The sequence below is a fragment of the Chitinophaga solisilvae genome (genome assembly GCF_009928525.1).
In the GTDB taxonomy this organism is placed as follows: Bacteria; Bacteroidota; Bacteroidia; order Chitinophagales; family Chitinophagaceae; genus Chitinophaga; species Chitinophaga solisilvae.
The window spans coordinates 57,672-115,342 of the sequence record NZ_JAABOK010000009.1 but is presented as its reverse complement, the minus strand read 5'-3'; the positions used below and the strand labels follow the sequence as shown (position 1 = coordinate 115,342).

General features: G+C 50.1%; 49 protein-coding genes (2 of these 49 cut by a window edge). 19 read left to right on the top strand and 30 right to left on the bottom strand.

Annotation, left to right across the window (positions count from 1 at the left end):
- From GWG06_RS19555 to GWG06_RS19515, 9 genes are all read right to left on the bottom strand, one after another.
- Positions 1–261 carry the 5' end (the start) of a hydroxymethylglutaryl-CoA lyase gene (locus GWG06_RS19555; RefSeq protein WP_235938430.1) on the bottom strand. It extends 591 nt beyond the left edge of the window, so only the first 261 of its 852 coding nucleotides appear in the window; its start codon is at positions 259–261; its stop codon lies beyond the left edge, outside the window.
- Positions 262–406: 145 nt separating this feature from the next.
- Positions 407–1,219, bottom strand: a complete 813-nt coding sequence (rlmB, locus tag GWG06_RS19550; RefSeq protein ID WP_160715332.1) for a 23S rRNA (guanosine(2251)-2'-O)-methyltransferase RlmB — start codon at positions 1,217–1,219, stop codon at positions 407–409.
- A 24-nt stretch (positions 1,220–1,243) separates the two neighbouring features.
- Positions 1,244–1,804, bottom strand: a complete 561-nt coding sequence (locus GWG06_RS19545) for an NUDIX domain-containing protein (RefSeq protein WP_127036588.1) — start codon at positions 1,802–1,804, stop codon at positions 1,244–1,246.
- A 29-nt stretch (positions 1,805–1,833) separates the two neighbouring features.
- Positions 1,834–2,274 carry a GNAT family N-acetyltransferase gene (locus GWG06_RS19540; RefSeq protein ID WP_127036586.1) on the bottom strand — a complete coding sequence of 147 codons (441 nt, stop codon included), beginning with the start codon at positions 2,272–2,274 and terminating at the stop codon, positions 1,834–1,836.
- Positions 2,275–2,382: 108 nt separating this feature from the next.
- Positions 2,383–3,288, bottom strand: coding sequence for an EamA family transporter (locus tag GWG06_RS19535; protein ID WP_127036584.1), 906 nt, complete (start codon positions 3,286–3,288; stop codon positions 2,383–2,385).
- Entirely contained in the window at positions 3,281–4,693 is a 1,413-nt protein-coding gene (locus tag GWG06_RS19530; protein WP_160715330.1) for a pyridoxal phosphate-dependent decarboxylase family protein, read from the bottom strand. Before GWG06_RS19530 ends, GWG06_RS19535 begins: the two co-directional genes overlap by 8 nt.
- A gap of 249 nt (positions 4,694–4,942) precedes the next feature.
- A complete protein-coding gene (locus GWG06_RS19525; protein WP_127036581.1) occupies positions 4,943–5,434 on the bottom strand; it encodes a methylated-DNA--[protein]-cysteine S-methyltransferase in 492 nt (163 codons plus the stop codon).
- Between the two features lie 11 nt (positions 5,435–5,445).
- Positions 5,446–6,339, bottom strand: a complete 894-nt coding sequence (locus GWG06_RS19520; protein WP_127036579.1) for a DNA-3-methyladenine glycosylase family protein — start codon at positions 6,337–6,339, stop codon at positions 5,446–5,448.
- Positions 6,340–6,510: 171 nt separating this feature from the next.
- Entirely contained in the window at positions 6,511–6,948 is a 438-nt protein-coding gene (locus tag GWG06_RS19515) for a carboxymuconolactone decarboxylase family protein (protein WP_127036577.1), read from the bottom strand.
- 189 nt (positions 6,949–7,137) lie between these two features.
- Here GWG06_RS19515 and GWG06_RS19510 point away from each other — a divergent pair, with 189 nt between their 5' ends.
- From GWG06_RS19510 to GWG06_RS19500, 3 genes are all read left to right on the top strand, one after another.
- A complete protein-coding gene (locus GWG06_RS19510) occupies positions 7,138–8,568 on the top strand; it encodes an aminotransferase-like domain-containing protein (protein WP_158631387.1) in 1,431 nt (476 codons plus the stop codon).
- 55 nt (positions 8,569–8,623) lie between these two features.
- On the top strand, positions 8,624–10,048 hold the full coding sequence (locus GWG06_RS19505; RefSeq protein WP_127036573.1) for an aminotransferase-like domain-containing protein: 1,425 nt from the start codon (positions 8,624–8,626) through the stop codon (positions 10,046–10,048).
- A gap of 405 nt (positions 10,049–10,453) precedes the next feature.
- Positions 10,454–11,401 carry a terpene synthase family protein gene (locus GWG06_RS19500; protein ID WP_160715328.1) on the top strand — a complete coding sequence of 316 codons (948 nt, stop codon included), beginning with the start codon at positions 10,454–10,456 and terminating at the stop codon, positions 11,399–11,401.
- On the opposite strand, the gene GWG06_RS19495 is transcribed toward GWG06_RS19500, so the two are convergent.
- The 4 genes from GWG06_RS19495 to GWG06_RS19480 form a co-directional block, all read right to left on the bottom strand.
- Complete coding sequence (locus tag GWG06_RS19495) at positions 11,386–13,158, bottom strand: hybrid sensor histidine kinase/response regulator (RefSeq protein ID WP_160715326.1); 1,773 nt, start codon at positions 13,156–13,158, stop codon at positions 11,386–11,388. The genes GWG06_RS19500 and GWG06_RS19495 overlap by 16 nt on opposite strands.
- A 529-nt stretch (positions 13,159–13,687) precedes the next feature.
- Complete coding sequence (locus tag GWG06_RS19490; RefSeq protein ID WP_127036567.1) at positions 13,688–14,452, bottom strand: SDR family oxidoreductase; 765 nt, start codon at positions 14,450–14,452, stop codon at positions 13,688–13,690.
- 137 nt (positions 14,453–14,589) lie between these two features.
- Positions 14,590–14,859 carry an ArsR/SmtB family transcription factor gene (locus tag GWG06_RS19485; protein ID WP_127036565.1) on the bottom strand — a complete coding sequence of 90 codons (270 nt, stop codon included), beginning with the start codon at positions 14,857–14,859 and terminating at the stop codon, positions 14,590–14,592.
- 54 nt (positions 14,860–14,913) lie between these two features.
- Positions 14,914–15,789 carry an AraC family transcriptional regulator gene (locus GWG06_RS19480; RefSeq protein ID WP_127036563.1) on the bottom strand — a complete coding sequence of 292 codons (876 nt, stop codon included), beginning with the start codon at positions 15,787–15,789 and terminating at the stop codon, positions 14,914–14,916.
- An 87-nt stretch (positions 15,790–15,876) separates the two neighbouring features.
- On the opposite strand from GWG06_RS19480, the gene GWG06_RS19475 reads away from it, so the two are divergent.
- Entirely contained in the window at positions 15,877–16,953 is a 1,077-nt protein-coding gene (locus tag GWG06_RS19475) for an alkene reductase (RefSeq protein ID WP_160715324.1), read from the top strand.
- Between the two features lie 77 nt (positions 16,954–17,030).
- Positions 17,031–17,543 (top strand): hypothetical protein, encoded by a 513-nt coding sequence (locus GWG06_RS19470; protein WP_160715322.1) that lies wholly within the window; start codon positions 17,031–17,033, stop codon positions 17,541–17,543.
- A gap of 147 nt (positions 17,544–17,690) precedes the next feature.
- On the opposite strand, the gene GWG06_RS19465 is transcribed toward GWG06_RS19470, so the two are convergent.
- The 7 genes from GWG06_RS19465 to bla (GWG06_RS19435) form a co-directional block, all read right to left on the bottom strand.
- Entirely contained in the window at positions 17,691–18,239 is a 549-nt protein-coding gene (locus GWG06_RS19465; RefSeq protein WP_160715320.1) for a porin family protein, read from the bottom strand.
- Between the two features lie 51 nt (positions 18,240–18,290).
- On the bottom strand, positions 18,291–19,565 hold the full coding sequence (locus GWG06_RS19460; RefSeq protein WP_160715318.1) for a TolC family protein: 1,275 nt from the start codon (positions 19,563–19,565) through the stop codon (positions 18,291–18,293).
- Complete coding sequence (locus GWG06_RS19455) at positions 19,552–22,632, bottom strand: efflux RND transporter permease subunit (protein WP_160715316.1); 3,081 nt, start codon at positions 22,630–22,632, stop codon at positions 19,552–19,554. Before GWG06_RS19455 ends, GWG06_RS19460 begins: the two co-directional genes overlap by 14 nt.
- 9 nt (positions 22,633–22,641) lie before the next feature.
- Complete coding sequence (locus GWG06_RS19450) at positions 22,642–23,748, bottom strand: efflux RND transporter periplasmic adaptor subunit (protein WP_160715314.1); 1,107 nt, start codon at positions 23,746–23,748, stop codon at positions 22,642–22,644.
- Between the two features lie 128 nt (positions 23,749–23,876).
- On the bottom strand, positions 23,877–25,247 hold the full coding sequence (locus tag GWG06_RS19445) for a sensor histidine kinase (protein ID WP_127036549.1): 1,371 nt from the start codon (positions 25,245–25,247) through the stop codon (positions 23,877–23,879).
- 2 nt (positions 25,248–25,249) lie between these two features.
- Positions 25,250–25,930 carry a response regulator transcription factor gene (locus GWG06_RS19440; RefSeq protein WP_127036547.1) on the bottom strand — a complete coding sequence of 227 codons (681 nt, stop codon included), beginning with the start codon at positions 25,928–25,930 and terminating at the stop codon, positions 25,250–25,252.
- A gap of 170 nt (positions 25,931–26,100) precedes the next feature.
- A complete protein-coding gene (bla, locus tag GWG06_RS19435; protein WP_160715312.1) occupies positions 26,101–27,000 on the bottom strand; it encodes a class A beta-lactamase in 900 nt (299 codons plus the stop codon).
- 187 nt (positions 27,001–27,187) lie between these two features.
- On the opposite strand from bla (GWG06_RS19435), the gene proB reads away from it, so the two are divergent.
- Together proB and GWG06_RS19425 are read left to right on the top strand one after the other, a co-directional pair.
- Positions 27,188–28,222, top strand: coding sequence for a glutamate 5-kinase (gene proB, locus GWG06_RS19430; RefSeq protein WP_127036543.1), 1,035 nt, complete (start codon positions 27,188–27,190; stop codon positions 28,220–28,222).
- 11 nt (positions 28,223–28,233) lie between these two features.
- A complete protein-coding gene (locus GWG06_RS19425) occupies positions 28,234–29,484 on the top strand; it encodes a glutamate-5-semialdehyde dehydrogenase (protein ID WP_160715310.1) in 1,251 nt (416 codons plus the stop codon).
- Between the two features lie 154 nt (positions 29,485–29,638).
- Here GWG06_RS19425 and GWG06_RS19420 read toward each other — a convergent pair whose 3' ends face one another.
- Both GWG06_RS19420 and folK read right to left on the bottom strand, forming a co-directional pair.
- Positions 29,639–30,268, bottom strand: a complete 630-nt coding sequence (locus tag GWG06_RS19420; RefSeq protein WP_127044305.1) for a deoxynucleoside kinase — start codon at positions 30,266–30,268, stop codon at positions 29,639–29,641.
- Between the two features lie 11 nt (positions 30,269–30,279).
- A complete protein-coding gene (gene folK / locus GWG06_RS19415; protein WP_127044304.1) occupies positions 30,280–30,774 on the bottom strand; it encodes a 2-amino-4-hydroxy-6-hydroxymethyldihydropteridine diphosphokinase in 495 nt (164 codons plus the stop codon).
- Between the two features lie 86 nt (positions 30,775–30,860).
- Here folK and sppA point away from each other — a divergent pair, with 86 nt between their 5' ends.
- From sppA to GWG06_RS19390, 5 genes are all read left to right on the top strand, one after another.
- Positions 30,861–32,615 (top strand): signal peptide peptidase SppA, encoded by a 1,755-nt coding sequence (gene sppA, locus GWG06_RS19410; RefSeq protein ID WP_127044303.1) that lies wholly within the window; start codon positions 30,861–30,863, stop codon positions 32,613–32,615.
- Positions 32,616–32,810: 195 nt separating this feature from the next.
- Positions 32,811–33,917: an ABC transporter permease gene (locus tag GWG06_RS19405; RefSeq protein ID WP_160715308.1), complete on the top strand. Its 1,107-nt coding sequence runs from the start codon at positions 32,811–32,813 to the stop codon at positions 33,915–33,917.
- A 39-nt stretch (positions 33,918–33,956) separates the two neighbouring features.
- Positions 33,957–34,493, top strand: coding sequence for an SRPBCC family protein (locus tag GWG06_RS19400; protein WP_127044301.1), 537 nt, complete (start codon positions 33,957–33,959; stop codon positions 34,491–34,493).
- Between the two features lie 143 nt (positions 34,494–34,636).
- Complete coding sequence (locus GWG06_RS19395; RefSeq protein WP_127044300.1) at positions 34,637–35,167, top strand: SRPBCC family protein; 531 nt, start codon at positions 34,637–34,639, stop codon at positions 35,165–35,167.
- Positions 35,168–35,287: 120 nt separating this feature from the next.
- Positions 35,288–35,782 carry a DUF2911 domain-containing protein gene (locus tag GWG06_RS19390; RefSeq protein ID WP_160715306.1) on the top strand — a complete coding sequence of 165 codons (495 nt, stop codon included), beginning with the start codon at positions 35,288–35,290 and terminating at the stop codon, positions 35,780–35,782.
- Between the two features lie 146 nt (positions 35,783–35,928).
- Here the strand turns inward: GWG06_RS19390 and bioA are convergent, their stop codons facing one another.
- From bioA to GWG06_RS19375, 3 genes are all read right to left on the bottom strand, one after another.
- Positions 35,929–37,200, bottom strand: a complete 1,272-nt coding sequence (bioA, locus tag GWG06_RS19385; RefSeq protein ID WP_127036762.1) for an adenosylmethionine--8-amino-7-oxononanoate transaminase — start codon at positions 37,198–37,200, stop codon at positions 35,929–35,931.
- A 173-nt stretch (positions 37,201–37,373) separates the two neighbouring features.
- Positions 37,374–39,941: an ATP-binding protein gene (locus GWG06_RS19380; RefSeq protein ID WP_160715304.1), complete on the bottom strand. Its 2,568-nt coding sequence runs from the start codon at positions 39,939–39,941 to the stop codon at positions 37,374–37,376.
- A 188-nt stretch (positions 39,942–40,129) separates the two neighbouring features.
- A complete protein-coding gene (locus GWG06_RS19375; RefSeq protein ID WP_160715302.1) occupies positions 40,130–42,079 on the bottom strand; it encodes an LTA synthase family protein in 1,950 nt (649 codons plus the stop codon).
- Between the two features lie 477 nt (positions 42,080–42,556).
- On the opposite strand from GWG06_RS19375, the gene GWG06_RS19370 reads away from it, so the two are divergent.
- Positions 42,557–43,144, top strand: coding sequence for a DUF4974 domain-containing protein (locus GWG06_RS19370; RefSeq protein ID WP_127036756.1), 588 nt, complete (start codon positions 42,557–42,559; stop codon positions 43,142–43,144).
- A gap of 79 nt (positions 43,145–43,223) precedes the next feature.
- Here GWG06_RS19370 and GWG06_RS19365 read toward each other — a convergent pair whose 3' ends face one another.
- On the bottom strand, positions 43,224–44,060 hold the full coding sequence (locus tag GWG06_RS19365; RefSeq protein ID WP_127036754.1) for a hypothetical protein: 837 nt from the start codon (positions 44,058–44,060) through the stop codon (positions 43,224–43,226).
- 222 nt (positions 44,061–44,282) lie between these two features.
- Entirely contained in the window at positions 44,283–45,011 is a 729-nt protein-coding gene (locus GWG06_RS19360; protein WP_160715300.1) for an AraC family transcriptional regulator, read from the bottom strand.
- A 261-nt stretch (positions 45,012–45,272) separates the two neighbouring features.
- Here GWG06_RS19360 and GWG06_RS19355 point away from each other — a divergent pair, with 261 nt between their 5' ends.
- Entirely contained in the window at positions 45,273–45,758 is a 486-nt protein-coding gene (locus tag GWG06_RS19355; RefSeq protein WP_127036750.1) for a GNAT family N-acetyltransferase, read from the top strand.
- Position 45,759: 1 nt separating this feature from the next.
- Here the strand turns inward: GWG06_RS19355 and GWG06_RS19350 are convergent, their stop codons facing one another.
- Positions 45,760–47,199 carry a S41 family peptidase gene (locus GWG06_RS19350; RefSeq protein ID WP_160715298.1) on the bottom strand — a complete coding sequence of 480 codons (1,440 nt, stop codon included), beginning with the start codon at positions 47,197–47,199 and terminating at the stop codon, positions 45,760–45,762.
- Between the two features lie 203 nt (positions 47,200–47,402).
- Between GWG06_RS19350 and GWG06_RS19345 the strand changes: the two genes are divergently transcribed.
- From GWG06_RS19345 to mgtA, 4 genes are all read left to right on the top strand, one after another.
- The gene (locus tag GWG06_RS19345) at positions 47,403–49,778 is read left to right on the top strand and encodes an ABC transporter permease (RefSeq protein WP_160715296.1); all 2,376 of its coding nucleotides are present in this window, start codon (positions 47,403–47,405) and stop codon (positions 49,776–49,778) included.
- A gap of 57 nt (positions 49,779–49,835) precedes the next feature.
- A complete protein-coding gene (locus GWG06_RS19340) occupies positions 49,836–50,453 on the top strand; it encodes a hypothetical protein (RefSeq protein WP_160715294.1) in 618 nt (205 codons plus the stop codon).
- Between the two features lie 188 nt (positions 50,454–50,641).
- Positions 50,642–51,346, top strand: coding sequence for an MgtC/SapB family protein (locus tag GWG06_RS19335; RefSeq protein ID WP_127036740.1), 705 nt, complete (start codon positions 50,642–50,644; stop codon positions 51,344–51,346).
- Positions 51,347–51,364: 18 nt separating this feature from the next.
- Positions 51,365–54,076, top strand: a complete 2,712-nt coding sequence (mgtA, locus tag GWG06_RS19330; protein ID WP_202183062.1) for a magnesium-translocating P-type ATPase — start codon at positions 51,365–51,367, stop codon at positions 54,074–54,076.
- A 45-nt stretch (positions 54,077–54,121) separates the two neighbouring features.
- On the opposite strand, the gene GWG06_RS19325 is transcribed toward mgtA, so the two are convergent.
- On the bottom strand, positions 54,122–54,649 hold the full coding sequence (locus GWG06_RS19325) for a DinB family protein (protein ID WP_158631397.1): 528 nt from the start codon (positions 54,647–54,649) through the stop codon (positions 54,122–54,124).
- 143 nt (positions 54,650–54,792) lie between these two features.
- Between GWG06_RS19325 and bla (GWG06_RS19320) the strand changes: the two genes are divergently transcribed.
- Positions 54,793–55,536 carry a BlaB/IND/MUS family subclass B1 metallo-beta-lactamase gene (bla, locus tag GWG06_RS19320; RefSeq protein WP_160715292.1) on the top strand — a complete coding sequence of 248 codons (744 nt, stop codon included), beginning with the start codon at positions 54,793–54,795 and terminating at the stop codon, positions 55,534–55,536.
- A gap of 255 nt (positions 55,537–55,791) precedes the next feature.
- Here the strand turns inward: bla (GWG06_RS19320) and GWG06_RS19315 are convergent, their stop codons facing one another.
- Positions 55,792–57,671, bottom strand: partial view of a heavy metal translocating P-type ATPase gene (locus GWG06_RS19315; RefSeq protein ID WP_235938428.1) — the 3' portion only. It continues 175 nt past the right edge of the window; only the last 1,880 of its 2,055 coding nucleotides appear in the window; its start codon lies beyond the right edge, outside the window; the stop codon is at positions 55,792–55,794.

Below are 57,671 nucleotides of genomic sequence, written 5' to 3'. Positions count from 1 at the left end.
AATAATAGCTTCTTCCGCACCGCGCACATTGGCGACTATCGCCAGCAGCTTGCTGCGGGTCTGGCTCAGGTCCAGCCGGGCCAATACCTCTTTGGTATCTGCCAGCTGCGGAATCGCTTTCGGAGAAACAAAACTGCCAAAGTCAATGGTATCAAACCCGACTTTGAGCAAAGCCTGCAGGTATGCCACTTTTTCGTCCGTACTGATCATCCTGTGCCATCCCTGCATCGCATCACGCGGACACTCGATTAGCTTTATCATGGTACTTATTTTATTGGAGAATTACGAATTGCGAATTGCGAATTACGAATGTTAAGCGAAGACCTGAGCGGATAAAGCCTCTCTATCTTCGCTGTAATCTTCGCTCCCCATTCGTAATTCGCAATTCGTAATTCGTAATTTAAATTCACGTTCTTTGCTTCATCGCCTCATACAATATAATCCCTGCTGCTACCGAAACGTTGAATGACTCAAACGTACCGGCCATGGGTATACGAAAAAGCTGGTCGGAGGCTTTGATGAGGGCGGGATAAACGCCTTTGTCTTCCGAGCCCATGATAACGGCTACCGGTTCTTTCAGGTCAAGGTCGTAGAGTTTCAGTTCTGTTTCCATTTCGCTGGCTACGACTTTGATACCGTTGAGATGGAGGGTATCGATTGCTTTCAGCAGGCTGTTAACGCGGCATACAGCAATTTTTTCCAGTGCGCCGGCGGAAGATTTTACGGCCTCTTCGTTGAGGGCGGCAATGCCTTTATCGGGGATGATGAGGGCCTGCGCGCCGCAGCACACGGCGCTGCGGGCAATAGCGCCGATGTTGCGCACATCGGTGACGCCGTCCAGTATGAGGAAAAGGGGTGTCTGCCCCTGGTCAGTTACATGGGAAATCACATCCTGGAGGTCCAGGTAGGTGATATTGCCGGCCAGCGCCACCACACCCTGGTGATTAGCCTGGGTAAAGCCATTGAGCTTTTCTACGGGTACGTAATTGACGGGAATATTGTTGCTGGCAGCCAGCTCTTTTATCTGCGGTATAATATCGCCGGTAGCTGAGCGGAGCATAAATATGCGCTCAATAGATTTGCCGCTGTTCAGGGCCTCTATTACCGGCTGGCGGCCGATGATCAGTGATGATTGCTTCGGCCGCGGACTGGCAAACCTTTTAGGGCCGTTGCCGCCCGTTCTTCTGTCTCCTTTGAAGGCGTTAAATTTCCTTTCCATTACTGCAAAGAAACAGCTTTTCTATCAAACCAGCTCGCCTTCGAGCAGCATGAGCTTTATTTTCTGTATGGCGGCGACGGAGAGCGAATCGGTGATTTCAAAGTTTTTCACCATCTGATAGGCTTCTTCAAAAGGTACTTTTTTAACGAGGAGCTGCTCCGTTTCCTCCGGTTCGGCGCTGCGTTGTTCCAGGCCCTGCGCCAGGTATACGATACCGGTTTCATCAGTAACGGAGTTGGAGGTATGCAGCCTGCTGATGATCTGCCAGCGGGAGGCTACCAGCCCTGTTTCTTCCAGCAACTCCCTCTTGGCGGATTCCAGCGGATCCTCCAGCAGCGGACCGCCGCCTTCCGGCAGCTCCCAGCTGAAGGCATTCAGCGGAAAACGGTACTGCCCTACCAGGTAGATATGCTGCTGCTCATCCATCGCCACCACGCCCAGCGCCAGGTTCTTAAAGTGAACAACGCCGTAGATGCCGGCAGTGCCGGACGGGTTCAACCCTTCGTGATGTGTAACGCTGATCCAGTTATTGTCATACCTGGTTTCACTGGCGTGAATGGTCCAGGGATTTTTAGTCATATCCATCCTGCAAAGAAAAGGAAAATCTCCTTTCATTACAGGCTCTGGTAGTAATAGTAGGAATGTACGTCCTTTTTAAACCCTTTGGCTTCGTAGAGTTTCTGCGCCTCCCTGTTGGCAATATAGGTCTGCAGCATCACCCAGGCAGCGCCTGTACTGCGACCCAGCGCTGCAGCGGCATCCAGCAGGGCGCTGCCGGCGCCTTTGCCACGGTGCTCTTCCAGCACATAAAGGTCATTCAGCAACCATCCGCGCTTCATGCCAATAGAAGTAAATATGGGATACAACTGTGTGAAGCCGATGATCTCTTCTCCTTCCAGCACAACATAAATGATACTGTCTTTCTGTTTGATCCGCTCGCTCACAAAAGCAAGCGCGCCTTTAAAATCGGGAGCCTGGTCATAAAAACTGCGGTATGCGTCGAACAGCACCGCCACCTCGTTGGTATGCATTTCCGTTGCCTGTATAACTTCCATAAGATAACTTTTACGTGTGCTAAATTTACTTCATTTACATAAAAAAAAGATGCTCCTTCCGGTAAATACCGGGGTGAGCATCTGACTCTTAACTTCTACCTTAAACTCTTATTGCAATTGTTTATTTTTACTTACAGCGTTGTTAACAAGATACACCCCTCCGATTGTTACCAGGCAACAGAAGCCCATCAGCCAGGTAAGATTCTCCCGCAGCAATACCCATCCCAGCAAAACCGCCACTATCGGATTAATGTAGGCATACACAGCTGCCAGCGACGGCGGCAGGTGGTTGAGCGTAAACACGTAGGCGGAATACGAAAGTACGGACCCTACCAGCACCAGGTACAGCAGGCTTTCCCACAGCTCGGCAGTGAAACTGCCTGCATCCAGCTGTTGCCCCAGCACCAGCGTGGCAAACAATAACATCACAATGCCACTGAACAACATCTGGAATCCTGCCCCGAACAGATAGTTGATCCCCAGCGCCCACTTGGCTGTCAGCACAGAACCCAGCGCCCAGAAAACACAGGCGCAGACAGACAGCATAATCCCGAAGCGGAAATCAGGATTTACCAGGCTGGACAAATAATTATAGAAGATGCCGGCAACACCCGCAAACCCCAGCACTATGCCTGCTATCAGCTGCCAGCTCAGCGTGGTACGCTTTACCAGGAAATAACTGAAAATCGTGATCCAGATAGGTACGGTAGCCCCGATGATGGCCCCCAGTCCGCTGGGGATATATTGCATCGCCCATGTCATCAGGCCGTTGCTGCCGCAAAGCAGCAGGAGCCCCAGCACAAACAGTTTCGACAGCACAATCTTCTCCGGCAGCTTATATCCTTTCAGTAAAAAGAACGCGGTAATCAACATGCCGGCGGCAGACTGCCGCAGCCCGGCCAGCATAACGCCATGTATATGCCTTACGCCCACCCTGGAAGCGAGGTACGTGGTGCCCCAGAAAATACTTACGATGGCCAGTGCGATATAGGCATTGGTATTGTTTTTACGCATAACTGTATTGGTTCAACGTTGCTGCTGCTACTTCCTTCATCGTCTGATACGCCACTGCCACATCTTCCTGTGCCGTTCTCCAGTTTACGAGCGCAGCCCTGATACCGGGCTGTCCGCCGTATACCGTGCGTGTCATACAAACTACGCCGGTAGCATTCAACGCATTCAAAAATTTATTTACGGCTTCTTCCTGTATGTCGGATGGTACATTGAGTGTAAAGCACACCACACACATCCGCACAGGCGATAATAAGGTGAACTGCGGATCATTGTCCAGCAGCGCGCCGAGTTCCTGCGCCAGCTGCACATTGGTTTCTACAATTTCCCGGTAGCCATCCAACCCGTAGGCCATCAGCGAGAACCAGGCCGGCAATGCCCGCTGACGGCGGGAGTTCTCCGGAATGTAGTTGATATAGTTAAACTGCTCCGCAGGATCGCCGAGATAAGCGGCGCCCGCATTCTGAAATACTTCTACGTGCAGTTCAGGATGCCGGGAGAAAATCATGGCGGCGTCATAAGGCACGTTCAGCCACTTGTGCGCATCGATGGTGATGGAGTCCGCAAACTCCCAGCCTTCCAGCAGGTGCTTGTATCTGTCACTGCAGGCAGCAAAACCACCGAAGGCAGCGTCGATATGCAGCCAGAAATTATATTCTTTCTTCAGTACTGCCAGTGCAGCCAGGTCGTCGAAATCAACGGTGTTCACGGTTCCTGCGCTGGCAGAGAAGATCACCGGCTGATCTGCGTGCGCGTCCAGGTAATCGCGCAGTGCAGCGATATTCACGCTCTCGCGGTTAGGCAGGGAAGGCAGCTTCACAATATTGTTGCGGCCCAGTCCCAGCATTGCCATGGACTTGCTCACACTCGAGTGCGGCGTGCAGGATACCACGGTCAGGTTTTGCAGCCCGGCCATACCATCGCGGCCAATATCAATACCACGCTGTTTTCCAAGCCACTGTCTGCCCAGGGCCAGCCCGGTGAAATTAGACATAGTAGCACCGGATACAAAAGCGCCGATAAAATCTTCCGGCAGTCTGAACAGCTGCTTCAATAAAGCAATGGTTTCCGTTTCTATATAATAAGCGGCTGAGCTTTTATCTGATGCATTCAAATCAATGGTAGATGTAATCCAGTCGCCCATCAGCGATGCAGGCGTAACACCTCCTGTCACAAATCCCCAGTATCGCGGCCCCACCGCGGCGGCAATGCTGCTGCCATAACGCTGCTTAAACAGCTCCAGCGCCGCGGCGCCGCCAAGGCCCTGCACAGGAATATTTTTTTCAACGGACAGCGTCACCGCTTTATCTGCCGCTACATAATCGATACCTGATAAAAATTCACTGCTGAAATCTTTTGTCAGTTGTAAGAGCTGGTCGGTATTTTTCAAATCATCCTGGAGTTTCATCTTGCCGGGTGTTTATAAAGGGAAAGGATATGTTCTCGGTATTTCAAAGGTCAAAATTGAGATAATTTAAGTTGTAAAAACAGATTCAGTTTTGTCTTTTTTAACCAGATCAGATTAAGTGGGCAATTACGAATTGCGAATTACGAATTACGAATGTTGAGCGAAGACATGAGCGAAGATAGCGGATGCTTTATCCGCTCATGCCTTCGCTCAACATTCGTAATTCGCAATTCGTAATTCGTAATTATTTCACAACAGGCCAGTAAACAAATCCGTTCTCTCATGTTCCAGGAGCCAGCGTTTGCGCCACAGGCCGCCGGCATATCCGGTGAGGGTGCCGTTGCTGCCGATAACGCGGTGGCAGGGAACGATGATGGCCAGTTTGTTTTTGCCGTTGGTGGTGCCTACGGCCCTGATGCTTTTAGGGTTGCCGATGCGGTACGCCAGCTGCAGGTAAGAGATGGTATGGCCGAAAGGGATGTGCAGGAGCTGCTGCCATACGGATTGCTGGAAGTCGGTACCGGGCTGTTGCAGGGGCAGCTCGAAAGTTTTACGTTCGCCGGCAAAGTATTCGTGGAGTTGCTGCGCACAGTCCAGCAGCAGCCGTGGCGGCTGAGGAAATTGTTCCCTGGGCATGGATATTTCTTCTTCGAACAACACTTCCTGGATATGGGTATTGGTACCGCCAATCAGCAGTATACCTACGGGAGTGTCTATATGAAGATGAGATAAAGCTTCCATGATACAATGATTTATTGGGGTAATAAGGATCTCCACAGGTAAAAGGTAGCGTAGGCTGCATGTTGCTGCCAGGGCTGCGTATATGCCAGCAGTTCCGGCAGCGCAGGTTTGGCGGCAAGTCCCAGCCTTTGCCTGATGGCATTATGCAGGCCCACATCTTCCAGCGGCAATGCCTGCGGAAAGCGGTGATACTTCATGAGTACATAGTTGGCAGACCAGTTACCGATACCTTTCAGGGCAGTCAGCCGGGCTTTGGCTTCTTCATAAGGCAGCGCTGCCAGCATCTCTGCTGTAATCTGTCCGCCTGCTATAGCTTTGGCTGTTTCAATCACATACAAGGCCTTACTTCTCGAAAACTGCATCGGCGTGAGCTGATCGGGCGTCAGCGCAGCGATGACTTCCGGCACAGGATAAAGATAATAATCTGTACCGTTTATTTTTTCATGATAACCGAAAGATTGTATAAACCGTTGCCGGAGCGTATACGCAAAAGAGAGGTTTATCTGCTGCCCGATAATAGGCCAGCTGATGGCTTCAAAGAAATCGGGCAGTCCTACCAGGCGCAGCCCATGATACGCTTCTGCCATTCCTTTCAGCACCGGATCTTTCCTCGTATAGCGGTAAAAAGATTGCAGGTCTGCATCCAGGTGCAGCCACCGTGTAATATAGGCGGCAATATCCGCTTCTGCAAAATCTTCTCCTGCCGGCGCCAGCACCGTTGCTTCCAGGTACCCTGCTGCAGCGCCTTCCGCCAGTTCCACTACTACCGGCTGACCGCCGGCCAGCATCATACGGGTCAGCTTCCCGTCCTGAATATAATGCAGGCATTCTTTATCCGATCTGCCAAGAAAATGTAAACATTCCCGGAACGAAAAGTTGGCCGGATCATTCACTGTAATCCTCATGAAGCAAAGGTAAGAGAATATGGGGCAGATGGAACCCGATTATTGCTTTAATTACGAATTACAAATTACGAATTACGAATGAGAGCGAAGATCTAAGCGGATCAATTTAAATTCTTTATCCGCTTAGATCTTCGCTCTCATTCGTAATTCGTAATTCGTAATTCGCAATTATTACTGCGGCAGTGTTCTCGATGTCACCGCAATTCTATTCCATGCATTGATCACTACAATCGCCATGGTGATTACGGCTACTTCTTCCTGGGTGAATACGGCCAGGGCGGCGTTGTATACGTCGTCAGGCACGTGGGTAGAGGCCAGGAGGGTTACGGATTCCGTGAGGGCGAGGGCTGCTCTCTCTTTTTCTGTATAAACAGGGGATTCCTGCCAGGCGTTGAGGAGGTAGATACGCTGTTCGGTTTCACCGGCGGCTCTGGCGTCTTTGGTGTGCATATTCAGACAAAAGGCGCAGCCGTTGATCTGGGATGCCCTGATTTTGATCAGTTCGTATAATGATTTATCGATACCGCTTTTCCGCAGTGCGCCTTCGAGTGACAATACTGCTTTATATGCTTCAGGGAAAAGCTGGGAAATATCCATTCTTGGTTCCATAATAATGATATTTTATTGTTGTTTGATAATTGTTTACCGGAGATGTAGGTGCCTGGTGTTCTTTTCATCTGTCAGAGTAACAACGGCCGGCGGCGCCTTGTTTTTAACCGGGAACAAAATAACGCTAAAAAATGCCACCAAAACAGATACAGATTATTGTATTTTTGACCATAACAGATTTTTTCAGAGATGAACAAGCAGAAAGACTTCCTCTATCTTCAGCTGGCCGATAAAATCGAGACGATGATTATGAATGGCACCTATGCGATAGGCGACAAACTGCCTTCCGTGAGGAGCCTGCACCGGGAACAGGGCATCAGCATCAGTACGGCGCTGCAGGTATATCTGCACCTGGAGCGGAAAGGCTGGATAGCGGCCAGGGAAAAATCGGGGTACTTTGTGCAGTATGCGCGGCACCTGTTCCCGGCATTGCCGCCACAAACGCTGCCGGCGAAAACGCCGACACGGGTGAATATCAGCGACCGGGTCACCATTGTCAGGCATACGGCGCAACGAAAGGGGATGACTTCGCTGATAGGCGCGGCCCCGCATCCGTCGATACTGCCGGGAGCAAAACTCAGCAAGGCTTTCCGGCAGGCGGCGCAGGAAGATAAAACTGCGTATATCCCTTACGGTGACCTCGCGGGATATGAGCCGTTACGCAGGCACATCGCGCGGCTGTCGCTCAACTGGGGCGGTGCGGTTTCGCCGGATGATATTGTGATTACCAATGGCGCCATCGAAGCGGCGACAATCTGCCTCCGTGCCGTTGCCCGCTCCGGCGATACCATTGCCATTGAGTCGCCCACCTTTTTCGGGTTGCTGCAGGCTATCGAAAACCTGGGCATGAAAGCCCTGGAAATACCTACTGACCCGGTTTCCGGCATTAACCTGAACATTCTCGAAGATAACTTCCGGAAGAAAAAAGTAGCTGCCTGCCTGCTGATTACCAACTACAACAATCCGCTGGGCAGCTGTATGCCGGACACTGCAAAAAAGCAGCTGGCGCGCCTGCTGGAGCAATATGAGGTACCGCTGATAGAAGATGATGTCTATGGCGATTTACACTTCCGGCCGGAACGGCCCAAAACGGTGAAGACTTACGACCGTGCGGATATGGTGATCTACTGCTCCTCTTTCTCTAAATCGGTGGCGCCCGGACTCCGTATAGGCTGGATCATTAACCAGCGGTACCGCGAACGCCTGATGCACCTGAAATTCATGTCGTCTGCCGGTACCGGTATGGTACCTCAGCTGCTGCTGGTGAAATTCCTGGATCAGCAGCGCATGGACCTGCACCTGAAGCAGCTGCGGCAAACGCTGCACATACAGCAACTGCAGATTAGCAAGGCCGTACAGCAATATTTTCCTGCCGGTACCCTGCTTACCAGGCCAGAGGGCGGTATCAGCCTGTGGGTAGTGCTGCCTCCTCCCGCCGATACCTGGGAGCTGCACCGGCAGGCCCTCTCCCACCATATTGCTTTTACGCCGGGGGCGCTGTTTTCCAGTCAGCAGCAATATAACAACTGCCTGCGGCTTTCCGGCGCAGACCCTTTCAGTGAGGAGCTGTCCTGGGCTATTCAGACGCTGGGGAAACTGATACATAAACAGCTGAAATAAATTGCATAAAACAGATGCCATTTTGTACTTTTGAACCATATCAGATTTTAATGCCATGATAAAGACCGCCGACCATCTGTACCTGCAGGTAGCAGACAATATAGAGCAACTGATAGAAAAAGAGGTGATGAAGATGGGGGAGAAACTGCCCTCCGTACGTATGCTGAGTAAACAGCAAGGTATTAGTCTGACTACCGCCTTCCAGGCCTACTATCATCTTGAAGGAAAGGGGCTGATTGAATCCCGGCCCAAATCAGGCTATTATATCCGCCGTAACATGCATAAGATGTTGCCCATGCCGGATACCTGCAGACCGGTAAAAAAGGCCAGCGAAGTAACGGTGAGCGATATGGTGATGGAAGTATTCAACCATACGGCGAATGAAAATATCCTGAAATTCTCTGTGGCGGCGCCTCCGGTGGGCATACTCCCCGCGGCGAAGATGGCCAAGGCGGTGATACATGCCATGCGGCAGCTGCCGGCCAACGGCATCTGGTATGAAGAGTTACAGGGCAATGCATTGCTGCGCGGGCAGATTGCGCGGCTTTCCCTTACCTGGGGAGCCGTGTATTCCGCAGATGATATAGTTACCACCAGCGGCTGTATGGATGCCCTCACCCTTTGCATGGCGTCTGTGACGCAGCCCGGCGACACCATTGCGCTGGAGAGCCCGGCGTATTACGGCACGCTGCAGCTGGCAGAGAGCCTGGGCCTGAAGGTGCTGGAGGTGCCTACGCATCCCGTAACGGGCGTAGACCTGGATTATCTGGACAAGGCCATTCCCAAACATAAAATCAAGGCATGTTTGTTTGTCACCAATTTCAACAATCCGCTGGGATGCTGCATGCCGGATACACACAAACAGGCGCTGGTGGCCATGATAGAGAAGTATGATATAGCCCTGATAGAAGATGATATTTACGGAGATCTTTACTTTGGCAAACAGCGGCCGGTCTCCTGCAAGTCGTTTGATAAATCGGGGAATGTGTTGCTGTGCAATTCCTTTTCCAAGTCGCTGGCGCCGGGTTACCGCGTAGGCTGGACGATGCCGGGCAAGTATAAGGACAAGGTGCTGCGGATGAAGCAGCATCACTCTATTGCCTGCGCGTCGCTGCCACATGCGGCTATTGGTCATTTCCTGGAGATAGGGCGTTATGATTTTCATCTGCGTAACCTGCGTAAGCAGCTGCATACGCAGAGTTTGCGGTATTCCCAGGCCATCTGTGAGTATTTTCCGGAGAGCACCCGTGTTTCCCGGCCGCAGGGTGGCGTTGTGTTATGGATAGAGCTGGATGACCATATCAATACCTTTGAATTATTTCAGCAGGCGCTGAAAAATAAGATCAGTTTTTGTCCCGGCCGTATTTTCTCTCTACAGAACCGATACAACAATTGCCTGCGGATCAGTTACGGTAACCCCTGGAGCAGGCAGGTTGACGAAGGTTTAAAGACCCTTGGAAAGCTTATAAGAAAAATGTAATATATACCTTCGTCAGCCGGAGTTACCATCAGTGGCCGGCTGGCGGCTATTCTTTCCTTGTCCCTGCTGCATTACAGCTTCATGTACCTGCCAGAAATCCACAGTTCACTATCCGCTGTTCATCACTATCTTTTTCAAAAAACAACCCCGACCGGATATTTTCCGTACAAAATTTGTCCTTTTTAGCTATTTTAATAGGGATGTTTGAAGTCTGCCATTGACCGGTAACTAGCATTTACAAAGTTTTTTGATCGACACGCACTTTATTGAATCGCCTTCTCTTATCATTCATCTGACCTCCTATCCAAACCTGAACAGAGTATTCTTATGCCAAACACATATTAATTTTTAATATATAATATTTCTATTACCGATTTATTTTCCTAACATTTAAACCTTTGAGTTATGCCAAATCATGTACAGGCCTGTATCACACTGCCAGGCAAAATCGCTATCCATTCCTCTTTTGAATCAGTTCAGGAACACACTTTAAGCTGGGCACAAGAATTTTCGCTGGCTCCGCAATTCAAATCTATAAGCTGGTATACTAAGGCCAGGTTTGGATTTCAGGCTGCACGGGAATATCCGGATGCTGACTATAACCAGATATGTCTGGCCGGAGATCTGCTTACATGGCTCTTCACTGTAGACGATGCTTGTGACAGGGGTTCTTCTGATGCAACTGGCGCCGCAAGAATGAAAATACTTCTTTATGAATTCATTGGTATTTTAAAGGGTAACAGAGCATTAAAGAGTAATGACCTCAGCAAAAGCCTCACGGATATACTTTTAAGAATGGAAGCCATCAGCACACCGTTCTTGTACCAAGTTTTCTGTAAACATATGATTGATTATTTGGAAGAATGCTTCTTTGAATTCGATATTCAATTACATAATTACACGCCTACTATTGAAAAGTACTTTGAAATGAGGCCACAAACCGGCTTTTACATTATGTTTCCGCTGGCAGCAATATTCAAAAGACTTAACATTCCTGATGTAGTCTATCAACATCCTGCTATTCAGGAAATAGAACTAACGCTAAGTCATCTGGGTTGCTTATCAAATGATCTGCACTCAAGGGAAAGAGAGCAGGAACTGGAAGCTACTGGTTTTAATCTCATTTTTATTGCAGAACGCGAATTACATATTTCTCATGATGAAGCAATCGATTACGTTACTGATTACCACGATCAGTACCAGGAAAAGCTAAAGGCACAAAGGCAATCGCTTCCCTTCTGGAGTAAGGAAATTAATCAGCAGGTTGACAAATATATCCGCGGGGTATATAATATCATCAAGGGTTACGACCATTGGGCAGTAATGGATACAAATCGTTATGGCATTGCGTAATATTGTGGCAAATGCTTTGATAGTTCGAGATAAAGTTCTGTGAAATGAATTGGCTTTCCTAGAAATGCATTTGCACCGGCTTCCATCATTTCATCTTTCACTTCTTTAAAGACATCCCCTGAAACTACAATCACGGGGGTGTCTTTAACTTCCGTGGTACTTCGCAGAAGATGCAACATATCCGTACTTTTATAGCCCGGCATATTAATATCTGTAAGTATAATATCAGGTTTCTCGGCAGTAATAATATCAAACGCCTGACTACCATCCTGACAATGGATCGTGCGTATCCCCATTTCTATCAGTATTTTCTTAGCCAGAGATGCATCTAACAGATTGTCTTCTATAACCAGGGCAGATGCTCCGGCAAAACAATTCTTTTTAAAATAACCGGCAGTTCTGGTAGATACCGGCTGTTGCACTTCTGCTGTTTCTAATGGTATATTAAAAGCAAAAATAGTTTCTGTTTCATCCTGCTCAAGTGCAATACTTCCCTCCATCAGCTCCAGCAAATGTTTGGTAATGCAAAGGCCTAAACCTGTTCCTTCCATCATCTGATTGCGTCCGGAAACAAAAGGATCAAATATTCTGCCGGCAATTTCCGGTTCAATTACCCCCAGGTTCTTTACCCTGAATACAATTTTCTCTTCTTCAAGGCAGGTACTTATTGTTACAGCACTGTTACCGGGAGCAAATTTCACTGCGTTTGATAAAACATTATTGATCACTTTTGTCAATAAAAGCTGGTCACTTTCTACCGAAGCCGGAATCCGTGTGTCAAATTCATTATTGATAAATATTCCACGGGAGTTTGCCAGGTAGCTGTTCATAGCTACGCAGTGAGAAACACATTCCTTCAGGTTGACCGGTTTCTTAATAACATGATAGAATTTACCGGAATCGACCCTGGACATATCCAGTACATTGTTAATAATGTTTCTGGCTATATAACAGGAAGCAAAAAGGTCATCAATTTCCTGTTTTTCAGCTTCTGTATACTGATTCTTTCTGCGCTGGAATAGCTGAGCAATACCGAAAATTGCGTTAAAAGGCGTTCTTAATTCATGATAGGTTTCCCGCAAAAATATACTCCGGCTTTCTGCTATCTCTTTCAGCCTTCTCTCGGACCTGAGCAGGTTCCGGATTTGTGTCATATAGGAGGAAAGCGTTAACAGAATCAATACGGATAAAGCCACGCTTGTAAAGGCACGCATCACAAAAGCTATTCTCGGTGTTAATTCCAAAGGCACAACAAAGTGTGTGAAAGCATTAATAATCACAATACCAGCGAGTATTACGCTTACTACCAGCCATATAATCGGAGCTTTCTTCTTATACAAAATAAGCGTACTTGCCAGGTGAAAAATAATCAGCATGATAAACGCGAAAACCAGTTCTGGTGAAATACCTGCGCTTAAAACGGTACTCCAGTACGCGGCAAATATGGCATTTACTACCAGTGTCTGCAGGTTTGCATAATAATAGAGTTTCCGGTGGTTCAGATAAATAACCGCCCAAAAGCAAAGCGTTTCCACCGGCACCCCAATGACAAAGTAGATTGAGTGCGTAAGTGCGTAAAAATAGCTGCCGATTCCCAATACCATCGCACTGAGGACTAAGGCCAATATGTTGTTCAGAACGATTACCTGTCGCCTGTCAACAACACTGTTCAGATCCCTCGTGCCCGCCAGCACAGGCCAGGACAAAATCTCTTTCCACGACAATTTTCTGCTTGAAGAATGGTTAGCAACTTCCATACATGGTTATTATTCGGGTTATTTTTACCTCCGGCAGGCCAGGTTATGCATTCAATATAAATATACGTATAAACGTGAAAAATTACCAAGTTAGATTTTTCTTTCCGGAAAAGCGCAGGGAGCCGGCATATTTCCGGGGGTCAAAGGGGAAAATCCGGCCGGTTATTTTATTAAAAAAGGCTTGCCAGGAGCCGGTTCCCGGCAAATCCTGGCAAGCAAAAATAAATTTGGGGTTAGTTTACAATGTTCAACTTTTACTAGCAACTGTAAATCAAAAAACACTAATTTTTTCTAACCAAAACCTGTTTAACATTTATAACTGTTTCTGCTGAATTTTAGTCAATGGCGGACCGATGGATTGTAATACCGGAATTTGCAGCTTATGTTGATTCCTGTCCGTTTTCCTTTCCTTTCGATTGTTGTTACGCTTGTCTGAGCCTGTTGCCTGTCTGATCTTCCAAATCCGTTATCTTAATTCATCACTCTTAAAATATCCGTTCTGCCGATCTGCAAATTCACCTGTCTCTTTCTAGTTAATTCCTGGATGTACCATCAATCCGCCATCTATGCTATATTCTCCGCCTGTAATAAACCTTGCTCCATCAGATACGAGGAAGGACACCAGATTGGCCACTTCTGATGATTCTCCCAATCTTCCCAGCGGAATACTGGCCGTCATTTTCTTACGTATATCACCTGCCTGGTCATGGCTTACGCCTATTTTCTCCAGGATCGGCGTGTCTATCGGACCTCCGATAATTGTGTTCACCCTGATATGCCGGGGCGCCAGCTCCCTGGAAAGTGTTCTTGCCAGAGAATTAATCGCTGCTTTACTGGCAGACAGCACCGCCGTTCCCGGCATCCCTGCGTAGGCGTTAGTGGCTGAAAGGAAAACAATACTGCCGCCATCATTGAGCAATGGTAACAGTTGCTGCACTGTGAAAAATGCGCCCCTGAAATTGATATTCATGATAGCATCAAAATCCTCTTCTGTTACATCTGTTATTCCTGAAAATTTAGCTATGCCTGCATTAATAAACAGTATGTCTACCTTGCCATAACGACTACGCACATACTCCGCCAGTTTTTTCGTGTCGTCCGTACTGGATTGATCTGCTGTAAACCCCTCCGCCGGAAATCCAAGCGAATGCACTGCCCGTTGCACCGCACCCGGATTGCGACCCGTGATCAGCACCCTTGCGCCTTTAGCCAAAAAATCTGCTGCTGTTGCATATCCTATTCCACTGTTACCTCCCGTGATAATAGCGGTCTTGTTCTTGAGTGACTGATCCATTTTCTATTTGATTTATTTAAAAGTATCGATATATTCAGGTAAAAAAATAGAGATGCCCGTCTCTATATTTCTATACATTTAAACATATCGATGTATTTGCCGATAAAAAAAGCCGTTCACACCGCTTACAGGTACGCTCAGCTCAATTGTAAAAAGAACAAAGATAATTGCTTCATCATCTCCTTATTCAGTGTCAGCTCCACTATACGGCCATTCTTTACTGAATTCAGTATACCACTCTCCACCAGGATCTTTACGTGATGCGACACAGCAGGCTGCGACAAGGAACAAAGGCAACAAACATCGCCACATACGATACTGCCCTTCTGGGCAATCTCCATGATAATCGACAATCTGTGCTTATCCGCTACCGCATTTGCTGCTTTTTCTATAATTCCCAGATCCATGATACAAATGTACAGCTTTTATCGAAACATCCAAATATTTAAATGTATTTTTTTTTATTCCGGCTGCCTGCCCCCCTCCTTTTTCTGTTTACGGTAAGCCGCCGGGCTCACCCCATAATACTTCTTAAACAGCCTGCTCATATGGCTTTCGTCACTGAACCCCAGCTCATCGGCGATCTCCCCGATCGTCAGCCGGCTGTTCTCCACCCGTAGCTCCACCAGCCGCAGCTTATAACAGATAATATACTGCTGGATACTCTCCCCTGTCTGCTTCTTGAAAAACTCCCCTATATAGTTAACAGATATATTGAAACGGGCAGCCATCGTTTCCAGCTTCAGCTGCTCCGGGTAATATATATGCTGCTGTATCCAGGTAATCAGCCTGCTGATCAGCGGCGCCTCCCCGTCCGGCTCCCGCACCGCCGATGCTGCCTCCACATTACGCGCAATAAGGTTCAGCAGCAGGGTCAGGTAATGCTGCAGGTTATTCTCATAATACTGGTGCCGGTTCCGGTATTCTTCCATCATATTGGCAATCAGTGATGCCATCATTTTGCAGTCATTCACCCGCTGCACCAGCACCGGCTGATGCTTGTTATGATTAAACAATATATACTCCAGTTGCTTCAGCCAGCCCGTAATACGCTCCCGCTCCTCCGCGCCATACTCCTTTCCTAAAAACAATTCCGAAAACCTCACGGTCACAAAACGCGTGGGCTGCGCTATCTCAAAACCGCGGCAATCGCGCGGCGTGAAAATAAATACGCTGCCCGGCCGGTACGGAAACCTGTTTCCATTCACCACCCGCACACCAGTCCCCTCCTGTATATGAATGATCTCAAAGAAATGATAAATCAGCGGCCGCGGCGTCCAGTCCTCCATATTCAGTTCCAGTAATTCAAACGGCGTATATAAATTTCTTGCTCCCATAACCCTCCAAAATTACAACAGAATCCCCGCATTGTTCCTGCTCCGGCGTTTACAGGCAGGATAACTTTGCCTTATCAAAGCAAACATATGAAACTATTAACACCGATCGGCAGCGATACACTACACCTGAACAACCGCATCGTAATGGCTCCCATGAGCAGACGCAGAGCAGATAATGGCATACCCGGTGAACTGGTACCTGTTTACTACAGTCAGCGTGCAGCTGCCGGACTTATCATCGCGGAAAGCACCGTCATATCTCCCGACGGCATGGGCATCACCCACTTGCCCGCCCTGTACAACCGTGAACAGATCGCAGCATGGAAAAAAGTGACGGATGCCGTTCATGACAATGGCGGTAAAATATTTGTACAGCTGGTTCACTCCGGCCGCATCGGGCATCCCTTCAATATCCCCGGTAACACTACACCGGTGGCGCCTTCTGCCATCGCAGCCGCCGGAACTATTCCCACCACCAACGGCGTATACCCGTTACCGGTACCCGAAGCACTCAGCACAACGGCTGTCAGAATAATGGTACGCACACACCTGCAGGCGGTAGAAAATGCGCTGGCAGCCGGTTTCGACGGCGTGGAAATACATGCGGCCCATGGCTACCTCCTGGAACAATTTCTTCACCCTGCCGCCAACCAACGCACCGATGAATACGGCGGCAGTATCGAAAACAGATGCCGCTTCCTCCTGGAAATCATGGCCGGCGCAACAGACATAGCCGGCGCAGACCGCATAGGCATACGCATCTCACCATATGCCAGTCTCAACGGCCTATCCCCCTACGATGAGGAAACAGCGACCTATCTTTACCTCGCTACCAAACTGGATAAGATGAATATCCGCTATCTGCATCTCTCTGATCAATCTACCAACGGCCGCCCGCCCATTCCTGACAACTACATCCGCCTGCTGCGCGACCACTTCCGCAACTGGCTCATACTCGGCGGCGGATTCGACAGTGACAAGGCAGAAAAAGCGCTGCACACACTCCATGCAGACCTCATCGCCTTCGGCAGACCCTTCATCTCCAATCCTGATCTCGTAGAACGCATCCGCCATAATATTCCGTTCGCAGACAGCGATAAAAACACATACTATCAGGGCGGCGCAAAAGGATTAATTGATTATCCTGTCATGATACCTGCATGATGATGGTTCCTGTCATTTTTTAGTTATCTTTACAGGCTTGCGTTGTTGTTACCCGCAACAACGCAAGGAACTAAAATATGCCAAACAAACTATTACCCATGTACACCATGAAACAACCCGGCCTGTTAGCCATCGTGATGCTTTTCCTTGTGGCATGCCATACCAAAAAGGAGCACGTAGTACAAACAGCCGCCGCACCGCCGACTGAACAGGATGCAGCTACCAACTTCAACACTGCAGCCAATTCCGGCGATCTCATCATCACTGAACCATGTGCCGTTTTCTATTCACCCGATACCGCCAAACTGGAAAAACTGAAAAAAGAAAACGGAGAAGAAGCCTTCTACTCTATCGCTGATGATAACATCAACGCCTTAACAGACTCACGCACTTTCCTTGACAGCAAAGGCGTAAAAATTGTAGATGCCACCACCGGAAAAATTACCTTCCGCATGAAAGACGGCAGCATCACCACCATTAATCTTCAGGATGAAAAATATGGATGGGAAGTACTGTTATTTAACGGTCATAAAGTGACGGATATTGATATTGCGAATGTGGAAAAAGAATATGATAGGCTGCTGAAGTAGAATTGCGAATTACGAATTGCGAATTACGAATGTAGAAGCGACGATTAAAGCGTAGATCTGATGAGATTAATTATGGAAAATCTTCTTAGATCTACGCTTTAATCGTCGCTTCTACATTCGTAATTCGCAATTCGTAATTCGTAATTATCACCAAAGGTAACCTAACGTTAACCCAACCTGCTGCCTATACACCTTCCGCTGCTCCTGCTCTCCTGCATTTTCCATCATAGGTATAAAACCGCGGGCATATCTGATGCTGATATTCAGATGCCGCGTTATCGTATAGCCGGTACTGATAGTAAATCCCAGATCATTTTTGGCGGCGTAGCCACTGTTGGCCGCACCGGCGCCGTAGTTGGCGGTACGCAGCAGCAGCGCGGCGTAGGGACCGGCGGCGAGGTGAAAACGCTGCAGGGTGAAAGCGACGCTTACCGGAAAGAGATCCAGGCGGGTTTCGTCCTTGTTGCCGGCCAGCTGCAGATCATGTTGCAGGGAAAAGGCGGTGGTGAGTGGTGAAACAACCTGCACACCGATCGTAAATCCCGGATGGTTTGTATAGCCGAGGCTATCCTTATCTCTTCCTGTTGTTTGTGGCAGCTGTATACCGGCACGCAGACCGAAAGAAAATGTTTTCTCCTGTGCAACAGCACAGCTGGCAATCACCAGTACTCCCAGCAGTAGCAATATATTTTTCATGAATGACTTCTTTATCAGGTACTAAATCTCAAATAACCAAATAACCACATGCTAAAACCCGATATCCCACACGGCGGCGGCTCTTTCCAGTTCTACCAGGGCGGCGGCATGACGGTATAATCTGTCTGCATATTGTTCCTGCACATCGTTGTAGGTGCGTTGTGCGGTGAGCACTTCCAGCAGCGATGTTTCTCCGCGGCGGTAACTGTAAATCCTGCCGTCGAGTACTTTGCGGGCCTGCTCCAGCAGGCCGGTATCAAACTGGCGCAGCTGCTGTCCGGCGACGAGGTAGCTGGTCCAGGCGGTGGTTACTTCTGTCTGTATCTGCAACCGGGCCTGCCTGGCGTTGACCTCCTGTTGCTGCACATCGTAGGTCGCTGCTTTCAGCTCTCCCTGGTTACGGGCGGAAAATTTCAGCGGAATGCTGATGCCGGCGGATACAGTATTCATTGACGGCGTAGGGGCGACAACGTTAGTTACTACCGACACGTTGTTTATCCCCAGGTTCAGGCCCAGGTCAATAGCCCTGGATGCTTTCGCCAGCTGCAGGTTTTTCCTTGAAACATCCTGCTGCTGCAGGGCGGCGAGCAGATCTGCGCGGCTGTTTTGTGCTTCAGTAATGAGTTGTGGCAGGGAGAAGCTGCGGGTGAAGCGGGAGAAATCGCCCTGTACGGCGAGCGTGGCATCTCCGCTGAAGCGGCCCAGCAAGAGATTCAGCTGCAGCCTGGCGTTCTGCATGTCTGCAGTGGCGCCGTAGGCTTCGTTGAGTAACAGTCCGGCTTCGATGGCTGACTGCCGTGCATCCGTTTCCGTTATCATGCCGGCGCGGAAACGGATAGAGTCCGCAGCAGCGAGGGCGCGCATGAACTCGTAGGCCTGCTGTTTAACTTCGTGCAGCCGTTGCTGTTGCATGGCCTGCAAAAAGGCCAGGGTAGCATCTGCCCGGAGGTTCCGGAAATAATCTTCCAGCAGGTAGCGGGTGAGTTCCTGCTCGCTGCGGGCCAGGCTGATGCGGGCGCGGCGCTTGCCGCCCAGCTCCAGCGTATAGCCCAGACCCGCATTGAAGCCGTATCCCAGCTGCATACGCCGTTGTCCGTTATCAAATACGCCCATATTCAGTTCCGGATCGGGGAAGACTTTCGCACTGAGTACTTTTGCAGCGGCGATGCCAGTATTGAATTTCTCTGCTGCATATCCCAGGTTATGCTGTCCTACAGCGGAGAGAAAAGTATTGAAATGCAGCAGGGAGTCCTGCGCCGGCAGCGTTACGCTACGCAGCAGCAGCGGCAGCAGGTATATCATCATTCTGAAATTATTTCTTTTCATCAGCCGCTTTTTTTTCGGTGAGATAATACAGGGCAGGCAAAGCGTATAAGGTAATCAGCGTAGAGCATAGCAACCCGTATACAATAACGGTGGCCAGCGGGCGCTGTACGTCGGAGCCTATGCCTGTGGCCAGCGATGCGGGCAACAAACCTAACATGGCGACGGTGGCAGTCATCAGTACCGGCCGGAAGCGATCCCTCGCAGCCTGTATGACGGTATCCTTCAGCGATACTGCCTGCTGCCGCAGACTGTTCATATGCGATACCATGATAACGCCATTCTGAATGGCTACGCCAAACAAAGCGATGAAACCCACGGCAGAAGATACATTCAGGGTCATACCCCGTACATTCAGCGCCAGCATGCCCCCGAATAAAGCCAGCGGCACAATAGACAATATCAGCGCGGCCTGCCGGAATACGCCGAAGGCGCTGTACAGCAGGATAAACATCAGCGCCAGCGCTACGGGCACTATCACTGCCAGCCGGCTGTAGGCACGGTTTTTATTCTCGAATTGCCCGCCCCAGGCGATAGTGGTATGTGCTTTATTGTAACTTACTTCGTGCGCTATTTTTGCCTGTGCTGCCTGCAGGAAGGTGGTGAGATCTGTACCACGCAGGTTGAGGCGTACTGTCAGATGACGACGGCTCATTTCCCGTGTGATGGTGCTCTCCCCGGTAGCCAGCTGCACGTTGGCTACCTGCGACAGCGGAATTTTTACACCATCGGGGGTAGTGAGCATGAGGTTACCGATTTTCTCCGGCGTATTGCGGGCATCAGCTATATAGCGGCAGCTGATATCATATACGCGGTTGCCTGTAAATACCTGTGACACAGCCTTTCCGCCGATAGCTATTTCTATCAGTTCGGCTACATCTGAAATATTGAGCCCGTAGCGCGCTATGGCACTGCGGTCCACGCGTATCTGCAGCTGCGGTAACGGCGGCTCCTGATCTATGGCCAGGTCTGCGGCGCCGGGAACTGTCCGCAGGGTAGTCAGCACCGCATCCGCCACCCTTCTGGTTTCGCGGAAATCATCTCCGAAAACTTTCACGACCAGCTCACTATGCGCACCGGCTATTTTATCCATCACCCCGTCTATCATCGGCTGGGAGAAGCCTACCGTATACCCCGGCATAGTGGCGTATTCTGCGGCCAGTTCGCTGATGAGGTCCTGCTTTGTTCTGCCGTGCGGCCACTGCTTATAGGACAGCAGTCCGATGGAACATTCGTAATGCGAAGGTGTGAACGGATCCGTGCCGTCATCATTGCGGCCGGTCTGCGTCATCATATACGTCACTTCCGGATGGCGCAAGGTGCGTGCCCGCAGGGTGTCCGCCATTTCGCGGGCTTTGGGCAGCGAAACGCCCGGCGGCAGCTGTACCTGCAGCCAGATGGAACCTTCATCCAGCGGCGGCAGGAAGTCTTTGCCTACAGTAACGGTCAGTCCTACGGCTGCCAGCAATATGCATCCCAGCGGTACAAACACCCGCTTCGGGCGCTGCATGATTTTCTCCATACGACGTTGGTACATCTCCGTTAGCTTTTCCAGCCAGCGGTTGTGAAAAATTTTCTTCGGCTTACGGTAAAGCATATACGCCAGTCCGGGTATCAGCAGCAAAGCCACTGCCAGCGCCCCGAAGAGGGCATACCCTACGGTAAAGGCCATCGGTGTGAACAACTTCTTCTCTACTCTTTCAAAAGCAAACAGGGGAAGATAGGCCGTAATAATGATGAGCGTGGCGAAGAACACCGGACGGGCCACAGCAATGGCTTTATCAGCAAAGGAAGATTCTTCCAGCATTTCTTTGGGGTGATCTTCCCGCTGCCGTAACATGGTTTCCATCATTACAATAGCGCCGTCCACGATGATACCGAAGTCGATAGCACCCAGTGATAACAGGTTGGCGGGGATGTTGGTGAAATACATGCCTACAAAGGCAAAAAGGAGACTGAGCGGGATGGTGACTGCTACCAGTAAGGCGGCGCGCCAGCTGCCGAGGAAGAGTATCAGCACCAGCATTACCAGCGCCATACCTTCCAGGAGTGTATGCGTGACCGTATTCAGGGTAGTATCTACCAGCGATGTTCTGTCCAGGAAGGGATGAATTTTCACGCCGGGCGGCAGCAGGCCGTTGTTCAGCTCCTGCACGGCTTCCTGCACGCCTTTCAGGACGCGGGAGGGGTTCTGTCCTTTCAGCAGCAGCACGATACCTTCGATGCTTTCGCTGTAATTACGCTGATGGTCTGTAAATCCCAGCACGCCTTTCCTTTCCAGGTTGCCGTAGCGCAGGCGGCCGATGTCGCGGAGAAAAATCGGTACGCCGTTCTGCGTCTGTACAACGGTCTGCCCGATGTCATTCAGTGATTTCATCATGCCGATACCACGCACTACATACCCCAGATCCCCACGCTCCAGGATACTGCCGCCGCTGTTGGCGTTATTGCTGGCAATAGCGCCGGTAACGGTGCTGAGGGGCAGATGATACTGCTCCATCTTCTGAGGGTCCAGCTCCACCTGGTATTGGGTGGTGATACCACCGAAATTGGTTACATCGGCTACGCCGGTCACCTGTTTGATGCGCGGAATGATTACCCAGTTCTGCAGGTCAGTCAGGGTGCGGAGGTCGGAGGAATCGCTTTCTATGATGTAGCGGTAGATTTCTCCTACCGGCGATGTCAGCGGGTCCAGACCGGGTTTGGCGCCATAGGGCAGGTCTGTTTCTTCCAGTCTTTCCCGGATGCGCTGCCGTGCCCAGTAGTCATCCACACCGTCGGCGAATACCATGGTAATCATGGACAGGCCGAAGGTAGATCGGGAGCGCATGACATGCATACCGGGCATACCGTTGAGGGCGCGTTCCAGCGGAATGGTGATCTGCTGTTCCACTTCTTCTGCGGCCAGGCCGGGCACCTGTGTTACCACCTGAGAGGTAACATCGGCAATGTCGGGGTATGCTTCTACAGACAGCTGTGTCCAGCAGTAATAGCCGCCTGCCGCCAGTAGTGCGAACAGACATATAAACAGCCACCGTTGATGGATGGCAGTGGAGATCAGTTTTTTCATGAGCCGGTTTTATTTTGCTGCTGAGAGATAGAAGGCGCCATCGCCGATAATTTTTTCGCCGGGGTGCAGTCCGGCTGTGATGAGCAGCTGATTGCTGAAAGTCTCGCCTGTAGCCACCTGGCGGCGTATATATTTTCCTTCGCCGGCAGCTACAAATACGTAACCGCTGTTATTTTCCTGCATCACTGCCTTTGCAGGCACGGATATTACTTTTTCCTGCGGGTCCATAAAGTGTACGCTGGCGTACATGCCCGGTTTCAGCTGGCGGCGGGGGTTATCGCACAGCATCAGCACTTCAGCGGCGCGGGTGGCTTCATCTATCACCCGGCTGATATGAAATACTTTTCCCGGCAGGGCGGTATCCGGTAATGCAGCTACTTCCATTTTAACCATATCGCCTTCATGGATAAAGCGGAGGTCTTTTTCTTTTACCTGACCGGCAATCCATACCTGTGAGAGCCGGGCTACTACAGCCACCGGGCCGGCTTCTGCGGCCAGGAACTGGCCGGTAACCAGTTTATTGCTGATGACTTCCCCGCTGAGCGGCGCGCGGATAATGAGAGGCTGCCCCAGCACCTGGTGCTGCGGATCTACGTTGAACACCTTCAGGGCAGCGGCAGCATTTTCAAACTCCTTACGTTGTACTGCCAGGTTGGTATTGGCTTCGTCGAGGTCGCGGGCAGCGCCTACACCGTGTTCCATGAGGTCCTGCTGCCGGCGTTGTGCAGTGGTTGCCTGCTGCCATAGCTGCTGCGCCTGGAAGTATGCTTTCTGCGCCGTAAAGAAGTCGGGAGATGAAATGGCAAACAGCGGCGCTCCTTCCTGCACTTCCTCACCCAAACGCATATACGATTTTATGACCCTGCCGGCGAAAGGCGGGGCTATCTCTGCATAGTTGTTGGGGATGGCTTTGACCACGCCTGCGGAGAGCAGTTCCAGGTGATAGGGTACGGCCGCAACGGTGAACAGCCGTATTTTCTGCGACAGTGGCGAGCCGGGAGGCACCAGTATGGTATCTCCCCTCAGCTCAAACGGGGTTTCTTCCTTTGCAGGTCCGGGATGCTGGCAGGACGCCGTTATCAGCATCACCCAGCAGGCAACAGTCATTGTTTTCATCGCCATAAAATTTTTCGTGTATCCGTTACAGCTATACCGCCATAACTGCCGCAAAGGTAAATCCGGCCTGCCGGGGAAGCCGTTAGAGAGCTTTTAGAATGCTATTAGAAATCTATTAGAATGCGGGATCAGACATGTGGGAGTTCTACCGTAAACACGGTCCCCTGGCCAGGTTTAGAGGCAACGCTGATATTACCCCGGTGCAGGCGGACTATCTTCATGGCCAGCGACAGGCCGATACCGTTGCCATCTACAAAGCGGTGGTTGCGGCCGCGGTAAAAAGGATCGAAGATATGCGGGAGGTCTTCTTTCTCCATTCCTATTCCTTCATCTGCAAAACGCAGGATAGTATGCCCTTTGAACCAGGTAAGCGTAACAGTGGTTTCCGGCGGATGGGAAAACTTGCACCCATTTTCCATGAGGTTGATGAAAGCTACTTTCAGCAGGTATTCGTTACCGGTAACAGAGATCAGGTCATCATCGCTATCGTCATTTGCCTCTTCCATGACAATACTGATTTTGTATTCCGGGTGGGCCTGCAGTATGTCCCGGCGGGCATCCATGATAATTTCATCGAGCCGCACTTCGCGGAAATGTATTTCAGAGGGGTCGTAGCTGGCTTTGGCCAGGTCCAGCAGGCTGTTGGAGAGCTTCACCAGCTGTTGCGCGTCGGTAATGGCATGGCGCATGGACTGCCGGTATTCTTCCGCCGGGCGCTCCCGCGAGGCGGTGATTTCCAGCTCAGCCATCATAGCGGTTAAGGGCGTACGCAGTTCATGGGAGATATTGGATACAAACTGCTTCTGCGCATCGAACGACTGCTCCAGGCGGTCCAGCATAGCATTGAAGGTAACCGCCAGTTCACCTATTTCATCCTTACTATCATTTTTCAGGCGCAGGTCCAGGTTGGTCGCGGTGATTTCTTCCACCTCATCCACCATATCCGATACGGGCTTCAGCGCCTGCCGGGCAAAGAACTGCCCGACGAGGAATACCAGCACCACCGCGGTAAAAAATGCGCCTACCAGCGTCCACAGCAGGTTGTGCAGTTGGAACAATCCGTATTCATCCTGCGCGGCGGCTGTAATAATATAGTCGTTTCCGTTATGTGCGTACAGGAATCCCACTACCTGCAGCTGCCCGGTATGAAAGGATATTTGTCCGTTTTCGGCAATTTCCCGGATCATGGTACGGGTTTCCTTCACCTTGTCTATTTCCACGGCATCATGATATAACAGGTGGAAAGCGGTATCATAGATCGCTACTTCTTCCTGGGAGCTGGAACCGGAAGCATTTTTATAGATCAGCTGCAGCACCTGCGGGCTGACCTTTGCGTCCAGCAGCAGATTGGCTTTGGTAACGGCCTGCTGCCGCAGGTTCTTGTAATACTCTTCCTCCCTGTCCTGTGAAAAGGAAAAATAGACAACCGAAGCGAAGAGCAGCAGCAGCGCTGCTGTCATACCAGTAAACAGTAAGGTGAGCCGGGTGCGGATCTTCATGACTAGCCTGCTTTAAAAATGAATCCCATACCTGGTTTGGTATGGATCAGTTTTACTTCAAATGCCTTATCTACTTTTTTACGGAGATAGTTAATATACACATCAATAAAATTGGTGCCGGTATCAAAATGAGTATCCCAGACATTCTCTGCAATCTCTGTTCTTGACAATACGCGCTCTTTATTATGCAGCATATATTCCAGCAGCCTGAATTCCTTTGGGGTGAGATGAATATCAGTACCGTTGCGGGTAACGCTTTTCGTTTGCAGGTTCATTTCCAGATCTGCATACTTCAGTACTGTCTGCTGCGGCGCTACTGTGCCGCTGTTTCTTTTCAGCAATGCGCGGATACGCACCAGCAGCTCTCTTAAATCAAACGGCTTCACCAGGTAATCATCTGCACCTGCATCAAAACCTTCTACCTTATCATCTGTAGTTCCCAGTGCAGTGAGCATCAGCACCGGAATATCCGGCATCGCCTCACGGATGGCGCGGCTCACCTCCAGCCCATTGATACGCGGCAATACAATATCTGTAATGATCAGATCGAAGCCTCCTCCCAGCGCCAGCTTGAGGCCCGCTTCGCCATCCCATGCCAGTGTTACCGTATAGCCTTGTTCTTCCAGACCACGGCGGATCAGGGCGCCGACGCGTTCTTCATCCTCGATGACTAAGATTTTCATGAGCCAAAGCTATGAATAAAAGAACTACGAACTTCGAATTACGAATTACGAATTGCGAATTACGAATGTAGAAGCGAAGATATAAGCGGAGATTAAAAGAGATTGCCAATAATTTAATTTACTTTTTCGCTTCTATCTTCGCTTCTACATTCGTAATTCGCAATTCGTAATTACTTAACATAGTAGTTCCATGTCGCTTCCGCTATTCTCGCAATCGTTGCTTCCCGCTGCGCCAGGTCTGCCCGGGCATCTTTGACAAAAACGCTTATCAGCAGGTGATGGCCATTGGGCAGGGTGATGATGCCTGCGTCGTTGGTGGCCCTGGTGAGGTTGCCGGTGGTACCGGAAGTACCTGTTTTATGTGCTACGACGGCGTCTTTGGGCAGGAGTCCTTTCAGCCTTTTAGCGCCGGGGGTAGAGGTTACCATCAGGTGAAGGAGGAAGTGGTAGCTGCTGTCGGATAAAAGGGCGCCTTTGCCGGTATAGAATTTTTTCAGAAGGGCTGTCATGGCTGCGGGGGTAGACCAGTTGCGGTATTGCACCATTTCATCGGGCACCTGTACCTGCTCAGTGGTAGCGATGCTGATATCTGTGATGCCCAGGCTGTGTACATACTGGCCGGCTTTTTCCGGGCCGCCGAGGAGGCGGAGCAGCACATCACAGGCGGTACCGTCGCTTTCCGCCACGTTGAGGCGCAGGAGTTCGGCGATGCTGTAGTCAACATTCCCTGCCGGATGCGCGTCGCGGAGTGGACTGTGACCATTCTTCGGGATCAGGTCTGATGGCAGCACGCGGACCGGTTGCTGTAATGACAGCCGGCCTTTATCTACTTCATGCAGTACCGCCATGGCGATCGGGAACTTATACACGCTCTGCATAGGGAAATGCTCATTGGTACGCAGACCTGCAGCAGCGCCGGTTTCCAGTACTACCGAAGATATGCCGACAGTGCCCTTTATACCGGAGGCAATGGTGGCATAGGCACGGACCAGAGGCGATTGCTGTGCACTGACGGAGAGGCCGCAGCAACCCAGCAGCAGACAGTAAAACAAACGGACTATTCCTGACATAAGCAGATGATTTTATTATCAGACAGCTGATTTTCAAAGATAAAAAATAAAACCTGTGACAACACCAATTTGGGTACTGCTTACCGGAGTTACAGGCAACCGGGAAAGAATAATACCGGGGAGATGATTTTGCGCTACCATTTTAGCGATACGGATATTATTTTTAGGGTTCCAAAAAAGAAGCGCATTGAGCAAACCAATATTAGTCATCAAATTCGGTACAGCGTCTATCACGCGGGAGAACGGCGATCTGGACGAAACCGTGATTGCCGGTATTGCGCGGCAGGTGGCCGCGCTGCACGACACCTATCATATTGTACTGGTATCATCCGGGGCGGTGGCTGCCGGCAAGCAGTTCCTGCGCCAGTACAACGGCAGTATCAGCGAACGCAAGGCGGCAGCAGCTATCGGCAACCCGTTGCTGCTGAATAAATATACCCGTTACTTTGCGCCCTACAATATAGCGGTGGCGCAGAGCCTATGCGAACGGCAGCACTTTTCCAACAGGGATCAGTTCCTGCAACTGAAACGCACCTACGAAGAACTGTGGGCCAGCAACATCATTCCTATCGCCAATGAAAACGATGTGGTGAGCAGCCTGGAGCTGAAATTTTCCGATAACGACGAGCTGGCAACGCTGATAGCCGTTGGCTTCGGCGCCTCCCTGCTGCTGTTCAGCACCTCTGTAGCCGGCGTACTGGATAAGTCGGGGCAGGTGGTACCGCAGATAGACGTCATCGATAAAAATGCGCTGGCGCTGGCCGACAAGGAGAAGTCCGCGCTGGGCCTGGGCGGCATGGTATCCAAGCTCACCTTCGCCAGACTGGCCACCCGTATGGGCATCAGGGTGGTGATCTTTGGCATCCGCACCACCGACGGCATACTCAATGCCATCGCAGGCAAAACAGGTACCTTGTGCCTGCCGCAGCCCTGCAGTATGCCGGCCCGCAAAAAATGGCTGGCCAGCGGCAGCCTGGTAACCGGCAGAATCATGATAGACCAGGGCGCGCAGGCAGCACTGGAAAAGCGACACAGCCTGCTCGCCGTAGGTGTGAAGTCGGTGCTGGAAAAATTTGAATGCGGAGAGGTAATAGAAATCGTCAATGAAGATAATATAGCTATTGCTGTAGGCAGGGCAAGGATTGCCTCAGAAACACTGGATGTAAACCTTAAAGCACAGAATACAGAGGTAGCACATGCCGATGATATTGTGCTGCTGTAAAAATAACCGACATGGAAACGATACAACCCCTCCTGGAAAATGCGGCAAAAGCGACGGTATCTATACGTACGCTGCCGGATGCCATCAGACAGGAACTGCTGCACCAGCTGTCACGCACCATCAGCGAACAGATTCCCGCCATTATTGCTGAAAACAAAAAAGACCTGGAACGCATGGCTGACGATGATCCCAAAAAAGACCGGCTGCTGCTGAACGGCCCCCGTATCAGGAGCCTGGCTGCCAGCCTGGTGGACATCGCCCGTCTTCCCGACCCTGCCAATGAGCTGCTGCTGGAAAGGCACCTGGAAAACGGCCTGCTGGTACAGAAGAAAACCGTGCCGCTGGGCGTTGTGGGTGTTATCTATGAATCGCGGCCCAACGTTACCATAGATGTAGCCGCCCTCTGCATCCGCTCCGGTAATGTATGTCTGCTGCGCGGCGGCTCTGACGCCATTCATACCAACACCATCCTGGTATCGCTTATACAGGATACGCTGCGCCGCTTTGGGGCAGATGTCTGCACCGTACAGCTGCTGCCTGCCGACAGGGCGCATGTAGCGGAAATGCTCAACGCAGAAAAATATATCGACATTATTATACCCCGCGGTTCCCAGCAGCTGATCGACTACGTCCGGGAACACTCCCGCGTACCGGTCATAGAAACCGGCGCCGGCGTATGTCATACCTACGTGGAAAAATCCGCCAACCTGGAACAGGCAGCTGCTATCGTTACCAACGCCAAAGTATCGCGCCCCTCCGTCTGCAATGCACTGGACACCATACTGGTAGATCAGTCAGTAGCAGCGGACTTCCTGGCACTGCTGACACCACAGCTGTCCGCCCACGCCGTAGACGTATATGCGGAACCGTTAGCCTACGCCTTGCTGGAAGCGCAGCAGTACCCCTACCTTCATGCTGCACAACCGGAAGACTTCGGCCGGGAGTTCCTTTCCCTGAAATGTTCCGTTAAAGTAGTGTCCGGCCTTTCCGCCGCACTGGAACATATCCGGCAATATTCTTCCCGCCACTCGGAGGCCATCATATCCAGGGACCCCATCGTCAGCGAACAGTTCCTCAACACCGTAGATGCAGCGGCCGTTTACGTAAACGCCTCCACCCGTTTCACCGATGGCGGCGTATTCGGCCTGGGCGCCGAGATAGGCATCTCTACACAGAAACTGCATGCCAGAGGGCCGTTTGCACTGGAAAAACTGGTAACGGAGAAGTGGTTTGTGTATGGAGCCGGGCAAGTGAGGGAATGATATTGGTTTTAAATTACGAATTGCGAATTGCGAATTACGAATGTAGAAGCGAAGAGCTAAACGTAGATTAAAAGAGATAACTATTGTATATCACCTTTAATCTACGTTTAGCTCTTCGCTTCTACATTCGTAATTCGCAATTCGTAATTCGTAATTAGAATTTCAAATAGTTTACCCCCGGCTCATACTCTTTCTCCAGCGCCTGCAGCAGCATTCCGAAATCGTCGGGGTTGTGCAGGAAATCCACTTTTGTGGTATCTATTACGAGGGTGCGTACAGGATGTTGCTTGATATATTGCATGTACATATCGTGTACGTTCAGCAGGTATTCGTCCGGAATCTGCTGCTCGTAGGAGCGGTTTCTTTTTCTGATATTTTCCTGCAATTTGGTAACGGGCGCATTGAGGAAGATGAGCAGCTCCGGCTGTACCAGTTGCGGGTTGATGATATCGAAGAGCTTCTGATACAGGGAAAATTCTTCTTCCGGCAGGGTTACTTTGGCGAACAGGAGGCTTTTGATGAAAAGATAATCTGATATGACCACATCACTGAACAGATCGTGGGATTGCAGCATCTCCTTGAGTTGCTTATATCTTTCTGCCATAAAAAACAGTTCGAGTGGAAACGCGTACTGTTGCGGGCGTTCGTAGAATAACGGAAGAAACGGGTTGTCTGCAAATTCCTCCAGGATCAGTTTGGCGGAAAAATGTTGAGACAACATATTGGCCAGGGTGGTTTTGCCTGCGCCTATATTTCCTTCTACCGTAATAAATTTATATTGCATGCTATGGGTCGTTATGGCTGTTCTGTATTCAGTTTGATGGCGCTCAGGTTGTCTTTGCAATCCTGCGCCAGTTCGCGGATGCTTTTGTGGAGCACCGGATGTATGTAGTCCGGGATGATTTCCAGGAGAGGTGTCAGCACAAACTGCCGCAGCTGCATCCTGGGATGGGGGATCTTCAGGTCCGGCAGGGAAATGATATCATCATTATAAAATATCATGTCGATATCGATGACCCGCGCACCCCATTTCTCCTGGCGGATGCGGCCTATTCTTCTTTCTATGTCCAGCAGTGTATGCAATAACGTTAGTGCATCCAGGGACGTATGTATCATGATAGCCTGGTTCAGGTAGTCAGGCTGGTCTACTGCGCCCCACGGGGCGGTCTGGTATAAGGCGGAGATTTTCTGTACGGCCCCTGCGTCTGCAGCGATAAGCTGCACTGCTTTTTGCAGGTTCCCGGTACGATCACCTAAATTGCCACCTATAAGTAATATTGCTGTATTCATGTATATTCTGAAGCCCAAAAGTAGCCATATTCCGTATTTTTGAAAAAATGTATCTTTCCACTTCCCTTTCATTTTAACTAAAAAGTATGCGTTTCTTTAAAATTTTCTTTGCATCCTTACTCGCTTTTATCGTCTTTACCGGTATCTGCTTTATCATCCTGCTGGTGATGATAGGCAGAGCAATATCCTCAGAGCCGGAGACATTAGCCCCCAATGGCGTACTGGTGCTGCAAACAAGCCAGGCATATAATGAACAGAAGCAAACTAACCCCCTCGGCGCTTTTATGAAAGATGAAACGGCTGAAATCCCGGGATTATATCAGACGGTAAGACTGATTGAAAATGCTGCCACCGACGATAATATCAAAGGTATTTACCTGAAGATAGATGGTAACAGCAACGGATTTGCGAGCAACGAAGAGCTGCGTAACGCCCTGCTGCAATTCAGGAAGTCCGGGAAATTTGTTTACGCATACGGGGAAGTAATGGGGCAGCAGGCATATTATGTAGCTACCGCAGCGGATAAGATATACCTGAATCCCAAAGGGGGACTGGATTTTGCCGGTTTCTCCACGGAGCTGACTTTCGTGAAAGGGACCCTCGACAAGCTGGAAATACAACCCGAAATATTCTACTGCGGTAAATTCAAAAGCGCTACCGAGCCGCTGCGCGAAACGCAGATGACCGACGCTAACCGCATACAAACCAACCAATTCCTGGGCGACCTCTATGGTAACTTCCTGCATGGTATCAGCAAGGCGCGCGGCGTAGATACCGCCACCCTGCATGGTTATGCCAGCGAAAACCTGATCCGGGAGCCTTCAGATGCCCTCAAATATAAGCTGGTAGATGGTCTGAGATATGATGATGAAGTGATAGGGGAGCTGAAAAGCAAGACCGGCATCAAAAGCGACGAAAAGCTGAACCTGATAACCCTGCTCAAATATAACAGCGCTGTAACGCCCGACCGTGGCACGGGTGAAAATAAAATAGCGGTCATTTATGCCCAGGGAGACATTATAGGCGGAGAATCTGACCGGGAGAACAAAATAGCCAGCGAAAACTACCTGGAAATTATCCGCAAAGCCCGGGAGAACAAGAATGTGAAGGCCATCGTGTTCCGGGTAAACTCCGGCGGCGGCAGTGCCCTCGCTTCTGAAGTGATCTGGCGCGAGCTGTCACTGGCGAAGAAAGTGAAGCCGGTAGTGGTATCTATGGGCGATTACGCCGCTTCCGGCGGGTATTATATCTCCTGTATGGCAGATTCTATTTTTGCACAACCTAATACGCTGACAGGTTCCATCGGTGTTTTCGGAGTGATGTTCAATATGCAGAATTTCTTCAAAAATAAACTGGGCGTTACCTTCGACGGCGTGAAAACGGCGCCCTATGCAGATCTGGGCACGATGGGCCGTCCGCTGAACGATGCTGAAAAACGCTTTGTACAGAGTGGCGTTGACACGATCTACAATTCCTTCAAATCACGTGTGGCTGCCGGCAGAAAGCTGGACCCCGCCATTGTGGACAGCATCGCGCAGGGCCGCGTATGGAGTGGTACGGAAGCTATCCGCCTGGGCCTTGTAGACCGCATCGGCGGCGTAAACGATGCCCTTAAATGTGCAGCCGGCCTGGCAAAACTCAGCTCCTACAGAATGGTGGAATATCCTGAAGTAAAAGATAAATTCTCCAAATTTCTTAAAAGCGTCAGCGGCGAAATGGAAACACGCCTGCTGAAAAAGGAATTCGGCATCAACTATTCCCTCTATCAGCAACTGAAAGACGTACAGTATATGCATGGAGATGTGCAGGCGAAGCTGCCGTTTAACTACAACTTCTATTAAATAATTACGAATTACGAATGGCGAATTACGAATGAAAGCGAAGAACGAAGCAAATGTCATATCTGAGATTTGCTTCGTTCTTCGCTTTCATTCGTAATTCGCCATTCGTAATTCGTAATTGCCCAAAAATGCTCCCGATTAGAACAAATCCCCAATTTATAGTAGTTTTACGCGGTTTTTAAAAATGCGATCTTGATGAATGGAGAGAAGTATAGCCAGTGGCGGGCGATGTTTGCTATCACAAAGGGGAGCCTGAGAGGGATATTCAGGAGCCCGTCCGCGGTGGTGTTCAGTCTGGGTTTTCCACTGGTATTCATACTGGTATTCGGGTTTATAGGGAATGGCAGCGTGTCCGTAAAAGTAGGGGTAGACCGGCAGACAGATATTAACAGCCCGTTTTATAAGGGGCTGGCACAGGTGAAAACGATGAAACTGGTGACAGATCAGCCGGCAGCGGCTATGGAAGACGACCTGAAGAAGGGCCGCCTGGTAGCTGTCCTGAACATCGTTCCGGGAACCGGGGCAGACAGCATGCCTTCCTATAACGTGAATATCCGGACCTCCACGGCATCTGATGCCAACAAAAAGGCCATCCTGCTCTCTGTCCTCAAAGATGTAGCCACCCATATTGACGACCGCGTGTATCCCCGCCCTTCAGTGGCAACCTTTACCACAACGGAAATTCCGGGCCGGATCTTCAAGACAATAGACTTTATATTGCCGGGGCAGCTGGGCTTTGCACTGATGAGCGCCGCCGTTTTTGGTACCGCTTTCCTGTTTTACAGCCTCCGGCAGACGCTCGTACTTAAACGTTTCTTTGCTACGCCTATCAGGCGCACCTATATTGTGCTGGCGGAAGCCTTCAGCAGGATGGTATTCCAGCTGATCAGCTCTGTCATCATCATCGGTCTGGGCCACTTTGCCTTCGGCTTTACGCTGGTACACGGCTTTGTCACCTTCCTGGAAATGCTGGTACTCTCCGTATTCGGACTGCTCGTATTTATGGGATTTGGCTTTGTGGTGAGCAGTATCGCCAAAAATGAAAGCACTATTCCGCCATTGGCAAATATTGTGACGCTGCCGCAGTTCCTGCTGGCGGGCACCTTTTTCCCGATAGACTCCTTCCCGGCATGGCTGCAGCCCATCTGTAAGGTGATGCCGCTGACCTACCTGATAGACGCGCTGCGTAGCGTGGCTTTTGAAGGACAACACCTCTGGAACGTAGGCTGGGACATCGCCATACTCACCCTCTGGGGCGTAGTCGTATATGCGGTGGCCGTGAAAGTATTCCGCTGGGAGTAGCGGGGTTTTCGTAGCTTTGGCATACTTAAACCGCGCTACATGCAAGCCTTTTTTATTATCCTGGGGGCATTGATTGTCCTGGTACTGGGGCTTTTCATATTCAGCTTATTTCTTCCCCCTGTCGTGAAAATAGAACGGACGCTGATCATACCGGCGCCTCCGGAAAAAATATTCCCCTATGTGAACACCGTACGTAACTGGGAACTGTGGTCGCCCTGGAAAGAACAGGACCCCACCGTTGCCATCACCTACGGTGAAAAAGACAGCGGGCCCGGCGCCGGCTACAGCTGGGAAAGCCGCCATCCCAATATCGGCAGGGGCCATATGACTATCCTGGAATCCAGACCAGACCAGTTCATCGCCACAGACACCGATTTTATGAGCATGAGCACCGCCCGCGGCACCTTCCGCTTTGATCCCGTCCCGGAAGGCACCCTCGTCACCTGGAGCATGACCTGCAACATGGGACAACATCCGCTCAGGAAAGTCATGGGCCTGATGATGGACAAATGGGTAGGAAAGGATTTTGAAAAAGGACTGGAGGGAATCAGGAGATTGGTAACCCGGCCGGCCTGAGACAGGACCATTTTGTTATTTGATTATTTGAGATTTGCTGTTAATCCGCTTGCACCTTGTAGTGTTGCATGGACAATCATTAAAAACAAATCTCAAATAATAAAATCTCAAATTACCAATATTAGTAACAACCATTTTTTAGTATGCGTTTTTTCAAATTAATCGTGCTCAGCGTAGTCGTATTCGCGCTGTTTGTATTCCTCTTATCCCTCGTGTTTCCTTCCACCGCTGTGGTGGAGCGTACCGGCGTAATACACGCACCGCTGGATTCCGTATATGCACAGGTCAATAACCTGAAAGCCTGGGAGCAGTGGAATCCCTGGAGCCGTCCGGATACTACCGCACAGCTGGTATATAGCCAGCAGGCGGAGGGAGCAGGCGCTTCCTACTCCTGGCACGGACAACTGAACAGCGGCAAGGTGATGATTACCGATAGCCGGAAGGACAAAGGCGTACATTACCAGATGGATATTGCCAACATGCGCCCGGTAAAAGGAGGTATTGAGCTGAAACCTACGGCAGACGGGCAGGGAACTGCCATCTTCTGGCATATGGAAATAAAGCTTGGCATGCTGCCCTGGTGGAAACTGCGCGGATTTATTTCTGATCGTATCTATGGACCAGCCATGGATGCGGGGCTGACAAAACTGAGCCGCATCTGCGAACGCCAATAGCTGACATTATATGTAGGTATTTTACCATTGATCCAATTATGTGGGTGGAGTCAGAATTTATAGTTTAAATTGTCTGACTTCTTAAACACACTTCTTTCAACAAAAAAAATCTACATCTAAATGAAACACCTTTTATTGGCAACCTTCTTCCTGGCCGCCACCACCCTGGGTTTTGCTCAGGAAAAGGCCAAAAAGAGCCCTAAAGTATCCGTTGAAAATAAAGACATGAAAGTAGTATACGGCCAGCCTTCCAAAAATGGCCGCGCTATCTTCGGTACCCTGGAGCCATTCGGTAAAGTATGGCGTACCGGCGCTAACGAAGCTACTGAAATCACTTTCAACAAAGACGTGGTATTTGGTGGTAAATCCGTAAAAGCAGGTACCTATACACTCTTCACTATTCCGGATCCTAAAACCTGGACGGTTATCCTGAACAGCAAACTGGGTCAGTGGGGCGCTTACGACTACGAAAAAAATAAAGGACAGGACGTAGCCTCCGTAAAAGTGGCGCGCGAAACCCTGAAAACACCCGTAGAAAAACTGACCTTCACCCTCCCTGGAAATGCCGTAGTATTTGAATGGGATGATACGAAAGTGACGGTACCGGTTAAGTAGAAATTACGAATTGCGAATTGCGAATTACGAATGTAGAAGCGGAGAGCTAAATGTAGATTAAAGGTGATATTTATAAAAGTCATCCTAATTAATCTGCATTTTGCTCTCCGCTTCTACATTCGTAATTCGTAATTCGCAATTCGTAATTATTTAAGCAGTTCCCTTATACTACCATACACCGTATCCAGCTGTGTATCAGTAATACAATAAGGAGGAAGAATATAGAGGGTGTTGCCGAGTGGGCGGAGCATGACACGTTTTTCCCGGAAGAAGCGGTGCAGATGATCCGCAAGACTATTCGTATAGCCGTCGGCGTTGGTGGTAATTATTTCGAAGGCCAGGATGGTACCCAGCAGTCTTGGATTTTTGATGCCGGGTAGTTGCTGTAGTTCCTCCAGGAAACGGAGGTGCCGTTCGTGGATACGTTGCCGGTTGGCAGCGCAGTCGGGATGCAGAAACAGGTCCAGGCTGGCCAGCGCCATGGTACAAGCCAGCGGATTAGCTGTAAAGGAGTGGCCGTGGAATAATGTTTTCAGCTTGTCGGTAGATAGAAACGCATCATAGATTGTAGCAGTGCAGGTGGTAACTCCCAGCGCCATACTGCCGCCGGTAAGTCCTTTGGACAGACAGATCATATCCGGTGCGGTGGTTACATATTCCATCGCAAAATTTTTCCCTGTTCTTCCGAAACCGGTCATCACTTCATCAGCGATCAGCAGTATGTCATTGCCGGCGCAATATTGCAGGAGTCTGTCAAAAGAGGGTATATCGTACATCACCATACCACCGGAACCCTGCAGCAACGGTTCAAAGATGAAAGCGGCTACCTGGTCCGGTCCCAGTGCGGCAATCTCCTGAATGAGATGGTCGGTGTTCTCTGGCGTCGGCACATCAAGAAAATGTACTTCGAAAAGGAAATCATCGAATACACGGGTGAAAACACTGCGGCCGCTCACGCTCATTGCGCCGAAGGTATCACCATGATAGGCATTTTTAAAAGCCATAATTTTATGGCGGCGTTGCCCCTTGTTATCCCAGTACTGCAGCGCCATCTTCAACGCTACCTCTACGGCGGTAGAGCCGTTGTCAGAATAAAATACCCGGCTTTGTTCTCCCGGCAATATCTGCAGTAACCGTTCTGCCAGGTTCACCGCAGGCGGATGCGTATAACCGGCAAAAATACAGTGCTGTAATTCCATCGCCTGCGCAGCCAGCTGCTGCGCCATATAAGGATGCGCATGCCCATGTATATTCACCCACCAGCTGGAGGTCGCATCTATATAACTGTTGTTGTCTTCATCATATAGACAAGCGCCTTCTCCCCGAACAATCCCGATCGGCGCCGGCGCAGTCTGCATCTGTGTATAAGGATGCCATATTACACTTAGATCTCTTGAAGAGAGGTTGTCTTTTAACATGGAGCAAAAGTAGGAGTTATTTGGGGGAATAATTACGAATTACGAATTGCGAATTACGAATGAGGAGCGAAGATATAAACGAAGACCGAAGCGATATTACTATTATGTATCCGCTTCTTCGCTTAAATCTTCGCTCCTCATTCGTAATTCGCAATTCGTAATTCGTAATTATTTCAAAACATATCCGTAACCGACAACCTGTACTTCACCAGTACCCGGTACAAATCCGTTGCCTTATAGGGTTTGGGAAGTATATCCTTTACATGTAGTGCGTGGAGGCGTTCGGATACTTCGGGCATGATATCGGCGGTGAGTACTACGATGAAAGCGTTGGGCTGCAGGGTGCGGATATGTGGGATAGTTTCGTAGCCGTTCATTTCGGGCATATGGAGATCCAGCATGACGCCATCGAATTTCTGCTGTTCCATTTTGAGGATGGCATCCTTACCATTGACGGCAACGGTGGTAGTGGCGCCGGATTTGGCCAGCTGCAGCTGCATGACGCGTACATTGATTTTATTATCTTCCACGATGAGCAGGTGCATGCCTGTGAGAAATCCGGGTGGCAGCGAAAGGTCGGTCTGACGATCTGCTGCCGCTGATTCCGGCAGCTCAAAATCCAGGGTGAAATAGAAGGTGGTGCCGGCTCCTTTTACGCTGGAGATATGAATGTTGCCCTGCATCAGCTCCACCAGCCTGCGTGTAATGGCGAGGCCCAGTCCTGTACCGCCGTACTGGCGGGTCGTGGCAGAATCTTCCTGAACAAAAGTATCAAATACCTGCTCCAGCATTTCCGGTGCGATGCCCACACCGGTATCCTTTACCTTGAAGCTGATGCTGCATTTGCCACGGATGTAGGATTCCTGGTGTATCTCCAGGGTAACGGCGCCCTTGTCGGTGAACTTGATGGCGTTGTTGACCAGGTTGCTCAGTATCTGCGAAAGACGTACCGGATCGCCGGTAATCTGGACGGCCAGGTCGTGGTCTATGTTGGTGTATAGTTTGATGCCTTTGGCTTTTGCCAGCGGCTGGAAGTTGGCAGCAATATCCTGCACAAGTTCCCGCAGGTTCAGCGGAACATGTTCCAGCTCTATCTTCCCGGCTTCAATCTTGCTGAAATCGAGGATATCGTTGACAAGGCCCAGCAGATGATTGGCAGAAAACTGCAGGCTATGCAGCACTTCTTTATGATCTGCGGCAGGGTCGTCCTGCATAATGCCGGCGATGCCGATGATGGCATTGAGGGGTGTCCGGATTTCATGGCTCATCACAGAAAGAAAATCGCTGCGGCCTTTGGCGGCCTGTTCTGCGTTGACCCTGGCCTGACCAAGTTCCAGTTCAGACAGTTTCTGTTTGTCTATATCCATAATGATACCCCTGAAGTGCGTGAGGGTATCATTGGTATAAACAGGCATGCCTACGGTTTTGACCCATTTACAGGTATTTCTGGCAGAGATATGCCGCAGTTCCAGGCAGAATCTTTTCTGCTGCACCAGCAGCTGCTGGTGCGCGGCCTGGAGCAGGGGCCGGTCATCCGGATGATAGAATGCGCCGTCATCGAAGGAGGGCCTGAAGTTTTCCGGTACCTCCCGCATCTGGTAAACCTGCCGGGTCCAGTAAATTTCTCCGGTAACGATATTGAATTCCCATCCGCCTATCAATCCCATCTGCTGGGTGATGTCCAGCAGGTGAATATTACGGGCAAGGGCCGCGTTAACATGGCGTAGTTCCAGTTCATCACGTTTGCGTTGGGTGATATTCTGGATGAGCAGCAGCAGTCGTTTCGGACCAGGCTGGCTGGTCATGATCTGACTCATTTTGAGTGCGTACCAGTGGTGCAGGTTCTGACGTATGTCGGTATACTCGTAGTATTGTGGTTCTCCGGTGAGCAGGAGTGTATCAGCCATCTTGCAGAAGGCGGTGGAATGTTCGCCCATTACCTCGCTGATGCTTTTGCCGATCACTTCCTTCATGGGAATGAACAGCAGGTTTTCCTGTTTGCACCATACTTTGGTGAACACTTTGTGTTCATCCATTTCAAAAACAATATCATCCAGGGTGTTCATCAGCGCGTCGATGTCGGCAGACAACTGTCTGTTGGCAGCTTCCATACCGGCGCGGAGGGTATCGGCCTGATCGGTATACAATAAGGTAGTATAGGTAAACAGGATGGGCCGCAGCAGGGCAATGATACCGGGATCGTAACCGCCTTCCCGGTCTGCGAAGCCTATCATACCCGTTACTTCTCCTTTGCGGATCAGTGGCAGGCCGAGGAAATTACGGAAGATGGGCGTGGGGCATGCAGGCTTGCCGGCAGGGCGCTCGTCGGCAGCCGGATTGTTATTCAGCACCGGGCGGCCCGTCAGCAATACCTGTGTGGATAAGGTATGCAGCTGAATCAGGTATTGTCCGTCATCTGTGCGTGTTCCGAAGTAGGGCCGCACATCGGGATGCCGGCGCATATTACATACCGCCTTTATGCACAGGCCGGAAGTGCTGTTATTATTTTCCGGCTCACCGATAAATCCATATTCACTGCCGGTAAAAGCCGTCAGGGTTTGCAGCAGCGCTTCATTAATCTGGGAGTGGGTTTTGTATGCAGCGAAATCATCATGCAGCTGAGATATTATTTCCAGCGCCTTTTGTTCCCTGGAAACAGGGTGTTGCCATATCAATGCTTCCAATGATTCGCCGACCTTTATACTTCCAGCCTCATCGTCGGGAAAAGTGTTCGCCAGCATGGGGAAATCGTTTAATCAATTCTGAAAACCGATATGCATGGAACCCGTTGCAGGCAGGTCACGCAATACTATTGAATACAGGACAATGAATAAAGCAGGCAAGAGTTAAGGAACATAGATTACCCCATTCCGGGAAAAAATACCAGAATAATAAATTTACTAAAATTAGTCAGACTACAACAAATAAATTATTTACGCATGCCACCGTTTTTAAACAGTGCATAGGCGGTCTGGTAGGTAGCCAACCCATGTTGTAACAATGTATTGTCGGTAGCTATTGGCTGCAGGTCGTTTTTGTCCTGATTCCAGGAGAAACACTGTGCTTTTTGCTGCGGACTTAATATCACCAGTTTACCGGGTTCCAGGTAAGCGAGCTTTTGATAGGTACTCACCATGGCGCGTGGCTGATAGCCGGGAGCCAGTACATTCTGCCCGTAGAAATTACTGTTGTACGACCAATGCAGCATACCCAGCAAGGTAGGATAAAGATCTATCTGTGAGCACATGGCGGATATTTCCTGCGGTGCGGCGCCAGGCACATTATAGAGTATGCAGGGGATATGGTATTTGCTGACTTCAATTTCATTTTTACCGGCACTGCTGGCGCAATGGTCTGCTACAAAGATGATAACAGTGTTGGCAAACCAGGGTTTGGTACGGATTTTCTGCAGGAACTGTCCGATGGCATAATCCGTATACTTCACCGCACCTTCGCGGCTGCTGCCGGAAGGGATGTCAATTTTTCCGGCAGGATAGGTGAATGGGCGGTGGTTGGAGGTAGTCATGATAAAATCATAGAACTGTTTGCCTGCGGCATATTTTTCATCTGCGCTTTTAATAGCGGCATTGTAGATGTCTTCATCGCAGACGCCCCAGGCATTTTCAAACTGTACGGCGCTGTCGGGGATATGGGTACGTCTGGTGGCAATCTGGTCGTCTACGAGCCGGGAACGCAGCCTGTCAGTAATATCGTAGCCGTTGTTGCCGAAGAATTTATTCATATTATCGAAGTAGCCGTCGCCTCCGTAAAAGAAGGTGGCTTCATATCCCTGCTTACGGAAGATGCTGCCGGCGGAGAAGAGGTTTTCATTGTTTTTCCTGCGCACGATGCTTTGTCCGGGTGTAGGCGGCACCGCCAGCGTGAGGGCTTCCATACCTCTGACAGTCCGGGTGCCGGTTGCATACATGTTGGTGAACAATACACCTTCCCGGGCGATACTGTCCAGTACCGGTGTTATATTTTCCTTGTTACCGAAGCGGGCCATAAAATCGGCACTGAAGCTCTCGATGGTCACCATGATGACGTTGGGCTTTACCGGTATAGCCGTATCCGTTATACTGCGGAATATGCTCTTCCCGTTTTCCAGGTAACGGGCATCCGGTTGTTGCAGCAGCTGGCGTACCTGGGTGAAGGCGGTGTTTTCATCTTCCAGCAGGTAATATTTGTCGTACGCCAGTTCGTTGTTCAGGTAGGCAGATATGAAAGAATAGATGCCCGCTTTGGATAATTCCTGTGCGTAGCGGTTCTTGCTTTTTTCAGCCCAGGTATTACTGATAAAGAAGGCATGTGACAGCAGTAGTCCCAGCAGCGCGAGGAAGGTAGCCAGTCTTCTGCCGAAGGGCATATTGGACCGGAAGCTGCGGCGGAAATTACCGTTGCGGCTCATCAGCCAGGTCAGCAGCACCGTGCCGGCTACTACACCGCCGATCAGCCATGGTAAGGGATAAGATTGATTGATATTGCTGATCACCTCATAGGTATATATCAGATAATCCACGGCGATGAAATCGAACCGGCCGGAATATTCGCCCCAGAATGTGAATTCTGCAAAGAAGGAGAACATGACAATCATCAGTGCCAGGAAGAACCCCGTATAGGTAAAGATGCGGTTGAAGAGCGTGTTGTTGAGCCGCTGCGGCAATACCAGCAGATAAAGCGCATAGGCAATGGTAAAGAACAGGGAAACGCCTGCGTCGTATATAAATCCTTTTGCAAATACAGGGAAAATATTGGCAGCGGTCATGCCCGACTGGGGAAATGCCCATATCAGCAGCGCAGCACGAACTAAGAAGGATAATATCAGGTAAAGGGCAATAAAGCCAAAGAGAACGGCGTACCGGTTTTTGACAGATTTCATCAGCTGTTTTCAGATTGAGGCGCAAAGGTAAAGAGAATTGACTATTTAATTATTTGAGATTTTGTGCAATGGATCATTTTCCCTGAAGTGAGGAGATTTATAGATTTTGGGATTTACGGATTTTGGGATTTACGAATTTTTAAATGCGGCAAAGATCTTCGCGAAGATATCCGCTGCATTTAAAAATTCGTAAATCCACAAATCCGTAAATTCCAAAATCAGCAGTAGAGTCCGTTAATTCTCAAATAAAATTTGTTTTATTATGAAAAACCAAAAATCACAGGGTTTCGTTTATATGGAAGAGGAATGAATTTCCCGGCCTTGTGCGTACATTCTCACGGAACCCGGCCTAACCCGTTTGAATGCCCTGCTAACCTTCTAAACGATGCTACACCTGCTATTTCAGTATTAACCTGTTCTTTAACCGGCGTGATGATGACCGGACTGATGTTTTGCTAATCTTTAAACAACGGAGATTTGAACGACAAAGAAACCAGGGAGCTGTTCGATCTGATGGATCGGGTTCCCAATGCTAAGCGAGTAGCGATTGAATACCAGCGGCTGATCCGTCAGGGAAAGATAGATCGCGGGAAGGATGTTACGGATGCCGGTGCGGGATGGCTGGCAGTAGAGGATGAGCTGGTGCGCGAAGATGATATCAGGCCTTATAACTACCGGGTGGTGGCTGCCTGTATTGCCATTATGATGTTTGCTCTTTGCCTGTTCGGTTTCCTGCACAGCAGGCAGGAACGGGAAAACAGGGCGATAAGGGAACATCAGCAGCAGCTGGCACATATGAACCAGCCGGCTTTACCCGATGCGGTGAGCAACTGGTCGGTACATGTATTCCACAACGCTACCATGCAGGAAGTGGCTGAACTGATGCCCCGCTGGTTTAATACCCCCGTAGTACTGGACGACCCGGCAGTGGCCCGTAAACTCTTTACCGGCGCTATGGATAAGGCTCAATCCCTGGAATCATTTCTGCAGGTGCTGCAATATACGACCGGGGTACGGTATTATTTCCAGGATCAGACCCTGCACCTGGCTTTACAGTTGCCATAGGCGGCAGACATGCGGCCATGTATTTATGCCTTACATGTACCGCGATGCCTTTGCCGCTATTTTGGGGAACGGTAAACAATTATGGTCGAAGGATATGGCTGTCTATACTCATCATAAATTGCTTCAGCGCTGTTTCCGCCTGCCACAGTTCTTTTGACTTATACCAGTAAACAAACGCTTCCTGCCTGCTCCCAGCAGGGATTTCCGCCTGCATAGTCTCAAATTCATCCTCCGGGAACCGGTGATGGGATTTGATCAGCTCTGCTGCCATATGGGGATATTCCCGCCTGGCCTCCAGAAATTTTGTACGTGCCAGCTCTTTTCTGCCCAGTTTAAAACAAGCCAGGAAAGAACAGAAAGCAGTTTCCATCGTCCTTTTTCCGGCCGGTAACGCGTTATACCAGTCCATATATGCCTCATACTGCTGCAGATGCAGGTAACATGCCGGCAACATGGCGCTTACGTCCGTGTCGTCGCCCTTGTTAATGCGCAGCAGGTAATTGATTTTCTCCAGCGCCTTATCATACTGCTGTTCCCGGATATATGCGGCACATACCGCATGAAAAGAGCGCAGAAATGGCCGGTTCTCAATAATACACCAGTACACCTCATCCAGGTTCGTATCGAAACAGGGCGGGATCGCTTCCAGACAGATACTGTGCGCCCTGTGTATCAGCGCATCTCCTTCTATGCTGCGGCCGGACCTGTTCAGTATCAGTCCCAGCGTCAGCAATGCATCTATACTGCCGGTACCGCATACCATGATAATCTTCCTCAACATCCGCTCCGCTACAATCATCCGGCTGTCCATCAGCTCCATGGCTGTCAGCAGCTCCTTGTAAAAGCTGACAGTGTTGTCCGGCTGAACAAACGTCCATGAATCACCTGTTTTTATAAGTGCTGGTTGCCGTAGCATATACGCAGGGTTTATTGTCCTGTTGCAAGATTAAGCAATTGAAAAGTGTGAATTGTTAATTACATCTTAACGCCGGAAAAAAGTTCCGGCTGCCGGCGGACAAGCAGCGGGCTAAACCGCTTCAGAGGCCCGCCTGTAGCATAGAACAGCCGGGAATAACAGGCATGCCTGTACTTTACGGCATCCTTTCTTACGGCATATTTTACAGAAAATAATGGCTTTTTATAGCGAGGTAGGCGTGAGGCCGGTATATTTCCGGATATCGTTAGCCAGGTGCGCGTGATCGTAATAGCCGTTTTCAAAGGCAATGGTCTGCATACTTACTCCCGGCGTCATATTTTTTATCAGGTGGTGCACATGCCGGTATCTTACAATATTGGAGAAGGCTTTGGGAGAAACGCCGGTAAATTTCATAAACTGCCTTTCCAGTTGCCGGGGCGTAATAAAATGGCGACTGGCCAGATCGGCTATCTTCACCAAACCATGTTGCTGCTGTATATCCTGTGTAATGGCAATCAGCCGGGAAGCTGCATTGGTCAGGCGATGCAGGAAATACTGGTCCAGCTGTGCCGTGAAATCGCTGCCGGCCTTATGCAACAGCGGCACCAGTTCCTGGGCAAACGGAATACAGTTGTCCGTAGCCTCCTGCAGATGCAGGTCATAGAATGCGGCGAAGCCGGCGGGTTTGAAACGGATACCTGTCAGCCTGGTATCTGCCTGCATCACCGGAACGGAATACTGCGTCATGGTGCCTACGAGATAAGCCCTGTCTGTAAGCATGCCGGCGCCGCCATCGGTGTCAGGTACTTCATTGCCCAGGTTGCAGATAATATCTACACAACCGTCAGGCAGTATTCTGCTCTGCTGCGCCTGCCGGGTATGCACGCTTACTGTCCAGTAGGCGTCAATAAAAGAGGTGAGCGCTATGTGCGGAGTATACTGCTGGTACATACCGTGTGTATCGTTTGAAAAATAAAGTTACGCTTTCGGTTCCATTTACAACATGCCGTAGCGCCGGTTATCGCGGCAGACCGCTGCATTTCAAATCTCAGATAACCAGATAGTAAAATAATAAAATGATTATCTGATATTTTCTTTCAGAGATAAATGCGAAATTTATGCTGCTGAAATTTTGTTATGAAAGCTGCTGCTGATAAGCAGAAATTACAGCCGGATAAACCGTCATGATTGTTAAACTGAAAATGCATTAACATGGAGATATTTGTAAGAAAGGCCACTATAGCAGACCTGGAAGTACTACTGGCATTTGAGCAGGGCATTGTTGCGGCAGAACGCCCGTACGACAGCACCCTGAAAGAAGGCAACATTCATTACTATGATATTGCGGAGATGATTGCGGCAGAAGATACAGAAGTGGCTGTAGCAGTGGCAGGAGAAGAGATCATAGGATCCGGTTACGCCCGGCTGGAAAATGCCAAACACTATCGTAAGCACCTGCAACATGCTTATCTTGGCTTTATGTTTGTTCGCCCGGAATTCAGAGGGCGGGGCGTTAACACCTTAATCCTGGCAGCATTGAAAGAGTGGGCCTATCTGAAGGGCGTCACAGAACTGTGCCTGGATGTATATCATAACAACGAAGCAGCCGTGAAAGCTTATCTGAAAGCAGGATTCAAGCCCAGCCTGCTGGAAATGCGACTGAGCCTGAATGATGATCCTACCTGGCTGGCACAATAAATTATTCCTGCGGCTGCTGACGGATCAGCTGCCAGGCTTTCGTCATAGCCGCATCTTCCTGCCGGAGAATATCTGCTGTATGCACGGCTACCGGATAATCCGGCATAACGCCTCGCGCGGTATGTACGCCGGTATCTACGGCATTGAAATACTGCTGTAAAGGCACGGTGAGCATCAACCCGGTAGGCTTCAGTCTTACAGAGGGCATCATACCGCTGTTATTACCCTGGTAACCGCCGCCTGTTTCTTCCCCGATCAGCACGGCTTTTTTGTTGCAGGATAGAATGGCGGCTGCATCTGCGCAGGAAGACATGCAGAAACCATTAATCAGCACATACGTCTTCCCTGTAAAAGGATGCGCTGCGGGAAACTGCATCGTGTAATAATTAAACTCCGACGTTATTTTTGACTTCTTCCAGAGATAGCTGCTGTCACGCTTTTCGGGTTTGCGGTAGAATAATCTTGCAAAACCTTTTATCTGCCTGGCAATATCTTTTGTGACTTCAATACGATCCCAGTACCGGAAGGGTTTATCAAAGAAATGCCGTGTGAAATAGACGGCATTGTTATCGGTGCCGCCGGTATTGTCGCGCAGGTCTACAATCAGCTGCTGCACTTTTTGCTGCTGCAGCTGCAGGAACACGCTGTCTATAAATTTCCTGAAATGCTGACCGCTTTTTTTGATGTCGGTAGCGGCAAAGGAATGTATGGTAAGTATGCCGGTTTGCGCTGTCATCCTGAAGTCCAGGGTTTTACGGTAAGATGGCTCCTGCAGGAAGCCGTCGCGGGCAAGGGTCTGAAATGCCGCGCCGGGTATCGTAACTGTCTGTTGTGTACCGGTGCTCACCGTAAAGGAATCTGTTACCGCTATCATAGACCGGTACCAGGAGGGGAACTGCGTATCCAGCGCGCGGTATTTCAACGTGAGATTATGCCCGTCCGACGGAATGGCTGGTAGCAGCAACGCAATAATGGCAGCCATGCTTTTACCATTGATAGCTGTTATTTCTGTACCCGGCGCCAGTTCCCGGCTGCCGCTGTAGTTGGCGGTAACAAAGGCTTTTTCGTTTTCAATATGCAGTTGCAGGGGCAGCAGGTTGCTGCCGCTGTTCAGGTACCGGGTATATCCGGGCGAGAGGGAGAGGGCGGTATGCAGGCATCCGATTTTTGCTACAAATGGTTTTATCTTGTGATAAATTTCCAGTTCATCCAGTGAATCTTTGCGGATAGTAGCCTTGACACTGTCCAGGTATTTATCAAGCGCAGCTTTGTTGTTATACCGGTAGTAACCGGGATGGCTGTCTGCCAGCTCTTTGTGCATGTCGTCAATCAGCGAGGTAACCGCAGCACGCGCATACCGCTGCTGTACCGGCGGTGCATGACGTTGTGCAATAGTTGTCAGGGGAATACTACAGGAAAGGAGCAGGGATAATGCTTTCATTTTTTTTTGCGGGGAAGATAAAGACAGCGGTTGTTAAGAAGGTGTGAATTGGGATTTTGTTTGCAACGTATAACCTCTGCCGTTAGTTCAGACAAAACGGACGATACCTGTACAGAAATGAACATATTGAACTATTTTCAATGTGTAAAGTTTTTATTTTTAGTCACGGTGCTGAATGGCATTTTATTCGTACCAGCTTTATCATGATTATACACTATCTCCGCACGGCTATACGTAGTCTGCTTAAGAGCAGGACTTACAGCTTTCTCAATATCTTCGGGCTGATGATCGGCATCACCTGTGCCGGTGTTATATTCCTGTGGGTGGAAGATGAGTGGATGTTTGACAGCGTGCATGAAAAGAAGGATCAGCTGTATGTAGTGCGGCAGCATTGGAATTACAACGGGTCCATACGTACTTTTCAATCTTCGTCTGCACTGATGGGGCCAGCCATACAGCAATCTATTCCTGGTGTGGCAGCCACCTGCCGCTCTACCGAAGAGCCTATCACGCATCTCTTCAGCTATAATGGTCATCATCTGTATGCTACCGGCGCATTTATGGACAGCACCGCCTTCACCATGTTTACCTTTCCGTTTGTACAGGGAACCGCTGCACAGGCGTTTACGCAACCTTATGCGATAGTGCTGACGGAAAAGGGAGCCAGGAAATTTTTCGGGGAGGAAAAAAATGTGATCGGGAAGATGGTGCAGATGGATAACCGGCAAACATTCCAGGTAACCGGTATCATTAAAGATCATCCGGATAATTCTTCCTTCCGGTTTGAATGGGTAGCGCCATTTCCTGCCTACTTTCATCAAAGGGCATGGATGAACAGCTGGGATGCCAATGCTGTCAGCACCTATGTGGAATTGCAGGCAGGTACCGATACTGCCGCGGTAAACAGGGAAATGCAGGCAGCCGTAAAGAGAATATTACCACAGGCCATTGTATCGCCATTTTTATTCAGCATGAATGACTGGCGGCTGTACAATAATTTCGAGAATGGTATACAGACGGGTGGGCGTATTGCGTATGTGCGGTTGTTCGGGGTCATTGGGTGGATCATCATATTAATTGCCTGCATTAACTTCATGAACCTGGCAACCGCCCGCAGTGAGGGCCGTTCCAGGGAAGTGGGTGTCAGAAAGGTGCTGGGTGCAGGCAGGAGGGGACTGATATTCCAGTTTGCCGGAGAAGCGCTGCTGTTATCAGCTGTTGCCATGCTACTGGCCATCGTTGCTATATACCTGCTGCTGCCGGCATTTAATGCCATGGTAGGAAAGCATATCCTGCCGGATGTACTGAAGCCCACACACCTGCTGGCAATAGTTATGATCACGCTGATATGCGGACTTACTGCCGGCAGCTATCCATCCTTCTACCTCTCGTCTTTCCGGCCGATAGCAGTACTGAAAGGCCGGATGCAGCAAGGCGGCGGGGAGCTGTGGATCCGCAAAGGGCTGGTCATCACGCAGTTTACTATCTCTATCGTGCTGATCATCTCCACTATGGTTGTCTTTCAACAGTTACAGCATATACGCAACAGGAATCTGGGATATGACCGGCATAACCTGATAGAACTGAAAGCAGAAGGTGCTATTGCTAAAAATTATGAGGCTGTCCGCCAGCATCTCCTGGCTACAGGCGCAGTAGAGAACGCGGCCTTGTCTGACCATGAAACAATATACGGCGGTAACAATACAGCTGCTTTCAGCTGGCCCGGAAAACCGGAGCAGGAGCATGTATTGATATCGCATCGGAATGTAAGCCCGGATTTTATTAAAACATCCGGCATGAAGATCCGGGAGGGCCGTGATTTTATGCCAGCGGCAGCGAGTGATAGTTTAAGTGTTATCATCACCCATTCGCTCGCAAAGGTCATCAGTAACAAGAGTGTTATCGGCATGTCATTCATGGCGCCTGAATGGGATGACAGTGTAAAGATTTATACAATTGTCGGTGTGGCGGAAGATTTTGTGTATGGAGATATGTACGGAAAGCCGGACCCTGTGGCGTTTTTCAGCCGTACCAATGATCCGGTGTTTATGTATGTACGTATTGCTGCCGGTGTGGGTACAGAAGAGGGTATTCGTAAAATCCGCGCGGTCATTGAGCATGATAATCCCGATTATCCTTTTGCCTTTAAGTTTGTAGACGAGCAGTTCAATGCCATGTTTACGAATGAAGTGCTGATGGGGAGGTTGTCCCGTTTATTTGCAACGCTGGCGGTAATTATTTCCTGCATGGGATTATTCGGACTGGCTGCTTATACCGCCGAGCGCCGGACAAAGGAAATCGGTATCCGCAAGGTGCTGGGCGCAGGTATTCCGTCCATTGCCGGCCTGTTATCCGGCGAATTCCTGCAGCTGGTGCTGATTGCTGCCGTTGTAGCGTTTCCGCTGGCATGGTGGATGATGAGTACCTGGCTGAGTCAGTATGCCTACAGGATATCGGTACAGTGGTGGATATTTTTGCTGGCAGGTTTGCTGGCGGTGGTCATTGCCGTACTTACCGTCAGCTACCAGGCTATCCGGGTGGCGTTGATCAATCCTGCCAAAAGCCTCCGGTCTAATTGATTACAAAAATGGTACATTTGGTTTTCCTTAATGTAAAACCGTCTCAACCAAATTTGTATGATGAAAACACCTGTTGCCGGCCGTTTCCTGGCGATCTATTCCGTTATTGTTACCATCGCCCTGGCTATGAGTTTAATGGCTTTCAGAAATCTGCATGAATCATTTGAAGAGATCAGCGTGAAGCGGATTAACATTGTAGATGATGCCGGCCGGAGCAGACTTGTTATATCCAACCAGGAGAAAATGCCACCGCCGGTTATCGGCGGTAAAACGTATAAGCGGGCAGTAGCTCCTGCCGGCCTGGTATTTTATGATGAGAAGGGCAATGAATGCGGTGGTATCGCTCTTTCCGCCAATGAGAAGCTGGGCATGCGCGCGCTTGCTTTTGACTACAGCAATGCCGACGCTATAGGCCTGTTTTCCAGGGAAGATAAAGATGGCAGCAATTATGAAGCGGCGCTGGTCATCAATGACCGGGGGCCGCTGGATAAAATCGGCAATAATCAGAACCGGATCATCCTGCATACCGCCAACGGTAAAGCCGGGCTGACATTCAACGGACCTGACGGCAGGGCGCGGCTGCGTATCGGCGTAGACAGCACCGGTAACCCCGTTTTTGAAACGCTGGATGCAAAGGGCGTAGTCACCAAACGCTTTGCCACCGCGAAAAAATAGCGTACTAATGAAATTCTAATTTTTTTCTAAATGCTTTCTAACGGCTCCTGTGAAGGGGCCGTTTTAATTTTGCATCGTCAGCAAACATTATTCACTATGGACACAGGACCCGCACGTATAACGCGTTACCCGATATAGTCATCACTGTTTTAAGTGGTGACTGCTGTATCCCATTTAAAACAGGTATTATGACATTATTTGAATTCACCACACGTCTCGGACTGGCTTTCCTGCTGGGCGCCTGCATCGGTATTGAGCGGCAGTGGCGGCAGAAGAGCGCCGGACTGAGAACCAATACGCTGGTGTGCATAGGGGTGGCGGCTTTCCTTTGCCTGTCCATCCGTATCGGCGGCGATGCCGTAGGCCGTGTTGCTTCCTATATCATCAGCGGTATCGGCTTTCTGGGCGCGGGCGCTATCATGAAAGACGGCATCAATATACAGGGGCTGAACACCGCCGCTACTATCTGGTGCTCTGCTGCCGTTGGCTCCCTGGCCGGTTTTGGCCTTTTCGGCGAGGCTGTTATCACCAGCGCCATTGTTATCCTGACACATATGCTCCTGCGTCCGCTGGGTGTAGTGCTGGGCAGCTTCCCGATGAAACGTGCCGCCGCCCCGCAAACGGAATATCTCTTTACCATCAAGTGCCGCGAGAAAGTGGAAAATCATATCCGCATCCTGCTGATGCAGTACCTGAGCAACGACGAACACCTGTTGCTCCGCTCACTGACCAGCAGCGATAACGGCGACCCGCAGAACGCCATTATCACCGCGGAAATAATTGCCGCCACTCCGCAGGATAGTCTCATGGAAAGAGTGGCCGGCCGGCTCACCATAGAAAAGGACGTGATGAAAGTAAAATGGGAAGTAACCGGTCAGCAAAACGATGTATAACCCTTCAAAGAATGAGCTATGATCAGAACAGCCACCAACAGGATCAGAAAACACATGCCTTTTACCCGCATGGCTACCAGCGACGGATTCAACGTAGCCGCCGCCACGAGGCTGCGGAATATTGCGCGGACAGACAGAAGCGGGAGCCTTGCTATGCTGGAAAGCACCGCCGACGGGCTTTCTGATAACCAGGTACAGGACCGCCACCGCATTTTCGGCCACAATGAAATTACGCATGCCAGATCACCCGCTTGGTACATACAGCTCCTGCAGGCATTTATCAATCCTTTCATCGGTGTACTGGCAGCCATAGCGCTCGTCTCCCTGGTAATGGATGTGATGCTGGCAGCGCCGGCAGACCGTGACTATAAAACCGTTATCGTGGTAGGGGTAATGATCTTCCTCAGCTCTGTTATGCGCTTCTGGCAAGAGTTCCGTAGCAACAGGGCAGCAGAGAAATTACAGGGTATGGTCAAAACTACGGCCATGCTTATACGCTCGTCACACCGCCACCAGGAAACGGATATACGGCAGATAGTACCGGGAGATGTTTTTTTATTGTCTGCCGGCGATATGATTCCTGCCGACTGCCGTATCCTGCAGTCGAAAGACCTGTTCGTGAGCCAGGCCATGCTTACCGGGGAAGCGCTGCCAGTAGAAAAACATGAATACAGCATTTCGGATGCCGACCACCGTATGCCGCTGGAGCTGGAGAATATCTGCTTTATGGGTACCAATGTAGTGAGTGGCGCAGCTACTGCCATTGCCGTAAATACCGGTAACCAGACTTACTTCGGCGCTATCGGCGCTTCCCTGGCAGGTAAACGTGCAGAAACCAGTTTCGATAAAGGCGTGAACAGTGTCAGCTGGCTGCTGATACGCTTTATGCTGGTCATGGTACCCCTGATTTTTTTAATCAACGGCTTCATAAAACATGACTGGATAGAAGCGCTGCTTTTTGCTATAGCCGTTGCCGTTGGACTTACCCCTGAAATGCTGCCGATGGTGGTTACTGCCAACCTGGCCAGGGGGGCGGTTTCTATGAGCAAGCGTAAAGTGATTGTAAAGCGGCTGAATGCCATACAGAATATCGGCGCCATGGATACGCTGTGTACCGATAAAACGGGTACGCTGACCATGGATAAAATTGTGCTGGAAAGACACCTGAACGTGCTGGGGCAGGAAGATGACGAAGTGCTGAAATGGGCATATCTCAACAGCTATCATCAGACGGGGCTGCGTAACCTGCTGGACCAGGCAGTGCTGGAACATGCGGAGCTGCATGAGCACCTGAAGGTGGCAGAACACTTTTCCAAACTGGATGAAATTCCATTCGATTTTCAGCGCAGGCGCATGTCCGTTATACTGAAGCAGCACAACGGAAAACACCTGCTGATCTGCAAGGGCGCTGTGGAAGAAATGCTGGCGCTTTGCACGCATGCCTTTGATCCGGGAGAGGATACCTCCGTGCACCTGGAACGCGATAAGATCATGCTAATGGACGAACATATGCGGCAGGCCGTGCTGCATACTTCCCGCCGCCTTAATGAAGAAGGGCTGAGGGTGTTGCTGGTGGCTATCCGCGAGTTTGACAGCCGTGCGCTGAATTATGGTGTGGCAGATGAAAATAATCTGGTACTGACCGGCTTCATCGGTTTTCTGGACCCGGCCAAACCTTCTGCCCGCCCGTCTGTAGAAGCATTGCACCAGCTGGGTGTTACCGTGAAGGTGCTGACCGGCGATAATGAAATTGTTACCCGCAAGATCTGTAAGGATGTAGGCATCCCTGTGAATAACATCCTGCTGGGCGCTGACCTGGAAATTTTAACAGATGAGATGCTGACCGCGCAGCTGGACAGTACCAGTATTTTTGCTAAGCTGAGCCCGGCGCAGAAAACACGCGTCGTAAAATTGCTGCAGCAGAAGGGGCACACGGTGGGCTTTATGGGCGATGGCATCAATGACGCCGCAGCACTCCGGGAAGCAGATGTGGGCATCTCCGTAGATACCGCCACCGACATTGCCAAAGAAAGCGCCGATATCATCCTGCTGGAAAAAGACCTGCTGGTATTGCGCAAGGGGGTAATTTACGGGCGCAGAACTTTCGGCAATATTATCAAATACATCAAGATGACTGCCAGCAGTAATTTCGGGAATATGTTCAGTATGCTGGGAGCCAGCGCCTTTCTGCCTTTCCTGCCCATGCTGCCGGTACAACTGCTGGTGCAGAACCTGTTGTATGATGTATCGCAGATGGCCATTCCCTGGGATACGATGGACAAGGAATACCTGTCGCAGCCGCGTAAGTGGGACGCATCAGGCATTGCAAGGTTCATGGTGTTTGTGGGGCCTGTCAGTTCTGTTTTTGATTATATCACTTTTGCTCTGTTGTTCTTTGTGTTCAAAGCCAATATGCCCCAGCACCAGGCGCTGTTTCAAAGCGGATGGTTCGTAGAAGGGCTGTTGTCGCAAACGTTGATAGTACATATGATACGTACCCGCAGGATCCCGTTTATCCAGAGCAGGGCGGCAACGCCGGTCATCGTCATGACGCTGCTGGTGATGGCTGCAGGTATACTGATACCGTTTTCACCGCTGGCAGGCGCGTTGAAAATGCAGGCGTTACCGCCGGGATATTTTCCGTTCCTGTTAATTGTGCTGATAGGCTATTGTGTGCTCACACAGGGTGTGAAAACCTGGTTTATCCGGCGCTTCGGAAGCTGGCTGTAGTCCGTTTTAGTTGCCCGCGCCGGTAGTGACAGCACTGCCGGCGTTTTATTTTACACCTTTGTCAGGATTCCAGCTGCCCTGCAGCTTGCGGATATACACGATCTGCCCGATATGATACGCGTTATGCGCGGAGATATGCGCCACCACATCGTACCAGTTGCCCATCTTTTTAGGATCGGTCGTGTTCACCACATTTTCCCAGCCTTTCATAATGTCATCGATTTTTTTAACGCTGGCATTCCAGGCATGCTGATCGGCTACCACGAATGTTTCGTTGTTATCGCCGCTGAATGATTTGTCGGTCTTGCCGTTGAATTTTTCCAGCTGCCATTCATTCCAGAAGATCAGGTGCTGCACCAGCTGTGCGATAGAGTGATTCCCGCTGTTGTCTTTCCAGTTGGCCTGCTCCGGAGTAAGACCTTCCAGCGCTGTATTCACGGGCACGAACCAGTCTTTGGCGTCATGTGTGCTTTTCAGCTGAGATAATAGAATTGTTTTCAGGGTAGGCGTTGCATCCTGACTGTAACCCTGTACTGATGCCATCATCAGCAGGATAAAAAATGTTTTTTTCATAAACGTAGTTGAGGGGGTAAAGGAAAATTTATGGTGTATGTAGCAGTCGGAAACACTACTAAGATACATTCTTCTGTATTCCTCATAAAAAAAATACACCAACGGTAAATCTTGCTACCTTCGTGTGCTCACACTTTTTGCTTATGAATATTTTAAAGAAGATGACCACTGCGGTCATCGGTATTTGCTGTAGCCTGAACGCTTTTGCCCAGCAGCGTTCCGGCGGATTGGAAATCAGACATCTTACGGGAGATTATTACATTTATACTACCTGGCACGAGTGGGCCGGTAAGTTGTATCCGGCCAACGGAATGTATGTAGTAACAAATAAGGGTACTGTTATTATTGATTGTCCGTGGGACACTGCACAGCTGCAACCGTTGCTGGATAGTATCGAACAGAAACATCATCAGCCCGCGGTGATATGTATTGCCACGCATTCGCATGCAGACAGAACAGGAGGATTTGATTATTTCAGGAAGAAGGGTATCAAAACATATTCTACAGAGCAGACTTATCAGATCTGCCGGCAGAAAAAGGAGCAGGAGGCAGCATTCCGTTTCACGAAAGATACTGTATTCCGCGTAGGACAGCACGCATTGCAAACCTTTTTTGCAGGCGAGGGTCATACGGCAGATAACATAGTGATATGGGCGAAGGATGCACGTATCCTGTATGGTGGCTGCCTCATCAAGAGCGTTGACAACCAGGAGATGGGCTACATCGCCGAATCCAACCTGAAGGCGTGGCCGCAGTCACTCCGCAGGCTGCAGCAAAAGTATCCGCGTCCTGCATATATCATCCCCGGACATGAAAGCTGGGCAAGCAACAAGTCCATTATTCATACGTTACAGTTACTGGAAGCACATGCTAAAAGCAACCCGTAAAATAAAACGATATGGAAATCCTGAAATGGTCTGAACGGAAATTTTAATTCGGCTATCCGCCTTTTTTATTGAGTGGCTGTGGGCGGGCTCCTGCGCCGCGTCCGGATAATTACGAATTACGAATTGCGAATTACGAATGAAGAAGCGAAGAGCTAAACGTAGATTAAAGGAAGATATTTTTAAGTTATCACCTTTCATCTACGTTTAGCTCTTCGCTTCTTCATTCGTAATTCATAATTCGTAATTCGTAATTATTTATTTCCGGTACGCCAGTAACCTCAGCCCATTAAAAACAACCACCAGCGTAGATCCTTCATGCGCCATTACCGCGGGGCCAATAGATGCTATGCCGGTGATGGTGAGTGGAATGAGTATGGCTACCATGCCGAGGCTCATCCAGAGGTTTTGTTTGATGATGCGGCTGGCTTTCCGGCTGAGCCCTATGGCGAAGGGGAGCAGATCGAGTTTGTCGCCCATGAGGGCGATGTCGGCGGTTTCGAGAGCAACGTCGGAGCCGGCGGCGCCCATAGCGATGCCTACGGTGCTGTTGGCCATAGCGGGTGCGTCGTTGACGCCGTCGCCGACCATGGCCACCTTATTTTCCTGTTGCGCCAGTTTTCTGATGGCATCCACTTTCTGTTCCGGGAGAAGTCCGCCCCAGGCATCGGTGATGCCTATTTCTTTTGCAACGGCGTCGGCTACCTGTTGGTTATCGCCGGTGAGCATAATCATGCGGCGGATACCGGATTTTTTGAGATCCTGCAGTACCTGTGCGGCTTCTGCGCGGGGAGTATCCATCATGGCGAGGATGCCGGCGTATTGTTTGTCTTTCCGGACGATCATGGTAGTATTACCACCGGCTTCCAGTGCCTGCACCTGTTGGATGATGGCAGGAGAAGGGCGGTTATCGTCCAGCGCTTCGAACAGGGCGAGGTTGCCGATAAATACCGGTATGTTATCGAGCGTGGCCCGGATACCTTTGCCCAGTACAGCTTCCAGTGATTGCGCCTGAGGAACGGGCGTGCTGCCGAGTTTTGTTTTACCATCGCGCACGATGGCTTTAGCCAATGGGTGATCGCTGAGTGCTTCCACGGCGATGGCCGCCTGCAGCAGTTCCTGCTCGGTGATGCCGTTGAGCGGAAGTACTTGTGTAAGTTTAGGTTTTCCTTCCGTGAGTGTTCCTGTTTTATCAAAAGCTACGGCCGTGAGATTGCCGAGATCTTCCAGCGGGCGGCCGCCTTTGATCAGTACACCCATTTTGGCAGCACGTGCTACGCCGCTAAGCACGGCGCTGGGTGTGGAGATGGCCAGCGCGCATGGGCTGGCAGCAACCAGCACAGACATGGCCCTGTAAAAGCTGGCGCTGAAAGGTTCATTGATGACCAGGAAGGCGAAGCAGAGCAGCACCACCAGTATCAGTACGGCCGGTACAAAATAGCGTTCAAATTTATCCGTGAATTGCTGTGTAGGCGATTTCTGTGTCTGCGCTTCATTGACAAGTTTTACCAGCCTGGAAATGGTGGAGTCGCTGGCAGGCTGACTCACCATGACTTCCAGAGAGCCGTTGCCGTTGATAGCACCAGAGAATACGCGGTATTTAGCATCCAGCTGCGCCGCCTTTTTCAGGTCTATATTATTGCGGTCGTCAACTGCTGTTTTATCTACCGGTACGCTCTCTCCTGTGATGGGAGCCTGGTTTACGCTGCTGTTACCATCTACGACTACGCCGTCGGCAGATATTTTAGTATTGGGTTTTACAATGATAATATCGCCTGGTTTCAGTTGAGCCGTATCTACTTCCGTAATGCCGCCGGCAGTTTTGAGCAGGGCGGTTTTAGGCGCGAGATCGGCCAGGGCAGCGATGGATTTACGTGCTTTTTCCATGGCATAATGTTCCAGGGAGTGTCCGAGGCTGAAGAGGAACAGCAGCAGGGAACCTTCCTGCCATTTACCGAGGATAGCAGCGCCGATAGCGGCAACCAGCATGAGAAAATCTATCTCAAAACCTCCTTTGGCTACTGTTTGAACAGCTTCTTTGGCAGTATAGAAACCACCGAAGAAATAAGCGCCTATCAGGAGTGATAGCGGCAGCCAGGAAGGCGCACCGCCGGCGTTGGTTAACAGCCAGGCGAGGC

Bases quoted from the DNA above. Each gene is read 5' to 3' on its own strand.
- rlmB (WP_160715332.1), bottom strand. From the start codon at position 1,219: ATGGAAAGGAAATTTAACGCCTTCAAAGGAGACAGAAGAACGGGCGGC.
- GWG06_RS19545 (WP_127036588.1), bottom strand. From the start codon at position 1,804: ATGGATATGACTAAAAATCCCTGGACCATTCACGCCAGTGAAACCAGG.
- GWG06_RS19540 (WP_127036586.1), bottom strand. From the start codon at position 2,274: ATGGAAGTTATACAGGCAACGGAAATGCATACCAACGAGGTGGCGGTG.
- GWG06_RS19535 (WP_127036584.1), bottom strand. From the start codon at position 3,288: ATGCGTAAAAACAATACCAATGCCTATATCGCACTGGCCATCGTAAGT.
- GWG06_RS19530 (WP_160715330.1), bottom strand. From the start codon at position 4,693: ATGAAACTCCAGGATGATTTGAAAAATACCGACCAGCTCTTACAACTG.
- GWG06_RS19525 (WP_127036581.1), bottom strand. From the start codon at position 5,434: ATGGAAGCTTTATCTCATCTTCATATAGACACTCCCGTAGGTATACTG.
- GWG06_RS19520 (WP_127036579.1), bottom strand. From the start codon at position 6,339: ATGAGGATTACAGTGAATGATCCGGCCAACTTTTCGTTCCGGGAATGT.
- GWG06_RS19515 (WP_127036577.1), bottom strand. From the start codon at position 6,948: ATGGAACCAAGAATGGATATTTCCCAGCTTTTCCCTGAAGCATATAAA.
- GWG06_RS19510 (WP_158631387.1), top strand. From the start codon at position 7,138: ATGAACAAGCAGAAAGACTTCCTCTATCTTCAGCTGGCCGATAAAATC.
- GWG06_RS19505 (WP_127036573.1), top strand. From the start codon at position 8,624: ATGATAAAGACCGCCGACCATCTGTACCTGCAGGTAGCAGACAATATA.
- GWG06_RS19500 (WP_160715328.1), top strand. From the start codon at position 10,454: ATGCCAAATCATGTACAGGCCTGTATCACACTGCCAGGCAAAATCGCT.
- GWG06_RS19495 (WP_160715326.1), bottom strand. From the start codon at position 13,158: ATGGAAGTTGCTAACCATTCTTCAAGCAGAAAATTGTCGTGGAAAGAG.
- GWG06_RS19490 (WP_127036567.1), bottom strand. From the start codon at position 14,452: ATGGATCAGTCACTCAAGAACAAGACCGCTATTATCACGGGAGGTAAC.
- GWG06_RS19485 (WP_127036565.1), bottom strand. From the start codon at position 14,859: ATGGATCTGGGAATTATAGAAAAAGCAGCAAATGCGGTAGCGGATAAG.
- GWG06_RS19480 (WP_127036563.1), bottom strand. From the start codon at position 15,789: ATGGGAGCAAGAAATTTATATACGCCGTTTGAATTACTGGAACTGAAT.
- GWG06_RS19475 (WP_160715324.1), top strand. From the start codon at position 15,877: ATGAAACTATTAACACCGATCGGCAGCGATACACTACACCTGAACAAC.
- GWG06_RS19470 (WP_160715322.1), top strand. From the start codon at position 17,031: ATGCCAAACAAACTATTACCCATGTACACCATGAAACAACCCGGCCTG.
- GWG06_RS19465 (WP_160715320.1), bottom strand. From the start codon at position 18,239: ATGAAAAATATATTGCTACTGCTGGGAGTACTGGTGATTGCCAGCTGT.
- GWG06_RS19460 (WP_160715318.1), bottom strand. From the start codon at position 19,565: ATGAAAAGAAATAATTTCAGAATGATGATATACCTGCTGCCGCTGCTG.
- GWG06_RS19455 (WP_160715316.1), bottom strand. From the start codon at position 22,632: ATGAAAAAACTGATCTCCACTGCCATCCATCAACGGTGGCTGTTTATA.
- GWG06_RS19450 (WP_160715314.1), bottom strand. From the start codon at position 23,748: ATGAAAACAATGACTGTTGCCTGCTGGGTGATGCTGATAACGGCGTCC.
- GWG06_RS19445 (WP_127036549.1), bottom strand. From the start codon at position 25,247: ATGAAGATCCGCACCCGGCTCACCTTACTGTTTACTGGTATGACAGCA.
- GWG06_RS19440 (WP_127036547.1), bottom strand. From the start codon at position 25,930: ATGAAAATCTTAGTCATCGAGGATGAAGAACGCGTCGGCGCCCTGATC.
- bla (WP_160715312.1), bottom strand. From the start codon at position 27,000: ATGTCAGGAATAGTCCGTTTGTTTTACTGTCTGCTGCTGGGTTGCTGC.
- GWG06_RS19425 (WP_160715310.1), top strand. From the start codon at position 28,234: ATGGAAACGATACAACCCCTCCTGGAAAATGCGGCAAAAGCGACGGTA.
- GWG06_RS19420 (WP_127044305.1), bottom strand. From the start codon at position 30,268: ATGCAATATAAATTTATTACGGTAGAAGGAAATATAGGCGCAGGCAAA.
- folK (WP_127044304.1), bottom strand. From the start codon at position 30,774: ATGAATACAGCAATATTACTTATAGGTGGCAATTTAGGTGATCGTACC.
- sppA (WP_127044303.1), top strand. From the start codon at position 30,861: ATGCGTTTCTTTAAAATTTTCTTTGCATCCTTACTCGCTTTTATCGTC.
- GWG06_RS19405 (WP_160715308.1), top strand. From the start codon at position 32,811: ATGAATGGAGAGAAGTATAGCCAGTGGCGGGCGATGTTTGCTATCACA.
- GWG06_RS19400 (WP_127044301.1), top strand. From the start codon at position 33,957: ATGCAAGCCTTTTTTATTATCCTGGGGGCATTGATTGTCCTGGTACTG.
- GWG06_RS19395 (WP_127044300.1), top strand. From the start codon at position 34,637: ATGCGTTTTTTCAAATTAATCGTGCTCAGCGTAGTCGTATTCGCGCTG.
- GWG06_RS19390 (WP_160715306.1), top strand. From the start codon at position 35,288: ATGAAACACCTTTTATTGGCAACCTTCTTCCTGGCCGCCACCACCCTG.
- bioA (WP_127036762.1), bottom strand. From the start codon at position 37,200: ATGTTAAAAGACAACCTCTCTTCAAGAGATCTAAGTGTAATATGGCAT.
- GWG06_RS19380 (WP_160715304.1), bottom strand. From the start codon at position 39,941: ATGCTGGCGAACACTTTTCCCGACGATGAGGCTGGAAGTATAAAGGTC.
- GWG06_RS19375 (WP_160715302.1), bottom strand. From the start codon at position 42,079: ATGAAATCTGTCAAAAACCGGTACGCCGTTCTCTTTGGCTTTATTGCC.
- GWG06_RS19365 (WP_127036754.1), bottom strand. From the start codon at position 44,060: ATGCTACGGCAACCAGCACTTATAAAAACAGGTGATTCATGGACGTTT.
- GWG06_RS19360 (WP_160715300.1), bottom strand. From the start codon at position 45,011: ATGTACCAGCAGTATACTCCGCACATAGCGCTCACCTCTTTTATTGAC.
- GWG06_RS19355 (WP_127036750.1), top strand. From the start codon at position 45,273: ATGGAGATATTTGTAAGAAAGGCCACTATAGCAGACCTGGAAGTACTA.
- GWG06_RS19350 (WP_160715298.1), bottom strand. From the start codon at position 47,199: ATGAAAGCATTATCCCTGCTCCTTTCCTGTAGTATTCCCCTGACAACT.
- GWG06_RS19345 (WP_160715296.1), top strand. From the start codon at position 47,403: ATGATTATACACTATCTCCGCACGGCTATACGTAGTCTGCTTAAGAGC.
- GWG06_RS19340 (WP_160715294.1), top strand. From the start codon at position 49,836: ATGATGAAAACACCTGTTGCCGGCCGTTTCCTGGCGATCTATTCCGTT.
- GWG06_RS19335 (WP_127036740.1), top strand. From the start codon at position 50,642: ATGACATTATTTGAATTCACCACACGTCTCGGACTGGCTTTCCTGCTG.
- mgtA (WP_202183062.1), top strand. From the start codon at position 51,365: ATGATCAGAACAGCCACCAACAGGATCAGAAAACACATGCCTTTTACC.
- GWG06_RS19325 (WP_158631397.1), bottom strand. From the start codon at position 54,649: ATGAAAAAAACATTTTTTATCCTGCTGATGATGGCATCAGTACAGGGT.
- bla (WP_160715292.1), top strand. From the start codon at position 54,793: ATGAATATTTTAAAGAAGATGACCACTGCGGTCATCGGTATTTGCTGT.